Origin of the sequence: Saccharopolyspora elongata (genome assembly GCF_004348985.1) — a bacterium.
Classification (GTDB): Bacteria; Actinomycetota; Actinomycetes; order Mycobacteriales; family Pseudonocardiaceae; genus Saccharopolyspora; species Saccharopolyspora elongata.
This window is the reverse complement of record NZ_SMKW01000056.1, coordinates 1-57,190: the sequence shown is the minus strand read 5'-3', so window position 1 is coordinate 57,190 and position 57,190 is coordinate 1. Positions and strand designations below refer to the sequence as shown.

General features: G+C 69.6%; 51 protein-coding genes and 4 pseudogenes (1 of these 55 cut by a window edge). 38 read left to right on the top strand and 17 right to left on the bottom strand.

What is annotated here, in order from left to right; genetic code table 11:
* The 8 genes from E1288_RS32110 to E1288_RS32075 form a co-directional block, all read left to right on the top strand.
* Positions 1–605 carry the 3' portion of a zinc-dependent alcohol dehydrogenase family protein gene (locus E1288_RS32110; RefSeq protein WP_132491935.1) on the top strand. The gene continues 397 nt to the left of window position 1, outside the view, so the window shows 605 of its 1,002 coding nt (coding positions 398–1,002); the start codon falls outside the window, past its left edge; its stop codon occupies positions 603–605.
* A gap of 4 nt (positions 606–609) precedes the next feature.
* A complete protein-coding gene (locus tag E1288_RS32105) occupies positions 610–1,947 on the top strand; it encodes an ABC transporter substrate-binding protein (protein WP_132491933.1) in 1,338 nt (445 codons plus the stop codon).
* A 26-nt stretch (positions 1,948–1,973) separates the two neighbouring features.
* Positions 1,974–2,873, top strand: a complete 900-nt coding sequence (locus tag E1288_RS32100) for a carbohydrate ABC transporter permease (RefSeq protein WP_235883947.1) — start codon at positions 1,974–1,976, stop codon at positions 2,871–2,873.
* Positions 2,870–3,694, top strand: coding sequence for a carbohydrate ABC transporter permease (locus E1288_RS32095; RefSeq protein WP_132491930.1), 825 nt, complete (start codon positions 2,870–2,872; stop codon positions 3,692–3,694). The genes E1288_RS32100 and E1288_RS32095 overlap by 4 nt, the downstream gene beginning before the upstream one ends.
* A 515-nt stretch (positions 3,695–4,209) precedes the next feature.
* Positions 4,210–4,536 carry a YbaB/EbfC family nucleoid-associated protein gene (locus E1288_RS32090; protein WP_165968373.1) on the top strand — a complete coding sequence of 109 codons (327 nt, stop codon included), beginning with the start codon at positions 4,210–4,212 and terminating at the stop codon, positions 4,534–4,536.
* Complete coding sequence (locus E1288_RS32085) at positions 4,536–4,814, top strand: hypothetical protein (RefSeq protein WP_132491926.1); 279 nt, start codon at positions 4,536–4,538, stop codon at positions 4,812–4,814. Before E1288_RS32090 ends, E1288_RS32085 begins: the two co-directional genes overlap by 1 nt.
* On the top strand, positions 4,811–5,188 hold the full coding sequence (locus E1288_RS32080) for a hypothetical protein (protein ID WP_132491924.1): 378 nt from the start codon (positions 4,811–4,813) through the stop codon (positions 5,186–5,188). Before E1288_RS32085 ends, E1288_RS32080 begins: the two co-directional genes overlap by 4 nt.
* Positions 5,185–5,775, top strand: coding sequence for a hypothetical protein (locus E1288_RS32075; RefSeq protein WP_132491922.1), 591 nt, complete (start codon positions 5,185–5,187; stop codon positions 5,773–5,775). The genes E1288_RS32080 and E1288_RS32075 overlap by 4 nt, the downstream gene beginning before the upstream one ends.
* A gap of 105 nt (positions 5,776–5,880) precedes the next feature.
* Here the strand turns inward: E1288_RS32075 and E1288_RS32070 are convergent, their stop codons facing one another.
* Positions 5,881–7,074: a serine hydrolase domain-containing protein gene (locus tag E1288_RS32070; RefSeq protein WP_207954672.1), complete on the bottom strand. Its 1,194-nt coding sequence runs from the start codon at positions 7,072–7,074 to the stop codon at positions 5,881–5,883.
* 280 nt (positions 7,075–7,354) lie between these two features.
* Here E1288_RS32070 and E1288_RS32065 point away from each other — a divergent pair, with 280 nt between their 5' ends.
* The 5 genes from E1288_RS32065 (at position 7,355) to E1288_RS32045 (ending at position 13,428) form a co-directional block, all read left to right on the top strand.
* Positions 7,355–10,480: an ATP-binding protein gene (locus E1288_RS32065; RefSeq protein ID WP_235883943.1), complete on the top strand. Its 3,126-nt coding sequence runs from the start codon at positions 7,355–7,357 to the stop codon at positions 10,478–10,480.
* Between the two features lie 102 nt (positions 10,481–10,582).
* Positions 10,583–11,728, top strand: a complete 1,146-nt coding sequence (locus tag E1288_RS32060) for a serine hydrolase domain-containing protein (protein WP_132491920.1) — start codon at positions 10,583–10,585, stop codon at positions 11,726–11,728.
* A gap of 40 nt (positions 11,729–11,768) precedes the next feature.
* Complete coding sequence (locus E1288_RS32055; protein WP_328592514.1) at positions 11,769–12,005, top strand: hypothetical protein; 237 nt, start codon at positions 11,769–11,771, stop codon at positions 12,003–12,005.
* 313 nt (positions 12,006–12,318) lie between these two features.
* Positions 12,319–12,711, top strand: a complete 393-nt coding sequence (locus E1288_RS32050) for an FHA domain-containing protein (RefSeq protein ID WP_235883942.1) — start codon at positions 12,319–12,321, stop codon at positions 12,709–12,711.
* Between the two features lie 51 nt (positions 12,712–12,762).
* Positions 12,763–13,428 carry a response regulator transcription factor gene (locus E1288_RS32045; protein WP_132491916.1) on the top strand — a complete coding sequence of 222 codons (666 nt, stop codon included), beginning with the start codon at positions 12,763–12,765 and terminating at the stop codon, positions 13,426–13,428.
* 6 nt (positions 13,429–13,434) lie between these two features.
* Here the strand turns inward: E1288_RS32045 and E1288_RS32040 are convergent, their stop codons facing one another.
* Positions 13,435–14,433 carry an Acg family FMN-binding oxidoreductase gene (locus E1288_RS32040; protein ID WP_132491914.1) on the bottom strand — a complete coding sequence of 333 codons (999 nt, stop codon included), beginning with the start codon at positions 14,431–14,433 and terminating at the stop codon, positions 13,435–13,437.
* 116 nt (positions 14,434–14,549) lie between these two features.
* Here E1288_RS32040 and E1288_RS32035 point away from each other — a divergent pair, with 116 nt between their 5' ends.
* The 3 genes from E1288_RS32035 to E1288_RS32025 all read left to right on the top strand — a co-directional run bounded on the left by E1288_RS32035 (position 14,550) and on the right by E1288_RS32025 (position 18,457).
* Complete coding sequence (locus E1288_RS32035; RefSeq protein WP_132491912.1) at positions 14,550–16,286, top strand: GAF domain-containing sensor histidine kinase; 1,737 nt, start codon at positions 14,550–14,552, stop codon at positions 16,284–16,286.
* A gap of 435 nt (positions 16,287–16,721) precedes the next feature.
* The gene (locus E1288_RS32030; protein WP_132491910.1) at positions 16,722–17,672 is read left to right on the top strand and encodes an ATP-binding cassette domain-containing protein; all 951 of its coding nucleotides are present in this window, start codon (positions 16,722–16,724) and stop codon (positions 17,670–17,672) included.
* Complete coding sequence (locus E1288_RS32025) at positions 17,669–18,457, top strand: ABC transporter permease (RefSeq protein WP_132491908.1); 789 nt, start codon at positions 17,669–17,671, stop codon at positions 18,455–18,457. The genes E1288_RS32030 and E1288_RS32025 overlap by 4 nt, the downstream gene beginning before the upstream one ends.
* Here the strand turns inward: E1288_RS32025 and E1288_RS32020 are convergent, their stop codons facing one another.
* Together E1288_RS32020 and E1288_RS32015 are read right to left on the bottom strand one after the other, a co-directional pair.
* The gene (locus E1288_RS32020) at positions 18,458–19,447 is read right to left on the bottom strand and encodes an LLM class flavin-dependent oxidoreductase (protein ID WP_132491906.1); all 990 of its coding nucleotides are present in this window, start codon (positions 19,445–19,447) and stop codon (positions 18,458–18,460) included.
* Positions 19,448–19,693: 246 nt separating this feature from the next.
* Positions 19,694–20,041: pseudogene (locus tag E1288_RS32015) on the bottom strand (transglycosylase family protein); the annotation flags it as partial.
* Between the two features lie 450 nt (positions 20,042–20,491).
* On the opposite strand from E1288_RS32015, the gene E1288_RS32010 reads away from it, so the two are divergent.
* Together E1288_RS32010 and E1288_RS32005 are read left to right on the top strand one after the other, a co-directional pair.
* Positions 20,492–21,205 carry a heparin lyase I family protein gene (locus E1288_RS32010; RefSeq protein WP_132491902.1) on the top strand — a complete coding sequence of 238 codons (714 nt, stop codon included), beginning with the start codon at positions 20,492–20,494 and terminating at the stop codon, positions 21,203–21,205.
* Between the two features lie 51 nt (positions 21,206–21,256).
* Positions 21,257–21,922, top strand: coding sequence for a peptidylprolyl isomerase (locus E1288_RS32005; protein ID WP_165968372.1), 666 nt, complete (start codon positions 21,257–21,259; stop codon positions 21,920–21,922).
* On the opposite strand, the gene E1288_RS32000 is transcribed toward E1288_RS32005, so the two are convergent.
* From E1288_RS32000 to E1288_RS31990, 3 genes are all read right to left on the bottom strand, one after another.
* Positions 21,906–23,468, bottom strand: coding sequence for an FAD-dependent monooxygenase (locus tag E1288_RS32000; RefSeq protein WP_132491949.1), 1,563 nt, complete (start codon positions 23,466–23,468; stop codon positions 21,906–21,908). The genes E1288_RS32005 and E1288_RS32000 overlap by 17 nt on opposite strands.
* An 80-nt stretch (positions 23,469–23,548) precedes the next feature.
* Positions 23,549–24,175, bottom strand: coding sequence for an acyl-CoA-like ligand-binding transcription factor (locus tag E1288_RS31995; RefSeq protein ID WP_132491900.1), 627 nt, complete (start codon positions 24,173–24,175; stop codon positions 23,549–23,551).
* Between the two features lie 233 nt (positions 24,176–24,408).
* Positions 24,409–25,752: an MFS transporter gene (locus E1288_RS31990; protein WP_132491898.1), complete on the bottom strand. Its 1,344-nt coding sequence runs from the start codon at positions 25,750–25,752 to the stop codon at positions 24,409–24,411.
* A gap of 351 nt (positions 25,753–26,103) precedes the next feature.
* Here E1288_RS31990 and E1288_RS31985 point away from each other — a divergent pair, with 351 nt between their 5' ends.
* Both E1288_RS31985 and E1288_RS31980 read left to right on the top strand, forming a co-directional pair.
* A complete protein-coding gene (locus E1288_RS31985; protein WP_132491896.1) occupies positions 26,104–27,270 on the top strand; it encodes an acyl-CoA dehydrogenase family protein in 1,167 nt (388 codons plus the stop codon).
* A 146-nt stretch (positions 27,271–27,416) separates the two neighbouring features.
* Positions 27,417–28,613, top strand: coding sequence for a CaiB/BaiF CoA transferase family protein (locus tag E1288_RS31980; protein ID WP_132491894.1), 1,197 nt, complete (start codon positions 27,417–27,419; stop codon positions 28,611–28,613).
* 380 nt (positions 28,614–28,993) lie between these two features.
* Here the strand turns inward: E1288_RS31980 and E1288_RS31975 are convergent.
* Positions 28,994–29,164: pseudogene (locus tag E1288_RS31975) on the bottom strand (transposase); the annotation flags it as partial.
* A gap of 246 nt (positions 29,165–29,410) precedes the next feature.
* Here E1288_RS31975 and E1288_RS48245 point away from each other — a divergent pair.
* From E1288_RS48245 to E1288_RS31950, 5 genes and pseudogenes are all read left to right on the top strand, one after another.
* Positions 29,411–29,590 (top strand): hypothetical protein, encoded by a 180-nt coding sequence (locus tag E1288_RS48245; protein ID WP_207954671.1) that lies wholly within the window; start codon positions 29,411–29,413, stop codon positions 29,588–29,590.
* Positions 29,591–29,767: 177 nt separating this feature from the next.
* Positions 29,768–30,133, top strand: a pseudogene (locus E1288_RS48240) (zinc ribbon domain-containing protein); the annotation flags it as partial.
* Between the two features lie 185 nt (positions 30,134–30,318).
* Positions 30,319–30,489, top strand: coding sequence for a type 1 glutamine amidotransferase family protein (locus E1288_RS31960; protein ID WP_207954669.1), 171 nt, complete (start codon positions 30,319–30,321; stop codon positions 30,487–30,489).
* Between the two features lie 101 nt (positions 30,490–30,590).
* On the top strand, positions 30,591–31,877 hold the full coding sequence (locus E1288_RS31955) for a VanZ family protein (protein WP_165968371.1): 1,287 nt from the start codon (positions 30,591–30,593) through the stop codon (positions 31,875–31,877).
* A gap of 82 nt (positions 31,878–31,959) precedes the next feature.
* Positions 31,960–32,430: an Hsp20/alpha crystallin family protein gene (locus E1288_RS31950; protein WP_235883941.1), complete on the top strand. Its 471-nt coding sequence runs from the start codon at positions 31,960–31,962 to the stop codon at positions 32,428–32,430.
* A 441-nt stretch (positions 32,431–32,871) separates the two neighbouring features.
* On the opposite strand, the gene E1288_RS31940 is transcribed toward E1288_RS31950, so the two are convergent.
* On the bottom strand, positions 32,872–34,191 hold the full coding sequence (locus E1288_RS31940) for an MFS transporter (protein WP_132491888.1): 1,320 nt from the start codon (positions 34,189–34,191) through the stop codon (positions 32,872–32,874).
* A gap of 169 nt (positions 34,192–34,360) precedes the next feature.
* Positions 34,361–36,193, bottom strand: a complete 1,833-nt coding sequence (locus tag E1288_RS31935) for a phosphoenolpyruvate carboxykinase (GTP) (RefSeq protein ID WP_132491886.1) — start codon at positions 36,191–36,193, stop codon at positions 34,361–34,363.
* Between the two features lie 553 nt (positions 36,194–36,746).
* Between E1288_RS31935 and E1288_RS31930 the strand changes: the two genes are divergently transcribed.
* From E1288_RS31930 to pqqC, 3 genes are all read left to right on the top strand, one after another.
* Complete coding sequence (locus E1288_RS31930) at positions 36,747–37,211, top strand: MSMEG_3727 family PQQ-associated protein (protein WP_132491884.1); 465 nt, start codon at positions 36,747–36,749, stop codon at positions 37,209–37,211.
* A gap of 186 nt (positions 37,212–37,397) precedes the next feature.
* Positions 37,398–39,083, top strand: coding sequence for a PQQ-dependent dehydrogenase, methanol/ethanol family (locus E1288_RS31925; RefSeq protein WP_165968370.1), 1,686 nt, complete (start codon positions 37,398–37,400; stop codon positions 39,081–39,083).
* A 236-nt stretch (positions 39,084–39,319) separates the two neighbouring features.
* Positions 39,320–40,003 (top strand): pyrroloquinoline-quinone synthase PqqC, encoded by a 684-nt coding sequence (pqqC, locus tag E1288_RS31920; RefSeq protein ID WP_132491880.1) that lies wholly within the window; start codon positions 39,320–39,322, stop codon positions 40,001–40,003.
* Positions 40,004–40,006: 3 nt separating this feature from the next.
* Here the strand turns inward: pqqC and E1288_RS31915 are convergent, their stop codons facing one another.
* Positions 40,007–41,089 (bottom strand): sodium:calcium antiporter, encoded by a 1,083-nt coding sequence (locus tag E1288_RS31915; protein WP_235883940.1) that lies wholly within the window; start codon positions 41,087–41,089, stop codon positions 40,007–40,009.
* Positions 41,090–41,410: 321 nt separating this feature from the next.
* Here E1288_RS31915 and E1288_RS31910 point away from each other — a divergent pair, with 321 nt between their 5' ends.
* Positions 41,411–42,004 (top strand): protoglobin domain-containing protein, encoded by a 594-nt coding sequence (locus E1288_RS31910; RefSeq protein ID WP_132491878.1) that lies wholly within the window; start codon positions 41,411–41,413, stop codon positions 42,002–42,004.
* Between the two features lie 183 nt (positions 42,005–42,187).
* Here E1288_RS31910 and E1288_RS31905 read toward each other — a convergent pair whose 3' ends face one another.
* On the bottom strand, positions 42,188–43,459 hold the full coding sequence (locus E1288_RS31905) for a C39 family peptidase (RefSeq protein ID WP_132491876.1): 1,272 nt from the start codon (positions 43,457–43,459) through the stop codon (positions 42,188–42,190).
* Positions 43,460–43,972: 513 nt separating this feature from the next.
* On the opposite strand from E1288_RS31905, the gene E1288_RS31900 reads away from it, so the two are divergent.
* From E1288_RS31900 to E1288_RS31885, 4 genes are all read left to right on the top strand, one after another.
* Positions 43,973–44,917 (top strand): NAD(P)/FAD-dependent oxidoreductase, encoded by a 945-nt coding sequence (locus E1288_RS31900; protein WP_132491874.1) that lies wholly within the window; start codon positions 43,973–43,975, stop codon positions 44,915–44,917.
* 249 nt (positions 44,918–45,166) lie between these two features.
* A complete protein-coding gene (locus E1288_RS31895) occupies positions 45,167–46,396 on the top strand; it encodes a wax ester/triacylglycerol synthase domain-containing protein (RefSeq protein WP_165968369.1) in 1,230 nt (409 codons plus the stop codon).
* A 29-nt stretch (positions 46,397–46,425) separates the two neighbouring features.
* Entirely contained in the window at positions 46,426–46,647 is a 222-nt protein-coding gene (locus E1288_RS31890; RefSeq protein ID WP_132491870.1) for an acyl carrier protein, read from the top strand.
* A gap of 1 nt (position 46,648) precedes the next feature.
* The gene (locus E1288_RS31885; RefSeq protein WP_132491868.1) at positions 46,649–48,271 is read left to right on the top strand and encodes a (2,3-dihydroxybenzoyl)adenylate synthase; all 1,623 of its coding nucleotides are present in this window, start codon (positions 46,649–46,651) and stop codon (positions 48,269–48,271) included.
* Here E1288_RS31885 and E1288_RS31880 read toward each other — a convergent pair.
* From E1288_RS31880 to E1288_RS31870, 3 genes are all read right to left on the bottom strand, one after another.
* Positions 48,266–48,997, bottom strand: a complete 732-nt coding sequence (locus E1288_RS31880) for a methyltransferase (protein WP_235883939.1) — start codon at positions 48,995–48,997, stop codon at positions 48,266–48,268. The two genes, E1288_RS31885 and E1288_RS31880, sit on opposite strands and share 6 nt — an antisense overlap.
* Positions 48,998–49,172: 175 nt before the next feature.
* Entirely contained in the window at positions 49,173–50,069 is an 897-nt protein-coding gene (locus E1288_RS31875; protein WP_132491866.1) for an alpha/beta fold hydrolase, read from the bottom strand.
* Between the two features lie 103 nt (positions 50,070–50,172).
* Positions 50,173–52,896 (bottom strand): helix-turn-helix transcriptional regulator, encoded by a 2,724-nt coding sequence (locus E1288_RS31870; protein ID WP_132491864.1) that lies wholly within the window; start codon positions 52,894–52,896, stop codon positions 50,173–50,175.
* Between the two features lie 132 nt (positions 52,897–53,028).
* Between E1288_RS31870 and E1288_RS31865 the strand changes: the two genes are divergently transcribed.
* From E1288_RS31865 to E1288_RS31850, 4 genes and pseudogenes are all read left to right on the top strand, one after another.
* Positions 53,029–53,397 (top strand): VOC family protein, encoded by a 369-nt coding sequence (locus E1288_RS31865; protein ID WP_132491862.1) that lies wholly within the window; start codon positions 53,029–53,031, stop codon positions 53,395–53,397.
* 399 nt (positions 53,398–53,796) lie between these two features.
* Positions 53,797–54,312 (top strand): hemerythrin domain-containing protein, encoded by a 516-nt coding sequence (locus E1288_RS31860; protein ID WP_132491860.1) that lies wholly within the window; start codon positions 53,797–53,799, stop codon positions 54,310–54,312.
* A gap of 139 nt (positions 54,313–54,451) precedes the next feature.
* Positions 54,452–54,703: pseudogene (locus E1288_RS31855) on the top strand (hypothetical protein); the annotation flags it as partial.
* Positions 54,704–54,826: 123 nt separating this feature from the next.
* Positions 54,827–55,120: a hypothetical protein gene (locus E1288_RS31850; RefSeq protein ID WP_132491858.1), complete on the top strand. Its 294-nt coding sequence runs from the start codon at positions 54,827–54,829 to the stop codon at positions 55,118–55,120.
* Between the two features lie 48 nt (positions 55,121–55,168).
* Here E1288_RS31850 and E1288_RS31845 read toward each other — a convergent pair whose 3' ends face one another.
* On the bottom strand, positions 55,169–56,002 hold the full coding sequence (locus E1288_RS31845; RefSeq protein ID WP_132491856.1) for a hypothetical protein: 834 nt from the start codon (positions 56,000–56,002) through the stop codon (positions 55,169–55,171).
* A 248-nt stretch (positions 56,003–56,250) separates the two neighbouring features.
* On the opposite strand from E1288_RS31845, the gene E1288_RS47320 reads away from it, so the two are divergent.
* Positions 56,251–56,625, top strand: a complete 375-nt coding sequence (locus E1288_RS47320) for a hypothetical protein (protein ID WP_165968368.1) — start codon at positions 56,251–56,253, stop codon at positions 56,623–56,625.
* Between the two features lie 122 nt (positions 56,626–56,747).
* On the opposite strand, the gene E1288_RS31835 is transcribed toward E1288_RS47320, so the two are convergent.
* Positions 56,748–57,190 (bottom strand): alpha/beta hydrolase fold domain-containing protein (locus tag E1288_RS31835; protein WP_165968367.1); only part of this gene is annotated, 443 nt, incomplete at its 5' end.

Genomic DNA, 57,190 nt, shown 5'->3' with positions numbered 1-57,190 from the left:
CGGACGAGATGACCTGGCAGCAGGGCGCGCTGGTCGAACCGGTGTCGTGCACGGTGCACGGCGTCCGGCAGATCGGCGTCGAAGCGGGCGAGCGGTTCCTCGTGGTGGGCGCGGGCACGATGGGGCTGCTGATGCAGCAGCTGCTCCAGCGCGGCGGCGCGCACGTCACGGTGGTCGACCGCAACGAGGCGCGGCTGGGCCGGGCGAGCAAGCTCGGCGCGGTGGCGGTCGGCACCGACGTCGCCGAGCTCGACGAGCGGTTCGACGCCGCGGTCGACTGCACCGGTGCCGCGCCTGCGATCGAGGCGGCCTTCGACTCGCTGCGCCGCGGCGGCCGGCTGCTGGTGTTCGGCGTGGCCCCGGAAGAGGCCCGCGTGTCGCTCTCGCCGTTCCGGATCTACAACGACGAGATCAAGATCGTCGGCTCCATGGCGGTGCTCAACAGCTTCGGCGCCGCGCTGAACCTGGTGGCCTCCGGTGCGATCGACACCGCCGCGCTGCTCACCGACACCCTGCCGCTGGAGGAATTCCCCGCGGCGCTCGACCTGATGCGCAGCGGTGCCGGGCTGAAGGTCCAGGTGCTGCCGGGAGGCGTTGATGCATAGGCGAATGAGGAAGCTAGCGCTGCTCGCGTGCGCCGCGCTGCTCACGCTCACCGGCTGCGCCGGCGCCGGGGCGCTGGGCTCCGGCGGGCGGACGCTGGTGGTCGCGATCGTGTCGAACCCGCAGATGGAGGACGCGATCGCGCTGTCGGACCAGTTCGAGCGGGACAACCCCGGCATCAAGCTGAAGTTCGTGCAGCTGCCCGAGAACCAGGCGCGCGCCAAGATCACCGCCTCGACCGCCACCGAGGGCGGCGAGTTCGACGTGGTGATGATCAGCAACTACGAGACACCGCAGTGGGCGGCCAACGGCTGGCTGGAGAACCTGCAGCCCTACATCGACGGCAGCGAGGGCTACGACCCGGGCGACTTCATCCCGAGCATCCGGGACTCGCTGTCCCACCAGGGCTCGATGTACGCGGTGCCGTTCTACGGCGAGTCGTCGTTCCTGGCCTACCGCAAGGACCTGTTCGAGCAGGCCGGGCTGACCATGCCGGAACGCCCGACCTGGCAGCAGATCGCCGACTTCGCGGCGAGGCTCGACAACAAGGCCGCGGGCGTGTCCGGCATCTGCCTGCGCGGCAAGCCGGGATGGGGTGAGAGCCTCGCGCCCTTCACCACGGTCGCGAACACCTTCGGGGCGCGCTGGTTCGACGAGAACTGGAACGCGCAGCTGACCTCGCCGGAATTCCGCTCCGCCGCCGAGTTCTACGTGAACCTGGTGCGCGAGCACGGCGAGGTCGGCGCGTCGAGCGCGGGCTTCTCCGAATGCGGCACGCGCTACGGGCAGGGCCAGGCGGCGATGTGGTACGACGCCACGGTCATGGCCGGCACCAACGAGGACCCGGAGAGCAGCAACGTCGTCGGCAAGTCCGGCTACGTCGCGGCCCCGGTCGAGCGCACCGCCAGCAGCGGCTGGCTCTACACCTGGTCGCTGGCCATGCCGAAGGTCGCCGAGGACAAGGACGCCGCCTGGCGGTTCATGCGCTGGATGACCGACAAGGAGTTCGTGCGCAACGTCGGCACCACCTTCGGCTGGAACCGGGTTCCGCCCGGCTGCCGCCTGTCGACGTACCAGATCCCCGAATACCAGCAGGCCGCCCAGGCCTACGCACCGGCCACTTTGGACGGAATCGACCGCGCCCAGCAGCGCAACTCGATGCTGCGCCCGGTGCCGTACCCGGGAATCCAGTTCGTCGGCATCCCGGAGTTCCAGGACCTCGGCACGCGGGTCAGCCAGCAGCTGTCCGCCGCCATCGCGGGGCAGATCACGGTCGACGAGGCGCTCCAGCAGTCCCAGGAGTACGCCGAATCGGTCGGCGCGGCATACCGGGAGACCAGATGACCCAGACCGCCACGACACCTGTCACGATGCCCGCCCAGGTGCGCAAGCCGGTCGGCAAGTGGTCCGGCACCGCCTGGCTGCGCCGGGCCCCGCTGCTGCCCGCCCTGCTGTTCACGATCCTGGTCACGCAGATCCCGTTCGTGCTCACCGTGTTCTACTCGTTCCAGTCCTGGAACCTGGTGCGGCCGGGCTCCCGCCACTTCGTCGGACTGCGCAACTACGTCGACGTGTTCGCCGACAGCCAGTTCCGCGGCGCGATGCTGACCACGGTGCTGCTGACCGTGGTCTGCGTGCTCGTGGCGATGCTGCTCGGCCTCGGGCTGGCGTTGCTGCTGGACCGGCAGTTCGTCGGCCGCGGGGTGGTCCGCACGCTGCTCATCACGCCGTTCCTGATCCTCCCGGCGGCCGGCGCGCTGCTGTGGAAGACGACGATGTTCGACCCGACCTTCGGCCTGCTGAACTTCGTCTTCGGCGGTGACACCGACTGGCTGTCGGAGTTCCCGCTGGCGTCGGTGATGGCGCAGATCGTCTGGCAGTGGACGCCGTTCATGATGCTGCTGATCCTCGCGGGCCTGCAGTCGCAGTCCAAGGAGGTGCTCGAAGCCGCGGCGGTGGACGGCGCGGGCCGGTGGCGCATCTTCGCGTCGATCACCCTGCCGCAGCTGACCCGCTACCTGCAGCTGGCGATCCTGCTCGGCGCGATCTACATCGTGAACAGCTTCGACGCGATCTTCCTGATGACCCAGGGCGGCCCGGGCACCGCCAGCACGAACCTGCCCTACTACATCTACCAGCGCGCCTTCGAGGGCTTCGACATCGGGCAGTCCTCGGCGATGGGCGTCATCGTCGTCGTGCTGACCCTGATCGTGGCGACGTTCGCGCTGCGCTTGATGTTCCGGACCTTCGGCGTGAGCGAGGTGCGATGATGCGTGCCGGAAATCCGGCCGGCAGGTGGGCGCTGACGGCGTTCACCTGGCTGGTCGCCATCCTGTTCGTCTTCCCGCTGCTGTGGATGGTGCTCACGGCGTTCAAGCAGGAGGCCGACGCCTACACCGACCCGCCGCGGCTGGTGTTCACCCCGACGCTGGACCAGTTCGCCGGCGTCCTGGAACGCGGTTTCCTGCCGTACCTGGGCAATTCGGCGTTCGTCACGGTGGTGTCGACGCTGCTGGTGCTGCTGATGGCGGTCCCGGCGGCCTACGCGCTGTCGATCGCGGCGGTGCCGGGCACCCGGGACGCGCTCGGGTTCTTCCTGTCCACCAAGATGCTGCCGGTCGTCGCGGCGATCATCCCGCTGTACGTGATCTCGCAGAATCTGAAGCTGCTGGACAACGTCTGGGTGCTGGTCATCCTCTACACGGCGATGAACCTGCCGCTGGCGATCTGGATGATGCGCTCGTTCTTCCTGGAAGTGCCGAAGGAGATGGTGGAGGCGGGCCGCGTGGACGGCGCGAAGCTGCCGACGCTGCTGTTCAAGGTCATCCTGCCGGTGGTGGCACCAGGCATCGCGGCGACGGCGCTGATCTGCGTGATCTTCTCCTGGACGGAGTTCTTCTTCGCGGTGAACCTGACGGCGGCCCAGGCGGGCACGGTGCCGGTGTTCCTGGTCGGCTTCATCACCAGCGAGGGCCTGTACTGGGCCCAGCTGTCGGCGGCGGCCCTCCTGGCGTCGCTACCGGTGATGATCATCGGCTGGGTGGCCCAGAACCACCTGGTCCGAGGCCTCTCCATGGGAGCGGTGAAGTAACGCCTCAGCCGACGGAAGCCGATCGTGCAGTAAGCCGGGAGCGGCCCGGATCCATCCCGGACGGGGATCGGATTCGGGCCGCTGGGCTTTCAGTTGGTCATTCCATGGAATATTCCATCAATTTTCTTCGGCGGTTCCCGGATTTCCCGAATTGATTTCATGGGGCAATGGCCGGTTTGGCTTCGTCGGATGGGGGACAAAATTGCATCCGTTCGCAGGATTGAGGTTGCCGGGGTGGAGGTGTCCGGCCTGGGCTGATCTTCGGCTTAGAGAAGACACCAACGGGGCATTGAGGCTTGATCGTTGGTCGTGGCCTGGTCGTGACGGGTGACCTCGGTGCACCGGCCGCACCAAACTGTTATTCCATCGGGCGTAATTGACACTATTCGGACTAAACTGTTCGAGTGAAATGTAAAACTGATTCCTGTGGTGGTCCGATCTGTGACCAAAAATCGATAGCCTCCAGAATGCGGTAATGCGTTCGCTGCAATTCATCGGGAATTCTGGGGAGAGTCGTGGAGTCGCGACGAGTCGATCTCGAGGCGCTGCACCGGGCAGCAGACTCCTTGGAGCGTCAGGCCAACGCCATAAAGCGGGCACGGCGGGAGCACGCGCGACATCGCTTCTGCGGGCGTTCCGGTTCTGGGCGAGTGGTCGTGACGTGCCTGGGCGATGGAACCGTGACGAAGGTCGGGATCCAGGACGGTGCGCTCAGAGGCATCTACCCGGAGTTGCTGGCCGAGGAAATCGCGGACGCCATCGGGAGAGCTCGTTGCCTGGCGTCCGAAGCCGCCGTGCAGGCGTTCAAGAAGGTGGCTCCTGGCTTGGCGGGCGAGCAGTGATGGCATCGATGTACGAGATCGAGAACCTGCTCGTCGAGATCCAGCAGCGGACCGACGCGGCGAAGGCCGCGAGTCGGTTCCTGGCAACCGAGACCGTGACAGAGCCGATCGGCGGCGATCTCGGGACGGTGGTCGTGAGCGGGTACGGAGAACTCCTCGACATCACGCTGGTGCACGACAAACTCCGCTACACCACGGAGAACGCGCTTGGGGAGCAATTGCGAGCAGTTGGACGGGCCCCGCTTCCGAGGCGTACCTCGTCTACCTCGATCACGTGACGAAGGTCATGCAGGACACGGCAGTCCTGTTCGACCAGTTCAGCAACAAGTTGCTGGACATGAGGGATCACATCACCGAGGCGTACAAGATCGCCATCCTTCTGATCGGGAACACCGCGGCCGAGATCATCGCCGTGACCGGCGGGCTCCTCAACAAGATCGGCGAGCTCTTCGGCGTTGCCGACGAAGTGCTCCAAGCGCTGGCGAACTTCGTTCGCCAGCTGACGTCGACGGCCGAAAGGGTGCTCCAGTTGATGGCCGACTTCAGGCGGTCTGGAGTGACGATTGCGCAGGTTGCCGCGGATTTGAAGATCCCAGAACCGCTGCCCGAAGCCGCTGCGGACGCCAGAGATTGGAAGGTCAGGCCGAAATGAAGATCTCGTCCCTGCTGCGGTGGACGGCGGTAGCGGTGCTGCTCGGTGCGCTCGTGGCAGGATGCGCTGGAAACCCCGGCCTGGACCCGGAGAACGACCGGTTCAAGGCGCTCCCGCAGATCTGCGATCTGGTTTCCCCGCAGACGGCGATACAAGTGATCGGGGAGCGTTACCAGACCGGCGCGATAGCGGTCGAAACCGGCGGCTACTGCTTGTGGACGTATCGGGATCTGGGGTCCGAAGGTGCTCGCGCACTGGAACGAAAGCTGTCTCTGCACGTCAGCCTGCACCGAAGCACGGACTCCAGATCCGGCGCCGACGGTGCGCTGGAAGAACTCGACCGGCTCAGCAGGAGTTCGTCGAATCGGTTTGAGCGCGTGTTGGGCGTCGGTGAGTACGCGGTTCGAAGTACGACGAGTGATGGTGTCGAGTACATCATCGTCGTCGGAAACCTAAACCTGAAGATGCTTTTCACCGGAAGGGACGTGGATGCGGCGGGCAACACGGGCCCGATTCCCCAGGCCCAGGCCGTCGAACAGGCGGCCGTCCTCGCGCGAGAGGTTGGCGCCAACACGGCCAAGGCTTGAGGCCACAGCGGATACAACTGTGGTCGCGGTCGCCCGAGATCAGCTGCCCGTGATCGAGGCGTTCTTTTTGGCCGGAATTGATGGTCAATGCAGATTGATCAGGCGTCAGAGGGACTTGCGGAGGGCTTCGATGAGGTTGTTGGCCCTGGCGTCTCCGTGGCCGATCATTCTGTTGGCCACGTAGGCGAAGCCCACTCCGGATTCTTCGTCGCCGAATGCGAACTGGCCGCCCGCTCCGTCGTTGCCGAAGCTGGTTTCCCCCAGCATCGGGCGGAAGGACGGCGAGTCGAGCAGGAAGCCCGAGCCCCAGCGCGTTCCGGCGTCGAAGCCCAGCCAGCCCTGGCCGGAGGACACCTCTCGGACCGCGTCCGCCACGGTGGCCGGTGTGAGCAGCCGCCGGCCGCCGTCGATGCCGGTCACCGCCGCCGCGTACAGGCCGGCGAGGCCGCTCGCCGACGCCGTCGCGCCCGCGCCGGGCAGCTCCATGCCCAGCAATGCCGGGTCGTTCCAGCCGTGCGGTACGTCGACGCCGGGGAAGACCAGTGCGCCGTTCATCGTCACGATGCGGGTGAGCAGGTGCTCGGGTCCCGGCATCTCGGGGCGTCCTTCGGCCTCCACGAGCCGTGCACGGTCGTCGAACTCTTCGGCGGGCAGGCCGATCCAGGCCCGCAGGCCGAGCGGGTCGCCCACCGCCTGGCGGAAGTACGCGCCCGGGGTGAGGCCGGTGATGCGGCGGATGACCTCGCCGATGAGGAAGCCGAACACGTGGCCGTGGTACTCGTACGCCGTTCCCGGCTCCCACAGCGGCCGCAGTTCCTCGATGGCGCCGATCACCGGTTTCCAGGCCGCGATCTCGTCGAAGGCGAGCTCGTCGTCCAGCGCCGGGATGCCCGCCCGGTGCCCGAGGACCATGCGGCAGGTGATGGCCTCCTTGCCGTGCCGCGCGAACTCCGGCCAGTACCGCGCCACCGGGGCGTCGAGATCGAGGCGCCCTTCCTGCGCGAGGAGGTGCGCGCAGAGGCTCACGATCCCCTTCGCGCAGGAGAACACCGGCACGGCGGTGTCCTGCGCCCACGGCCGGCCGGTGCGCTCGTCGGCGACCCCGCCCCACAGCTCCGCCACCTTGCGCCCGCCGACGAACACCGTGACCGCCGCGCCGAGTTCGGGAAATTCGGTGAAGTTCCGCGAAAACGCGTCGGCGACGGCTCCGAAGCGCTCGTCGGCCCAGCCGTTGTGCTCCACCGCTGCCATCCTCTCGTCCTGGTGCCGCAGGCATGCGACCGGAGCACGGTATGGCATCGGGTGATCTTGGCGCGAACCATTTACCGAGCCGCCGACAGGCGCTGGGTTGGGAAAGCGAGGACGAGCGGTGGATATGTCCGCTTCGGACGGTCGACCGGTAGAACCCGTTGACCGACGACACCTCTCGGTCCCGGTTGCGGAGGATCCAGCGGGCGGCTTTCGACCGGACCGGCGGCATGTTCGACCTTCGCGAACGGCCGAAGCCACCAACGTTCTTCCCCTCCCGAACTCACCCGGTGCTCGCACAGCCGCCAGGCCGGGCGGTATCAATGGGCGGGTGAGCGAAGGTGGCGCGATCCGGGTGGCGGTGCTGGGGCCGATTCGGGCCTACGTCGGTGGATCGCCGATCGGCATCCCCGGTGCCCGGGTCCGCCTCCTGCTGGCCCGGCTGGCACTGGCCCGCGGTCGGCTGGTGCCCGCCGAGATGCTGATCGACGACCTGTGGGGTGCGGATTCGCTCGCGGACCCGGCCAATACCTTGCAGGCGCTGGTATCGCGGTTGCGCAAGGTCGTGGGCACTGCGGCGGTGGAGCTGACGAGCGGGGGTTACCTGCTCAGGGCCGACGTGGACGCATCGCGGTTCGAGGAGCTGGCCGCGCGGGGCCGCCGGGAACTGGCCGCCGACCACCCTGCCGCCGCCATCACCAGCCTCGGCACGGCGTTGGGCTTGTGGACCGGCCCGGCGCTGAGCGACCTGCCGGACGCACCGTTCGTCCGCGCGGCGACCGCGCGGCTGGCGGAGATGAGGCTGGCGGCCGCCGAGGATCGCTTCGAGGCGGCGTTGGGTCTGGGACGTCACGGCGAGGTGCTGGCCGAGTTGGAGGCGTCGGCCGGGGAACATCCATTGCGGGAGCGGCTGGCCGCGCTGCGGATTCGCGCGCTTCACGAGGCGGGGCAGCAGTCGGAGGCGCTCGCCGCGTACGAGAAGGTTCGCGGCGCACTCGCCGAGCATCTCGGTGTCGATCCCGGGCCCGAACTGCGGCAGATCCACCTGGCCATGCTGCGCGGCGAACTCGACCCGCTGGTGGCGCGCCCGAAACTCGTGCCCGGCCGGCTGCCCGCGCAGCTCACCAGCTTCACCGGGCGGGACGCGGAGCTGGGTTTGCTCGCCGGGCAACTCGCGGCCACCCGACTGGTGACGATCGTCGGACCGGGCGGCGTGGGGAAGACCCGGCTGGCCATCGAGATGGCGACCCGGCACCCGGCCCACGATCAGGGCCGGGTGTGGTTCGCGCCGCTGGCCGGTGCGGTGGACCAGGTCGCCGGGGCCGTGCTGGGAGTGCTCAGTGCCGCCGGCGCGCGTCTCGGCGGGGGACGGCAGGGGATGCTCGACCAACTGGTGGAGCTGATCGGCCCCGAGCCGGCGATGCTGGTGCTGGACAACTGCGAGCACCTGGTGGCCGCCGCCGCGGAGTTCGTCGACCGGCTTCTGGAACGGCTGCCGCGATTGACGATCCTGGCCACCAGCCGGGAACCGCTGGCGATCACCGGCGAGTCGCTGTGCCGGCTCGGCCCGCTGGAACTGCCGACGGGGACCGCCACGGCGGGTGACTCAGCCGCGGTGCGGCTATTCGTCGATCGGGCTCAGGCCGTACGGCCCGGCTTCGCGCTGGATGAGTCGACGGTGGGGTTGGTCGTCGATGTGTGCCGACGGCTGGACGGCCTGCCGCTGGCCCTGGAACTGGCCGCTGCCCGGCTGCGCTCGATGACCGCCGAGCAGATCGCGCACCGGCTAGATGACCGGTTCCGGCTGCTCACCTCGGGCAGCCGGACGGCGTTGCCGCGGCACCGGACGCTGCTCGCGGTGGTCGAGTGGAGCTGGGAGCTGCTGACCGAGCAGGAGCGGGTGCTTGCCGGACGGCTCTCGATCTTTCCCGGCGGGGCGACGGTGCCCGCCCTGGAGGCCATCTGCGCGGACGGGACGCTGCCCGCCGACGACGTCGTCTACGTGCTCGGTTCGCTGGTGGAGAAGTCCCTGGTGCAGTGGGACGGGCAGCGGTACCGGATGCTGGAGACCATCCGCGCGTACGCGAGCGAGCGGCTGGGCGAGCGGAAACCCTTCTCCGATCGGTTCATGCGGTATTTCCTGGCGTTGGCCGAGGAGCACGAGCCTCGCCTGCGGTCCCGGGAGCAGCTCGCCTCATTGCGGTGGTTCGACGCCGAGTACGACAACCTGCTGTCCGCGTTGCGTGCGGCCATCAACGACGGCGTCGCGGACACGGCGGCGCGGCTGGTCGGCTCGCTGGTGTGGTACTGGCAAACGTTGCGCTTCGACGCCCGGGCGGAGGGATTCGTGGCCGAGGTGCTCCGCTTCGGCGATGCCCTCCCCGGCCACAGCCGGGCCGCCCTCACCGCGCTGTACCAGCTGAACAGGAGCGATGGAACGACCATCAACCCCGAGCGGGTGCGCTCGGTCATCGAGGACTGCATCAGCACCGGCGCGCTGGAGCACCACCCGATGTTGTTGATGGTGACGGCCCCGATGGCCTACTTCATGGGACACGTCGAGCTGGCCGAGCGCCTGCTGCACGGGGCCGAAGATCATCCGGACCGAGGGGTGGCGGCCATCGCGGCCTGGGCGCGGTCGGTCTTCCGGAACGACCAGGGTGACTGGTCGGGCGCGGCTGCGGAGCGGGCACGGGCGCAGCGCGGGTTCGAGGAGGTGGGCGAGCGGCTCGGCCTGGCGTTCATCCTGGCCAGGGTGGCGCAGGACCACGCACTTCAGGGAGAGCACGATCAGGCGATCGCCGCCCTGGAGCGGTGCGTCACGCTCGCGGCCGAGGTCGGCTGGGCGGAGGAGGTCTCGTACCGGGCCCAGCTGGCGGCCCAGCGATTGCGCGCGGGCGACCTGGACGGGGCTCGGCGGGAGTTGGACACCGCCCTGCGGCAGGCGGTCGAGCGCGGCCAGCCGCACCTGCGGATCGAGCCACTGGTGGGCCTGGCCAACCTGCACCGCCGCGCGGGCGAACCGGACCGCGCCGAGCAGACGCTCCACCACGTGGAGTCGGTCGCTCACGGTCAGCCCAGTGCCGAGCAGGCCGCCGCGATGCTCATCACCCCAGTCCGGATGGCCGACCGGCTCGACACCGGGCAGCCTGCGACGGCGAGGGAGCTGCTGCCCTGGGTGGCGGCGGTGGCGGAATCGGCCGTGCGAGATCTGGCGGCACCGGGCGCGGAACTGCTCGCCCGGTTGCTGGCGCAGGAGGGGGACGCGGCCGGGGCGGCGACCGCGCTCGGCATGAGCCAGGTCATTCGCGGGACGTTCGACCGGGGCGATCCGGAGCTGCGCGAGCTGACCGACGATCTCACCGCACGGCTCGGCGCAACGGCCTACGCGCAGGCGTTCGACCGGGGAGCCGGGATGCCGCGAGCCGAGGCGCTTGGCCGGCTCCGCGCGCTCTGACACCTGCCGTCAGCCCGCTTTCAGACCCCTGTCAGCACGCCCGGACATCGTGGTCGGCACACGGAAGCAACCCGTGACCATCCCGATCGGAAAGGCATCGACATGGCAGGCAGCAGGCACGAGAAGGTGCAGGAGGCGCTGGAACGGGTGGTGGCCGAGGGCAGCGCCCCCGGCGCCGTCGCCGAAATCCAGGACGAGAACGGCACCTGGTTCGGTTCGGCCGGTGTGGCGGACCTGGAGACCGGCCGCCGCCGCGATCCCGGGGACCGGTTCCACACCGGCAGCATCAGCAAGGCGTTCACCGCCGCCGCGCTGTTGACGTTGGAGGCCGAGGGAAGCCTGAGTCTTGATGACACGGTGGACAAATGGTTGCCCGGCGTGGTCCGCGGTAACGGCAACGACGGCAGCAGCATGACCATCAGGCAGCTGCTCTCCAACACCAGCGGCCTGGGGATGACCGGCCTGAGCCCCGAGATCGTGCGCAGGTACCACACTCGGTCCGGGTTCGCCGAGAACCGGTTCTACGTCTGGACCGTCGACGAGTTGCTGCGGCTCCAGCTGTCCATTCCGCCGGTGTTCGCGCCGGGCGAGGGCTTCGCTTATTCGAATGGCGGTTTCCAGATCGCCGGCGCGATCATCGAGAAGGCGACCGGTCGCACCTATGTGGACGAAATCGACCGGACGGTCATCCAACCGCTCGGGCTGACCAACACCTACGCGCAGACCTTGGACGAGTGGCAGTTCCGGGGGCAGCACTGCAAGGCGTATTCGAAGGGACTGTTCGTCAGGGACGATGTCGATCCGGACACCCTCACGGCCGAGAACTACACGTCCCTCCTGGAGGGAACCGATGGCGATCCGCTCGACATCACCGACCGGACCTACTTCGAGGGGGCCGCCGGTTGCGTCGTCTCGACCACCGGCGACCTGCTCCGGGTCGCGGAAGCGCTGATAACCGGCTCCCTACTGCCGCCCGCGCAGCATCGTGCGATGTGGACAACGGGCCTCACCACGGACTGGATCCCCAATGCCCGGTATGGCCTCGGGGTGTCGCAATGGCCGCTGGCCGACGGCCGCCTGGCGCACGTCCTGTCCGGCATGACGGGAGGTACCGCCTGCGTCACCCTGGGCACTTCCGACGGTGAGCTCATCGTCTCCATGCACGTCAACGGCGACTGGAACTGGTACATGGCCTGCTACCAGATCGCCGAGGCGGCGTTCGGCTCTCCCTTCCTCGTGACTCAATAGCGCCGTTATCGCTGCGATTGCCCGCCGCCAGCTGCGGCACATGCTGCGTTGTCCGACGCTCACCCTGACGGCCGCCGGGGTTCCGGCGATCTTCCTGCTGCTGTTCGTCTACGCCGAGCACCAGCCGTTCACCCCGTTCATCGAGGCCCTGCGCGGGCTGCTGATGGGCACCCCGATCGGCAACAGCGCGATCCTCGCCATCGGCTGGTGCGCCGTGATCGCTCTGGGCGGCTACCTGTGGGCGAAGAAGCTCTACAACCGCGAACCCACCCGATGAGCTGCTTCGCCTTCGGGAAATCCGGTGAGGTTCCGCGAAAACGCCTCGGCGACGGCTCTGAAGCGCTCGTCGGCCCAAACCGGTGCCGCTCTCCCGCCGTTGCGCCGGCAAGCGACCGGAGCACGGTACGGCATCGGGTGATCTTGGCGCGAACCATTTGACCGAGACGCCGGCGGCCCGGGGGCCGGGCTTCGAAAGTGAGGACGAAGGTCCTGGCGAGCGGCGGCCGGGTCCGGGCATGCTGGCTTTGGTCGCCGCACCCGGACAACGTCGCCCGCCGCGGCGTTTTCGCTTGCTCGCGAGGAGGTTGATGATGAACGACATTCGGATCGACGAGCCGACGCGGTTTTGGTCGGTCCCCGCCACGGCGGGGCAGCAGGTGCCGGCGCCACGCGCGCCCGAGGCGCAGAGCGGGCGCGCGCGGCTCGTGATCAGCCGCGGGCCCGACGCGGGCACCGGGTTCACGATCGGCATGCCGCGCACCACGATCGGGCGCGGCCGTGACTGCGACATCGTGGTCGACGACGTCACCGTCTCGCACGTGCACGCCGAGCTGCGCGAGGAGGGCGGCCGGTGGGTGCTCATCGACGGCGGCTCGCTCAACGGCACCTACCTCAACCGGCTGCCGGTGGAGGCCGCCGTGCTGGCCGACGGCGACGAGATCTGGGTCGGCAAGGTCCGCTTCACCTTCCGCACCGACGCCTGAGCCGGCGAAGAGCACCGGGCAGCGACCCGGGTGCGCTCGTAGCCTGGACGGGTGGATGACACCCGGTCCGGCAAGACGACGGTGTTCCTGGTCGACGACCACGAGGTGGTGCGGGTCGGACTGGCCGACCTGCTCAGCGCCGAGCCAGACCTCGAAGTCGTGGGCCAGGCCGCCACGGCCGGCGAGGCGGAGGCCCGCATCCCCGCCCTGCGGCCGGACGTGGCCGTGCTCGACGTGCGGCTCCCGGACGGCAACGGCATCGAGCTCTGCCGGGAGCTGCGGTCCCGGCTGCCCGGGCTGAACTGCCTGATGCTGACCTCGTTCTCGGACGAGCAGGCCATGCTGGACGCGATGCTGGCCGGCGCCGCCGGCTACGTGGTCAAGAACATCAAGGGGATGGAGCTGGCGTCGGCGGTGCGCACGGTCGGATCGGGCCGGTCGCTGCTCGGCGAACAGGGCACCGCGGAGCTGGTGAACAAGCTGCGCGCCAAGCTGGACAGCGCCGCGGCGCTGCCCGACCTGACGCCCCAGGAGCGCATCCTGCTCGACCTCATCCGCCAGGGACTGACCAACCGGCAGATCGCCGACCGGATGTACCTGGCGGAGAAGACGGTCAAGAACTACGTGTCCCGGCTGCTGTCCAAGCTGGGCCTGCAGCGCCGGACCCAGGCGGCGGTCCTGGCCACCCAGCTGCACCACCGGCCGAAGCGGGCCTGAGGCCCGTCAGCTGCGGGCGGGCGCGTCGACCACGTCGTCCAGGGAGCGTCGCGGCGTCGCGGGCACCGGCGATCCGTAGCCGATGCGCAGCACGGCCTGCGGCCACAGGCCACCGCCGATGAGTTCGCGCAGCTCCTTGCGGGTGGTGGGCACCTCGACGATCTGGGAGAGGAACGAGCTCGACAACCCGGCGGCGGTGGCGGCCAGCAGCACGCGCTGCATCGCCATCCCGGCGTGCAGCTGCGCGGACACCCCGTCCTGGAACGAGCCGAGCACGCAGATCAGCGGCTCGGGCTCGAAGTCCTTGCCGGCCACCCGGGAGTTCGCCTGCCCGCTGCTGTAATCGCGCAGCACCCATTCGTCCTGCGGCTCCGGGATCGGGCCGCTGCTGCTCGCGGGCACCCCGTCGGGCGTCTCCGGGCCGCGGCCGGTCCAGTGCCGCAGCTCCGCCACGAACTCCGCATCCGCGAGCTGCGCGTCGTGCGCCTGCTGGGCCAGCGCCTGCAGCTTCGGCAGCTGTTCGCGCTCCGGGATCGCCAGCCACGCCCGCTCCGCCTCCGCAGCCTGCCGCAGCTGGCTGTGCAGCGACATCGGGACCAGGGTGGGCAGGAACGGCTTGCGGTTGGTGCGGCGCCGCGGGATCGCAGCCGCGAGCTCGACGTCGGTGGGAGTCGCCGGGCGTCGCCTGGCCGGGCGGACGATCGCGAGCAGATCCGATGCGCAGCGGTGCGGCAGCACGTTCACGTCCGGCTGCACGCCGGCCGCCCGGATCGCCAGCCGCAGGTTCAGCAGCGCCGCGCCGCAGGCGAGCAGGAGCTCGCGGTCCTCGGGGTCGGCCACCGGCACGGCGCGCGACCGGTCCGCGTGCAACGCGATGGCGTCGGCCGTGCAGTGGAATCGCCAGGGCTGGCTGTTGTGCAGCGATGGTGCGGAAGTGGCCTCGATCAGCACCTCGCGGACCTGGTCGACGGTCAGGCACCCCACTGCGCCGATCGGCGTGTTCATCGGGTCTCCCTCCGGTCGCCTGCTGCCAGCGTGCCGGTGGCGGGCGCGGCGAAACCAGAGTCGATCGTCACCACTGGCACCCGGTGCGAATCGGTCGGACGTGCCACAGTAGACGCGTGAGCAGGGCGGACGCGCCGAAACCCGGCGAGCCGCAGGACCCGTCGAGGTCGGTCGCGGACACGTTCTCCCGGTTGCGGCTGAGGGAGCTGTTGAACCAGGTCCAGGTGCGCATCGAGGAGATCATCGGGCTGCGCGACCGGATGGACGGCCTGCTGGCGGCGGTGCTCGCGATCTCTTCGGAACTAGAACTCGACGCGGCGCTGCGGCGCATCGTGCACGCCGCCATGGAGCTGGTCGACGCCCGCTACGGCGCCATCGGCGTGCTGGGACCCGGCGGGGAGCTGTCGCAGTTCGTGTACGAGGGCATCGACGAGCCGACGCGGGAGCGCATCGGCTCGCTGCCCACGGGGCACGGCGTGCTCGGCGTGGTCATCGAGGCGGACAAGCCGCTGCGGCTGACCGACATCTCCGCCCACCCGGCCTCAATCGGGTTCCCGGCGCACCACCCGCCGATGCGCGGCTTCCTCGGCGTGCCGATCCGCGCCCGGCAGGAGACGTTCGGGCGGCTGTACCTGACGGAGAAGCGCGGCGGTGGGGAGTTCACCGAGGACGACGAGGTCGTCATGCAGGCGCTGGCCGGCGCGGCGGGCATCGCGGTGGACAACGCCCGGCTGTTCGAGGAAGTCCGCCGCCGGGAGCGCTGGCTGGACGCCACCGGCGAGATCACCGCGGAACTGCTGGCGGGCACCGATCCCATCGACGCGCTGCAGATGATCGCCGAGCGGGCGGCGGAGCTCACCGCCGCCGACTACGCCCTCATCGCGGTGCCCGCCGCCGGCGAGGACGCGGCGGACGTGACCGACCTCGTCATCACCGTGTCCGTCGGGCTGGACATCGAGAACCTGGCGCACCGGACGATCCCGGTCAGCGGTTCCACCACCGGGCAGGTGTTCCGGGAGCGGCTGCCGCGCAACGTCTCGAACCTCGCCTTCGACATCACCGAGGGCAATGCCGTGCAGTTCGGTGCCGCGCTCGCGGTTCCGATGCGGGCCGACGAGACCACGTCCGGCGTGCTGCTCACCGCGCGCGAGACCGGGGCGCCGTGGTTCGACGAGAACCAGCTGCAGGTGGTGTCCTCGTTCGCCGACCAGGCGGCGCTGGCCCTGCAGCGCGCCGAAGCGCAGGCCGCCCGCCGGGAGCTCGACGTGCTGGCCGACCGCGACCGCATCGCGCGCGACCTGCACGACCACGTCATCCAGCGGTTGTTCGCCATCGGCATGGCGATGCAGGGCACGCAGCGCCGCGCGAAGATGCCGATCGTGGCCGCCCGGCTGACCGAGCACATCGACCAGCTGCACGAGGTGATCCAGGACCTCCGCGCCAGCATCTTCGACCTGCACGCCACCGGCGAGAGCGCGCTGCGGTTCCGGGCGCGGGTGCAGCGCGTCGTCACCGACGTGGTCGGCGACAGCCCGATCCGCATCACCGTGCGGATGGCGGGCCCGCTCGACGTGCTGCCGCCGAAGCTGGCCGAGAACGCCGAAGCGGTCGTGCTGGAGGCGGTGAGCAACACGATCCGGCATGCGCGGGCATCGGAGCTGTCGGTCGCGATCGCCCTGGACGACACCCTGTCGATCGAGGTGACCGACAACGGCATCGGCATCCCGGACGACGTCACGCCCAGCGGCCTGCGCAACCTCGCGGAGCGCGCGGACCAGCTGGGCGGGCAGTGCACGGTTCAGCCGCTGCCGAGGGGCGGAACCAGCGTGCGCTGGAGCGCCCCCCTGCGCTGATCGCAGTCCGCGGTTCGGGTGTGCCACAGTGGCTCAGTCTGTGCCATCGGTTGGTGCGTGATCTTCGTCTGGCGTTGGCGCCCGAGTTCAGGACTCATTCCAGAACACCTCCGCCTGGCTCATCCCGAAGGCTCCGGTGCCTGACTCCGGCGGCGATTTCGCGCGAAATCGCCAACCCGCCCCCACGCAGGGCGCCGCTTTCGCGCGAAATCGCCGCCCCGGGCGGTCACGTCTCACGCGTGCCCGCGCCATTCTGAAAAGACCCCTTGGGCAACTTCGGAACTTCCTTTTCGGGCAACCTGAGCTGCGGGTTCATCTGCTCTTATGCGCCTTCGTCGGGTACTCGTGGCAGCGAAGCGGGCCAACGTGGCTTGTGTTGGCATCATAATGGTGCCATAATGATGCCATCGAGTTGCTACGACGAAAGGAGGGGGCATGGCTGGGCGATCCGCCATCGCGGTCCGCGGGCTGCGGAAGTCGTTCGGGGACAAGGTCGTGCTCGACGGCATCGACCTGGACATCCCGCAGGGCAGCATCTACTCGCTGCTGGGCCCCAACGGCGCGGGCAAGACCACCACCGTGCAGATCCTGTCCACGCTCATTCGCGCCGACGCCGGGCACATCCGCGTCGCCGGGCACGACCTCGCCGACGATCCTGACGCGGTGCGCGCCGCGATCGGCGTCACCGGCCAGTTCTCGGCGGTCGACAACCTGCTCACCGCCGAGGAGAACCTGCTCCTGATGGCCGACCTGCACCACCTGCGCCGCCCCGTCGGCCGGCGGCGGGCCGCGGAGCTGCTGGAGCGGTTCGACCTGGTCGAGGCGGGCCGGAAGCCGGTCGTGACCTACTCCGGCGGCATGCGGCGGCGGCTCGACCTCGCGATGACGCTGGTCGGCGATCCGCGCGTCATCTTCCTCGACGAGCCGACCACCGGGCTGGACCCGCGCAGCCGCCGGACCATGTGGCAGATCATCCGCGACCTGGTGGCCGGCGGCGTCACGATCTTCCTGAACACGCAGTACCTGGAGGAGGCGGACCAGCTCGCCGACCGGATCGCCGTGCTCGACCACGGGCGGCTGGTCGCCGAAGGCACCGCGGCAGAACTCAAGCGCCGGGTCCCGGGCGGCCACGTCAGCCTGCGCTTCGCCGGTGCCGCCGAGCTCGCCACGGCGGCCCGGAACTTCCGCGACGTCGCCCGCGACGACGAAGCGCTCACCCTGCAGATCCCCAACGACGGCAGCATTCCGGCGCTGCGCGGCCTGCTGGACCGCCTCGACGCCGAGTCGATCAAGCCCGACGCGCTGTCCGTGCACACCCCCGACCTCGACGACGTCTTCCTCGCCCTCACCGGCCGCCCCGGCAACGAGAAGGAGCCGCTTCGATGAGCACCCTTTCCCACGCCGCGAGCGATTCGATGACGATGCTGCGCCGGAACCTGCTGCACGCGCTGCGCTATCCGGGCATGTCGTTGTCGGTGATCGGCATGCCGATCGTGATGATGCTGCTGTTCGTCTACGTCCTCGGCGGCGTGCTGGGCGCCGGGCTCGGGGCCGCGGCAGGGGGCGCCGGGTATATCGACTACGTCGCGCCCGGGATCATCCTGATGGCCGCGACGTCCGGGTCAGTGGCGGCGGCGGTGTCGGTCTGCGTGGACATGACCGAGGGCATCATCAACCGGTTCCGCACCATGGCGATCTCCCGGTCGTCGGTGCTGACCGGGCACGTGGTCGGCAGCGTGATCCAGACGATGATCAGCGTCGTGCTGGTCGTGCTCGTCGCGCTGCTGCTGGGTTTCCGGCCCACCGGCGGACCGCTGGCGTGGCTCGGCGCCCTCGGCCTGCTCGCGCTGCTGGCGCTCGCGCTCACCTGGGTGTCGGTCGCGATGGGCTTGGTCGCCCGGAGCGCCGAGACGGCGAGCAACGTCGGCCTGCCGTTGACGTTCCTGCCGTTCCTCGGCAGCGCGTTCGTGCCCACCGACTCGATGCCGGCCGGGTTGCGCTGGTTCGCCGAGCACCAGCCCTTCACCCCGGTCATCGAGACGGTGCGCGGACTGCTGATGGGCACCCCGGTCGGCGCGAACGCGGTGCTCGCCGTCGCCTGGTCGGTCGCGATCGCGCTCGCCGGCTACCTGTGGGCACGGGCGGCGTTCCGACGCGAACCCACCCGCTGATCAGGCCGGGACCAGGCCGCGGACGTCGGCGAGGAGTTCGAGCGAGCGGCGCCAGGCACCGCGGTCGGGCGCCGCGGACACGACGATCAGCTCGTCGGCCTGGGACCGCTCGGCGAACCCGTCCAGGTAGTCGTCGACCTCGGCGGGCGTGCCGACCGCCGTGTACTTGGCCATCTGCAGGACCTGCTGTCCGGCCGGGGAAGCGAGGATGGCGTCCGCCTCCTCCGGGGTGAATTCCCTGCCCTGGCCGAGCATTCGGGCCACCCGGTAGCGCTTCGCCGCCTGGAAGTGCTCCTCGGCCTCGTCGGTGGTGTCCGCCGCGATCACGTTGACCCCGGCGATCACGTACGGCTCGGCGAGCTGCGCGGACGGCTGGAACTCCTGCCGGTACAGCGAAACGGCGGCCTCCAGCGCGTCGGGCGCGAAGTGCGAAGCGAACGAATAGGGCAGGCCGAGCAGCGCCGCGAGCCTGGCGCCGAACAGGGAGGAGCCGAGGATGTACAGCGGCACGTTGGTCCCCGCGCCCGGCGTCGCGTTGATCCCGGGGATCCGGGTCTCGCCCGACAGGTATCCCTGCAGTTCCAGCACGTCCTGCGGGAACGCCTCGGCCGAGGACGGGTCGCGGCGCAGCGCACGCATCGTCTTCTGGTCGCTGCCCGGGGCCCGGCCGAGGCCGAGGTCGATCCGCCCCGGGAACAGCGTTTCGAGAGTGCCGAACTGCTCGGCGATGGTCAGCGGCGCGTGGTTGGGCAGCATCACGCCGCCGGCGCCGAGCCGGATGGTCTTGGTGTGCGCGGCCACGTGGCCGATCAGCACGCTGGTGGCCGACGACGCGATCGACGACATGTTGTGGTGCTCGGCGTACCAGATCCGCCGGTAGCCCAGCGATTCGGCGCGTTGCGCCAGGTCGACGCTGGCGGTGAAGCTGTCGGCGGCCGTCTCGCCAGGGCCGATGTGTGCCAGATCGAGAATGGAGAGGGCAACGGCCACGGCGGCATCAGCCTTTCAATCGCGTGCGACAGGCGCGAGGCAGTCGCCCCGCGCGGCAGGGATAACGGAACAGCCGCCCCGGTTATTCCGCGATCGCGCCGCAGGGCCGTGGGGCTCGTCACGCCTTGCGCGGTGCGCATCCTCACCGGCGGTGTGAGGTGAACGGCCCGTTCGCCTCGATGGGCGAGGTGAACAGGCCGTTCGCTCCTACCACCTGGAGATCCACGCCGGAGGTCAGCGGGTGAGGCCGGCCTTCTTGGAGCACACGGGCCAGGCCTTCGGGCCCTGCTTCTTGAGGACCTTCTCGGCGACCGCGATCTGCTGTTCGCGGGTCGCTTGGGAGGCCTTGGGGGCGTAGGTCTTGCCGCCGAACGCGGCCCAGGTGGACTGGGTGAACTGCAGGCCGCCGTAGTAGCCGTTGCCGGTGTTGGCCTTCCAGTTGCCGGAGCTCTCGCACTTCGCCACGGCGTCCCAAGTGGACGCCGAGGCGGCGCTGGCGGGGATGGCCGTGGCCAGGGGAGCGGCGGCGATCAGGCCGGCGAGCGCCACTCGGGCGGCGGTGCGGGCGGCGGTGCGTTTCGGGGTACGCGTCATGGGCGGTCTCCTGCTGCGCCTGCGAGCGGGCACGTTCGTGCCGCGGGCGGGCGTGCGGGGGCGCCGCCGGAACCCGGTTCGGGGTGCTCGCCCCTGCCCAGTCGTTCGTTCGGGGGTGGGAAGCCGCGCGGGGCAGGGTTCGGCGCTGCGAGCTTCCGCGTCGGTTCGGGGATCCGACTGGCGGACACGCTACGTAGTCGGTACTGGTGGGCCAACCCCTGGATCCCGCAGTCACCGCAGCGGGAAGCGCCACAAGATCCCGATGATCTGGCGTTCGTGCTGGTGAATGAAGAAATATCTGCTGACTACAGTTAGTGATGTTCAGTCTGACATTCACTCATGTGGGTTACATCGGGCCGGCGTGGGCGTCCGGCGGTTCGGGTGACGCCCCTGGACGCCGGCCGCCGGCATCCGGTAGATCTGGCCTTCCGCCGCCGGAAGGGAACGATCATGGTCGGGAGATTTCCCGCCGTGGCCCTGTTGGCGGCGGCGCTCGTCGTGGCTTCCGCGCCCCCGGCAGCAGCCGCGGCCATCTGGGACGGCGACGCCGCGCACGGCAAGGGAGTGTTCGCCCACATCGGCTCGGAATGCGCCGCGCCGGGCAGCGTCACGGCCGTCGACGATCCGGAGCACGGCGCGGTGTGGCGCTACGACAAGCCCGCCGAGAGCAGGCGGTGCGAGAGTCGCGGCATCGCCATCGACGGCAAGGAGCACGACTTCGAGAACGGCTCCACCTACTACCTCGGCTGGCGCAGCAAGCTCTCCAGCACCGTCGACAACAACGCCACCTTCCAGTGGAAGTCCTACGGCAGCCACATCCAGAACTACCCGGTCGTCCTCAAGGTGATCGACGGCAAGCTCTCGCTGCTGCAACGCCAACCGGACGAGACGCGCATCATCTGGGAGCACCCGATCGCGGCGGGGGAGTGGCACAGCATCGTCCTCGGCCTGCACCTGTCCGACGAGACCACCGGCGGCTGGGTCGAGTTCTGGTTCAACGGCGAGCAGCAGACCTTCAGCGACGGCTCGAAGCGCTGGGCGTGCCGCACCTTCGACAGCGAGAACCACCCGAAGTGGGGCGTCTACGGGGCCGAGGGCGACGACGTGGTCAACGAGATCGATGCGCTCAAGGTCGGCACCGACTACGCCGACGTCGCGCCCTGACTGCTGCTTTCGTCGGTATCTACCGGTCGCGCGGCTGGCTAGGTTCTTCGCATGAAAATGCGTTGGTTAGCCGGGGTGCTCGGCATCATGCTCACCACGGTCACGATGGGCGCTGCGGAGGCCCAGCCGCAGCAGTGGTCGAGTCCGCGCACGATGTGCGAGTACATCCCGACGCCGGAGAACCCGGCCGCGCGACCGGTCCGGCCGCCGCATCCCGCGGCCAAGAACGAGGGCACGGTCCGCGCCACGATCCGGACCAACCACGGCGACGTGGTCGTCGAGCTCGACCGCGTGAACGCGCCGTGCGCGGTGCACAACCTCGTGCACCTGGCCCGCAAGGACTTCTACGACGACTCCCGCTGCTGGCGGCTGACCAACTCGGCGCGGCTCGGCGTGCTGCAGTGCGGCGACATCTACTCGGTGGAGAAGGGCGGCCCGGGCTACCGCTTCGCCGACGAGGTCACCGGCGCCGAGACCTACCCGCGCGGCACCATCGCGATGGGCAACCAGGGGCCGGACACCAACGGCAGCCAGTTCTTCATCGTGCACTCGCACGCCAACATCAAGCCCGCGTACACGGTGCTGGGCCGGGTCGTGGAGGGCATGGACGTGCTCGACGAGATCGTCGCGGGCGGCATCATCCCGGGCGAAGGCGGCGACCAGGACGGCGAACCGGCCCTGCCGGTGGAGATCGAGAACATCAAGATCCGCCGCTGACACCGGCCGTGCCGGGGCCGAACCACGTGGTCAGGGCCTCGCGGAGGCTGCGTCGCTCCTGGGCGTCCGGTTGCGCCGAACTCGACGCCCAGGCGACGTAGCCGTCCGGCCGCAGCAGCATCGCGGTCTGCGAAGTCCCGGAGCGGCCGCTGACCACCTCCACCCGGTCGCTCCAGCCGGCGAGGTCTTCGGACAGCCCGGCGCCTTCGGTCATGTCCAGCAGGAGCGGCCGGGCGTTCGCGGTCAGCTCGGCGAGCCGGACGCTGCCGGTCCCGGTGTCGAGCACCAGGTCGGGCGCCCACCGGCCGATCAGCGGGTGCGTGGCGGAGGTTCCCATCTCGTAGCGGGTGTCCGCGCCCGCCATCATGTCCGCGATGTGCTTGATGTTGCGCGGCTCGTGGAGGAGCTCGCCGAAGAGCTCCCGCAGCGCGGTGGTCTCGCCACCGGGCGCGAGCAGCGCCGACTGGGCCTGGGTGTGCATGACCACTCGCCGGGCCACCGGCCGCCGCTCGGCCTCGTAGCTGTCCAGCAAGCCGGGTGGCGCCCAGCCCCGCAGCTCGGCGGCGAGCTTCCAGCCCAGGTTCGCGGTGTCCTGCAGGCCCAGGTTCAGGCCGGGGCCGCCGATCGCCGAATGCACGTGGGCGGCATCGCCGACCAGCAGCACCCGCCGGTCCCGGTACCGGTCCGCCAGCCGGGTGTTGCCGCCCGTCAACCGGCGCGTGAGGTGCGGGCCGTCGCCTTCCGGCGGCTCAAGCGGCAGGTCCACCCCGAGCACCCGGCGTGCGCTCGCGCGCAGTTCGTCCAGCGTCAGCGCGGTTTCGTCCGTCTCAGCCGAGCTCCACTCCATTGTGGACACGGCCGTTCGGCCGTCGAGGAAAGGTGCGTACGCCAGCACTCCTCGCTCGGTGCGGTGGTGCATGAACGGCGGGATGACGCCGTAGCCGGGGACGTCCAGGCCGCCCGTCGCCGGATCGACCAGCGAGCTCGGAATGCTGACGTGCGCCAGGCGCGAAACGACGTTCTCCTTGGTGACGCCGGAGAAACCGATGCCGGAGAGCTTGCGCGTCGGGCTGTGCCCGCCGTCTGCGCCGACCAGGTAGCGGGCGCGCAGCCGGTAGTGGCCGTCCGGCCCGGCGACGTCGATGGCGACCGCATCGTCGTCCTGGGTCAGTCCGACGAGTTCGTGCCCCCAGCGGATTTCCACGCCGAGCTCGACGGCGCGTTCTTCCAGGACCTGCTCGATGCGGCGTTGCGGCACCTGCATCAGGTACATCGGGTTGTCCTCGATGGCGCTCAGGTCCAGCGGCATCGCGCCGAACACGAACACCGGAGCTGGCTGCGGCGGCTCGGAGCTCCCGCTGAAGCGCTGGTGCAGGCCCCGGCGGTCGAGCATCCGCACCACCTGCCCGACCAGGCCGTTGGCCCGCTGCGCGGTCGCGCGCTCCGGGAGGCGTTCGAGCACCAGCGGCTTCGTTCCGGCCAGGCTCAGCTCGCAGGCCAGCATCAGCCCGTTCGGGCCGGCGCCCGCGATCACGACATCGGCGATCACGACTTTTCTCCTTGCTGTGGCGGAAAAAGGCATGGTTGATCGACCCGGCGGCGCCGGGTTGTCCGGTTGTGGGGTTGTCAGGGGACGGGCAGCCCGTTGGCGAGCTGCTGGAACGCGTCGCGCAACACCGGAGCCATCGGGGTGGGCTCTTCGGCGCTCAGCCAGTGCTCGATGGATGCCGTGATCGCGACTCCGACCGCGCCGGCCACCAACCGCGGGTAGATGTCACGCGCCGGGTCGGTGCCGGTGCGCTCGGCGATGGCGGCGGCGAGCTCGGCCTCGGCCGTGGCGTTGGCCCTGACGAACTCGCCCTGCAGCGCCGGTTCGGAAACCATCAGCCGAACGCCGTCGACCCACTGCCGGTCCGGCTGGTCCTCGCCGGTGCCCTGCCCGAGCGCGAAGCGGGCCATCGCGGCGTTGGTGATGGCCTCCCACAGCGGCTCGGATTCCGGCCGCGCGCGCAGTTCCACCGCGATCTGGCGGGCCCGTTCCAGGTGTCGCGCGGCGATGGCCTCGCCCTTGCCCGCGAAGTAGTTGTTGAAGGTGCGCGGGGATACGCCGACCTCGGCGGCGATGTCTTCGACGCGCACGTTGTCGAATCCCCGCTCCACGGCGAGGCGGATGGCCGCCCAGCTCAGGGCGAGGCGGGTCTCCTGCTTCTTGCGCTCCCGCAAGCCCGGCCGCTCGCGCTCCTCGGCATCCATGGCACCACGCTACTGGAATTTTGCGGGCCGCGCAAAAATTCGTGATCAGAAAAAATTGGCCCTGCGTTCACGAGACGGCGCGGCCGGGCACGCCTGGCAGGCGCCGTTTTCGCGCGAAACCGTCATCCGGCACGCCTGGCAGGCGCCGTTTTCGCGCGAAAACGCCGCCCGGCGAAGTGCCGGGCGGCGGATGGGGCCTGGGACTGCGGATCGGGTCCGCAGGCCCAGGGTGGTCAGGATCGGACGGCTTCCTCGGCGGGCGCGGGTTCGGCCGCCTCGGCCCTCTTCGTCTGGTCGAACAGCGCGCCCACGCCGATGAACAGCGCCCCGGCGACGAACAGCAGCGAGACGCCCCAGGTGGCGTGCGTGGGCGACGCCGTCACCAGCGCCAGCGCTGCGAGCGGGGCGAGGCCGCCGGAGAAGGCCCCGCCGACCTCCCGGCCGGTGCCGAGGCCGGACACCCGCACCTTGGTGGGGAACTGCTGGGAGAGGAACGCGCCCTGCGCGGCCAGCATCGCGGGCACCACCACACCGGTGGCGAGGATCAGCGCGATCCAGATGTAGAGGCTCTGCCCCGAGTCGAGCAGCCAGAAGAACGGGAACGCCAGCGCCGCCGTGGCGATCGCGCCGGTGATGATCACCTTCTTGGCGCCCACCGAGTCGCAGATGCGGCCCGCGATGGGGACGGTGAGGATCGCGCACGCGCTGGCCAGCGAGATGCCGAACGCGCCGACGTTGGCCGCGACGTCGCGGAATTCGCTGAGGTAGGACAGCGAGAACGTCTTGAAGATGTAGCTGACGCCGTTGTAGCCGATGGTGATCGCCATGACCACGGCCAGGCCGCGCCAGTCCGACTTGATCAGCGAGCGCAGCGGCTTGGCCTTCTTGCGGGCCGAGGTGTCGCGCGCGATCTTCTCGAACTCCGGCGTCTCGGGCATCTGGCGGCGCACCCAGAAGCCGAGCGCGACGAGCAGGAAGCTGGCGATGAACGGGATGCGCCAGCCCCAGTCGTAGAGGAACTCGTTGCCGAAGCTCGTCAGCACCGTCACGGTGAGCGACGAGACGAACAGCCCGATGTTGACGCCCAGCGCCGGCCACGAGCCCAGCCTGCCGCGCGACTTCTTGTCGGCGTGCTCGTAGGCCACTGCGATCGCGCTGCCCAGCTCGGCGCCCGCGCCGAGGCCCTGCAGCAGGCGCAGGACGACCAGCAGGATCGGCGCGACGATGCCCGCCGAGGAGTAGGTCGGCAGCAGGCCGATCAGCCCGGAGGAGATGCCCATCAGCAGGAACGTCGCCGACAGCACGATCTTGCGCCCGTACTTGTCGCCGAGGATCCCGAAGACGATGCCGCCGAACGGGCGGGCGAGGAAGCCGACCGCGAAGGTCGCCATCGCCGCCAGGGTGGCCGTGGTGGGGTTGCTCGCCGGGAAGAACAGGCGCCCGAACACCAGGGCGGCCATCGAGGCGTAGAGGTAGAAGTCGAACCACTCGAGGGCGGATCCGATCACTACGGCGGGTCCGACGGCCTTGCGGGGGGACGGCTCGGGGCGTGCCGTCGCGCCATTGTGCAGCGTCATTGCTTGGGTCCCTCTTGACGGGTGGTCGTCGATGCGTGGTCGATCGCGATGTGCGATTGTTCGGATATAGGAACTGCGGCGAATCTAGGAAGTGAACCGGGTCACTGTCAAGCGGTTCGCCGCGGACAGTCGGCCGATTCCTGGTTTGCGCTGGTTTTCGTCGATCTTCGCGCGCTTCGGGGCCGCGATCCGGCGGTTGACAGACCGGGTGTCTGTCGATCATCGTGTCCCGATAGCTGGATTGTTTGTTCGTATTTAGGAACAGATCGATCGCGTGGCCGGTCCGCGGCCCGGGTCGGTCGACGTGTCGCCGCTGGTACGGGCACCAGGCACGCCGGAAAGGAAAGCGCCATGCACTTCGAACTGACCCCGGACCAGCAGTCCCTGCGGGCGGGCGCGCGCGAACTGGCGCGCAGCTTCCCCGACGAGTACTGGGCCGAGCGCGACGCGAACAATGAGTTCCCGTGGGACTTCTACAACGCCTTCGCCGAGGGCGGCTGGCTGGGCATCGCCATCCCCGAGGAGTACGGCGGCGGCGGGCTCGGCATCCTCGAAGCGGCGCTGCTGCTGGAAGAGGTGGCCGCCTCGGGCGCCGGGATGAACGGCTGCAGCACCATGCACCTGACGATCTTCGGCCTCAACACCATCGTCAAGCACGGCAGCGAGGAACTGCGCAAGGAGGTCCTCCCCGCGGCGGCCGAGGGTTCGCTGCACGTCTGCTTCGGCGTCACCGAGCCCGACGCGGGCACCGACACGACCCGGATCTCCACGTTCGCCAAGCCGGTGCCCGGCGGCTACGTCATCAACGGCCGCAAGGTGTGGATCACCAAGGCGGGCGACTCGCAGAAGATGGTGCTGATCGCCCGCACCACCCGGCGCGAGGAGGTCGACCGCGCGACCGACGGGATGTCGCTGTTCCTCATCGACATCGCCCCCGAGCACGTGCACCTGAGCCCGATCCCCAAGCTGGGCCGCAACGCGGTCTCCTCCTACGAGGTCGTCATCGACGACCTGTTCGTGCCCGAGAGCGCCCGCGTCGGCGCCGAAGGCCAGGGCTTCAAGTACCTGCTCGACGGACTCAACCCGGAGCGGATCCTGCTGGCCCACGAGGCGCTGGGCATCGGCCGGGCCGCGCTCGACCGCGCGGTGCGCTACGCGAAGGAACGCGTCGTCTTCGACCGGCCCATCGGCCAGAACCAGGGCATCGCGTTCCCGCTCGCCGAGGCGGCGACCCGGCTCGACGCGGCAGAGCTGATGGCCCGCAACGCGGCGTGGCGCTACGACCAGGGCCTGTCCTGCGGGCGCGAGGCGAACATGGCCAAGTGGCTGTGCGCCGACGCCGGCTTCCAGGCGGCCGACCAGGCGATCCAGACCCACGGCGGCATGGGCTACGCCCGCGAGTACCACGTGGAGCGGTACTTCCGGGAGTCGCGCATCCTCCGCCTCGCCCCGGTCAGCCAGGAAATGGTCCTGAACTACGTGTCCAACCACGTCCTCGGCCTGCCCAAGTCCTACTGAGGTTTTTCCAATCTCAATTTGCGTGGCGGTGCGGGTAGCGGAACCTCAGACGCTCCCTGGTCTGTGGGTGCCCCTCCTTATGTATGTCCGGGCCGCCTTGCGCGCAGGAAGTTCCGCAACCACTGATCGAAACGGGGATCTTCGCCATGACCGCACCGAACGGCAGCCTCCGCGGCGTTCGCGTCCTCGACCTGTCGCGCATCCTCGCCGGTCCGCTGTGCACCCAGATGCTGGCCGACCATGGCGCCGAGGTGATCAAGGTCGAGCCGCCCGCGGGCGACGACACGCGCACCTGGGGGCCGCCGTTCGTCAGCGAGACCATGAGCGCCTACCACACCGGTATCAACCGCAACAAGAACAACATCTGCCTGGACTTCGCCTCGCCGGGCGGGCAGCGGGTGCTCGACGAGCTGCTGCGGGACGCGGACGTCGTGGTGGAGAACTTCAAGGCGGGCACGCTGGCCAAGTGGGGCTTCTCCGACGAGGCGATCGCGGAGCGCTACCCCCGCCTGATCCATTGCCGCATCACCGGTTTCGGCGTCGACGGGCCGATGGGCGGCATGCCCGGCTACGACGCGATCCTGCAGGCTTACGGCGGGCTGATGAGCATCAACGGCGAACCGTCGGGGCCGCCGCTGCGCGTCGGAGTGCCCATTGTGGACATGGTGACCGGGATCTATGCGTTCTCCGGCGTGCTGCTCGCGCTCCACGACCGGCACGCCACCGGGCGCGGCCAGCTGGTGGACTGCACGCTGCTCGACACGGCGATTTCGTTGCTGCACCCGCATTCTCCGGGCTGGCTGGTCTCCGGGAAGCTTCCGCAGCGCACCGGATCGGCGCACCCCTCCATCGCCCCGTACGACACCTTCGAGGCCGAGGACGGGCAGATCTTCATCGGGGTCGGCAACGACCGCCAGTTCCGCCACTTCGCGGAGCTGCTCGGCATCCCGGACATCGCCGACGAAGCGCGGTTCGCGACGAACGCCGACCGGGTCCGCAACGTCGCGGAGCTGCGCCCGCTGATCATCGAGCGGATCGCCGCCCACCGCCGCCACGACCTGGCCCGCAAGCTGCTGGACCGCGGCGTGCCGGCGACGCCGGTGCACGACGTGGGCGAAGCGCTGACCGATCCGCAGGTGCTGCACCGGAACATGGTGGTGGAGCGGGACGGCTACCGGGGCACCGGAATCCCGATCAAACTCGGCCGAACGCCCGGCGAGGTCCGCACCGCGCCGCGCGAGAAAGGTGCGGACACCCGCCGGATCCTCGCCTCCCTGGGCTACACGCCCGACCAGATCGCGGAGCTGATCGAGGCCGACATCGCCCGGAGCACCGACGCCTAGCCACAACGTCAGCCGTGCATGTTTTGTGTTGCTATAGCAGCACAAACTTCACACGGGTCACCAGGAGCGCCGGTGGGCAGCGGGCGTGAAGTACTGCGCGACGCGAATAGTACGAGCGCCAGTTTCCCGTGAATCAATCACGGGAACGGGCGTGGGATCGCGGTTTCGCGACGGGACTTCGTCAGGGCTAGCCTGGCGCGTACCCGAGCCCGGCTTCTGGTGAGCGGTGTCCGTCGGGGCGCTTCGGGATGCGGGGGATGAATCGGAAATGGCCAGGAAGAACAGGATTCTGATCGTCGCCAACGGAGGAACGTAGCGCGGGTACCCCGTCCTTTATTATAGGATAGGGGAAGCGTGTCAACTCCCGCGCGAGTGGCCCGCTAGACGATGGGTCGGGCTTGCTGGTCGATGTACTGGCGTACCGCGGAGATCGGCGCACCTCCAACCGATCCCGCAAGGTACGACCCCGATCAGAGGTGAACATCCTGTCAGTATGCGAACTGTAGGTCTTCGAACTCCTTGCGCAGCGGCCGAGACGAGACGCCTTTGAGGGGGCCGGTACTTGGTGGCGAAAACCAAGTGAGCGTGCATGAGGAAAACGACGTGTCTGCGCCTGTGAGGAACCCGTTGTTGGTCTCCATAAGCCAACCTCTATGGTGATGTTCATGGGAGTGGGTGGCGAGGTGGCGCCGGGTTCAGGGCATGCCCGGTACACCTATCGTCTCCGTCTGTCCCGCACTGCATTGCGATCCCTGCTTGGTGAGTGGGACCGGTGCCGGTGGGTGTGGAACCAGTGCGTGGCCACCTCCCGGCAGGCGTACCGCGACGGCGAGAAGTGCGGGCCCGCGCACCTGGACAAGCTCCTGACGGGGTGGCGTGGCGAACACGAGTGGCTTCGTGCGGGTGCGTCGGTGCCGCAGCAGCAGATCATCCGGGACTTCGCGAAATCCAGCCGCTCCCCGGAACCGGCAAGGTGATCGGGATTGATTGGGGTGTGGCAGAGACCGCTACCACCACCAGCGATGACCATGACCTACCCCACGCCGAGCACGGCAAGAAGGCAGCTGCGAAGCTGGCGCGTTATCAGCGGATGATGGCCCGACGCAGGCCGCCCAAGGGAAAGCCGTCGTCCAAGGGCTACCGCCAGGGCTCGCAAGCAGGCCGCGAAGGCCCACGCCAAGATAGCCCGGCAACGCCAGGACACGGCCCGCGCCTGGGCCAAGCGGGTCGTGACCGACCACGATGCGATCGCGGTCGAGGACTTCCGGCCGAAGTTCCTGTCCAAGACCACGATGGCTCGCAAGGCCGCCGATGCCGCGATCTCAGCGACGAAGAACGAACTTGTGATGATGGGGCGTAAGCACGGCCGAACGGTTGTGCTGGTGGACCCGAAGAACACGACGAAGGACTGCGCGGTGTGCGGAGCGAGAGCCAAGCACGCACTCCCGCTGTCAGAACGTACCTACACCTGCACCGCGTGCGGAACGGTCTCCTCGAGAGGCAAAACTCCGCGCACGTGATGCTGGTCCGGGCTGGGCTGTACCCGGCTGGTGCTGAGAGTAGAAGACCTGACCAGGCGAAGCCTGGTCAGGCAGCTTGAGCCAGGAATCCCCTACACCCGAAGGCAACGGGACCAAGAATCCCCTTTCCTTCAGGGAAGGGAGCAGTCAAGAATGTTCCGGAGTACCCGAATCGCGCCGACGCCGTGCCGTACAACCTCCAGGAAGAACTCGCGAAGCTCGGCGCCGATTACCGCACCGCGGACGAACCGTTCGAGGCCTACGTCGTCGAGGACGGCCGGCTGATCACCGGCCAGAATCCCGGCAGCGCCAAAGCCGTCGGCGAGGCGGTGGTCCGGCAACTGGCCGCGGTGTGACGCCGAAAACGATTCGACCGGTCGGTGACCTCGGTCACCGGGACTCGGGGCCGAATATCACGATTTGACCCGTCATTCCGCTTCCGGAAATGATGTGCGTCGTGCCCAGCGCTTATCTGCTGCCGATCAAAACTGCGTTGATCGTCTTCCCACTGCTCGCCCTGGTGTTGTTCGTGCCCGCGGCGGTGGTGACCTACCGCCGGCACGGCGTCATGACCAGTTGGCGGTCGTTGTCCTTCTACAGCTTCCTGTTCTACTCGCTCACCGCGTTCTTCATGACCGTCGTGCCGCTGCCCGGCCCGTCGGTCGACGTGTGCGCGAAGTACCCCAGGGTCGCGCATCCGCAGCTGGTGCCCGGCAACACCTTCGCCGACATCTGGAAGGAGGCGGAGGGGCAGGTCACCCTGAGCGCGCTGGTGATCCACAACCCGGCGGTGCTGGAGACCCTGCTGAACCTGCTCCTGCTGCTCCCGCTGGGCGTCTACCTGCGCTTCCACTTCCGGCTGAACTTCGCCGCCGCCTCGGCGATCGGCCTCGGCGCCTCGCTGTTCTTCGAGTTCACCCAGCTTTCCGGCCTGTGGGGCGTCTACGAGTGCCCGTACCGGCTGTTCGATGTGGACGATCTCATCGCCAACACCGGCGGGGCCATGATCGGCTGGGCCATCGCGGGGCCGCTGACCCGCTGGCTGCCGACCCTGGACAACCTGGACGACGCGGCGCTGGCACGACGTCCGGTGCCGCTGGGCAGGCGATTCCTGGCGCTGCTGATCGACCTGTGCGCGCTGCCGTTCGTCATGCTGTTCACGACCCTGTTCTGCGTGGTGGTCTTCAACTCGTCCAGCTGGCTGCTCGGCATGGTGCTGGCCGTGGCGCTCTGGTTCGTGCTGCTGCCGTGGTGGCTGGGCGGCACGCCGGGCAAGAGGCTGCTGCTGCTCAAGATGGTCGGCCCGGACGGGAAGCGGCCCGAGCTGTGGCGGCTGCTGCTGCGGGCCGTGGTGCTGGCCATCCCGCTGCTGCCGATCCCGGTGGTCACGGGCATGACGGTGCTGGTCGCCGTTGCGGCGCTGTTCCGGGTGATGGGGGCCGGCCTGGACCGCCTGTCCGAGGTGCCGTCGTTGGCGCTGGACCTGATCAGCGGGGATCACGTGGTGGAACTGCTGGTGGCCGCCGCGATGTTCGGGCTGGTCTGCCTGCTGCCCGTCGTGTTCTTCGTCGCCCTGTGGCGCCACCCCAAGCACCACGGCCTGCACGAGCGGTTCTCCGGGGTCAGCAACGTCGCCCTGCCGCACAAGCGCGCACGCACTCCGCAGCCCGACACCAGCACAGACACCGACGCCGACACCGACGCCGACACCGATGCCGAGGAGACCACGGCGATCGAGCGCTGACAGCCGTCCGCGGGCGGTTTGGTGTCGCCGCGCCGGAGGGTAGGCCGAGGTCGGAACGCACGTGTTGTGGGGAGGGATCGGCATGGCTGAGCGGATGCCCGCCCGGCGCGGCGAACGCCGGGAGTGGGGTGGGGCACCGGATGCGTGGCAGGAGCCGTTCCGCGAGTTGGAGGAGCTCTGGGACCGCATGGGGCAGCTCTTCGACCCCGGGTGGGCCATGACGCGAACCGGCGTCGCGTGGCAGCCGATGGTCGACTTGGAGGAGACCGAGAGCGCCTACCTGTTCGAGGTGGACCTGCCCGGCGTGGCGCGGGACGACATCAGGGTCGAGGTGCGCGGCCAGGAGTTGTGGATCACGGGCGAGCTGAAGGAGAAGGAGCGCACCGGGGTGCTGCGGCGCAAGATGCGGCGCACCGGGAGCTTCTCGTTCCGCGGCAGCCTGCCCGGCGAGGTCGACGCGGACGAGATCGAGGCCAATCTCATGGACGGCGTGCTCTCGGTGAAGGTGCCCAAGAGCAAGGACAGCACTTCGCGCCGCATCGAGATCAAGTGATCCGACGTCTACATTGGACTGTTTTCTTCTTCTCGCTCACCTGATCGCCCGGAGCGCGCGGTCCACCGGCACGCAGCGGAAGCTCGCGGACCGGATCCGCGGCGCCGCATGAGGCCGCGAGCGCAGTGGAGTGCGGCGATTTCGCGCGAAATCGCCGCACTCCACGCCTGAGGGATGACGATTTCGCGCGAAATCGTCGTGGCCCCAGGCGACTTCGCGGCGGATCGGGACCCGCCGGTTACTGGAATCCGGCCCCGGGAAGCCAGGACGTCGAGGTAGTGCTGGTTGTGCATGATGCCCAGGACGTCGCCGAACGGGTCGACGACCTGCCTGTATGGAAACGCGTTGACGGCGGCTCGCGGTGCCGGCGGAACGGGCCCGTGTGTGTTTTGTGTTGCTATAGCAGCACAAAGCACACACGGGCCCGGGGCTGTTGCCGGGTCATGCCTCCATGCGCTCCGGGTCGGCCTGCGCGGACATGGCGGGAGGCGCCGACCGGCGGGGCATCAGCAGCAGCGCGATCAGCGAGATGACCGAGCAGAACACGATGTACCAGCTGATCCCGGCGCTGGAGCCGGTGGACTGCAGGAGTGCCGCCGCGATCAGCGGTGCGGGGCCGCCCGCGATGACCGAGGCGAGCTGGTAGCCGAGACCGGCGCCGCTGTAGCGGATGTTGGTGCCGAAGCTCTCCGCGATCAGCGCCGCCTGCGGGCCGTACATGACGTCGTGCACGATCAGCGACACGACGATGGCCAGCAGCACCAGGCCCGAGGAGCGGGTGTCCAGCAGCGCGAAGTACGGGAAGGCGTACAGGCCGGTGCACACGATGCCGATGCCGTAGATGAGCCGGCGACCGAAGCGGTCCGAAAGGTGGCCGAACAGCGGAACGCTGATCAGGCCGACCGCGGCGGCGACCAGCGTGGCGTTGAGCAGCTCGCCGCGCGGCATCTCCAGGTGCTTCGTGCCGTAGGTCAGCACGAACGTGATGAACAGGTAGAACGGCGCCTGCTCGGCCAGCCGCACGAACGCGGAGGTGAGGATCTCCCTCGGGTGCTTGCGGATCGCGGCCCACACCGGCTGCCGCTCGACCGCCTGCTGCCGCTTCACCGCGGCGAAGTCGGGGCTCTCCAGCACCCGCATCCGCACCCACAGGCCGATCGCGATCAGGACGACGCTGAGCAGGAACGGCACCCGCCAGCCCCAGGTCTCGAACGCGTCGCCGCTCGCCGCGCTGGCCACCCCCACCGCGGCGGTGGACAGCAGCAGGCCGAGCGGCACGCCGAGGTGCGGCAGGCTCGCCATCAGGCCGCGGCGGGACTCGGAGCCCCACTCCATGGCCATCAGCACCGAACCGCCCCACTCGCCGCCAACGCCGATGCCCTGCCCGATGCGCAGTACCACCAGGAGCACGGGCGCGGCGAAGCCGAGCGTGGCGTACCCGGGAAGCATGCCGATGAGCACCGTGGCGATGCCCATGAGCAGCAGCGTGGTGACCAGGGTGGCCTTGCGGCCGATCCGGTCGCCGTAGTGCCCGAAGATCGCGGCGCCGACCGGGCGCGCGGCGAAGCCCACGAACAAGGTGCTGAACGATTCGAGCACACCGGCGCTGGGGGAGCTGCCCGGGAAGAAGATCTTGGGGAACACCAGGGCGGCGACGGTCCCGTAGAGGAAGAAGTCGTACCACTCGATCGTCGTGCCGACCGTGCTGGCGATGACGGCGCGGCGGCGGTGCGTCCGATGGGAATCGGTGCCGTTCGACATGACGAGCCTCCATTGGCCGAGCCACTCAACCAACTTTGGATCGAAAGCCTGCAATCCCGCACCCGGGCTGTCAAGTACGCCGAAGACCCGTATCCGACTCGTTGCGATCGGGGACCCCCGCGCCGGCGGCGCGGAGGTGCACGAGTGTCCTCAGTGGACCAGTGGCGCGTCAGCTCCCGGCCAGGCGTTCGCGGAGCCCGGCCAGCTGCTCCCGGAGGGTGCCGGGGAGCTTTTCGCCGATGGTGGCGAACCACTCTTCGATCAGCGGGAGTTCGGCCCGCCACTCCGCCGCGTCGACCGCGAGCGCCGCCTCGACGTCTGCCGGGTCGGTAGAGAGCCCGGTCAGGTCGAGGTCGGTCGCCGCCGGGACCAGGCCGACCGGGGTCTCCGCGGCGTTCGCGGTGCCCTCGACCCGGCCGATGATCCACGCCAGGACCCGCGAGTTCTCCCGGAACCCCGGCCACAGGAAGCGGCGGTCCTCGCCGCGGCGGAACCAGTTGACGTGGAAGATCTTGGGCAGCTTCGCCGGTTCGGCCCGTGCGCCGGTGGTCAGCCAGTGCCCGAGGTAGTCGCCGGCGTGGTAGCCCATGAACGGCAGCATCGCCATCGGGTCGCGGCGGACGACGCCGACCTCGCCGGTGGCGGCGGCCGTGGTCTCCGAGGACAGGGTGGCGCCCATGAACACCCCGTGCGCCCAGTCGCGCGACTCGGTGACCAGCGGAATCGTGGTGGCCCGGCGGCCGCCGAAGAGGATCGCCGAGATCGGCACGCCCTCGGGGTCGTTCCACTCCGGGGCGACGACCGGGCACTGCTCGATGGGGGTGCAGAACCGGGAGTTGGGGTGGGCGGCCGGCTCGCCGCCGCCCGGCGTCCAGTCGCGGCGCCGCCAGTCGGTCAGGTGCGCCGGCGGCTGCTCGGTCATGCCCTCCCACCAGACGTCGCCGTCGTCGGTGAGCGCGACGTTGGTGAAGATGGTGTTGCCCTGCTCGATGGTCCGCATGGCCACCGGATTGGTGTGGTAGCCGGTACCCGGGGCGACGCCGAAGAACCCGAACTCGGGGTTGACCGCGCGGAGCCGGCCGTCGTCGCCGAAGCGCATCCAGGCGATGTCGTCGCCGAGCGTTTCGGCCGTCCAGCCGGACACGGTGGGCTGCAGCATCGCCAGGTTCGTCTTGCCGCACGCGCTGGGGAACGCCGCGGCGATGTAGTGGACCGTGCCGTGCGGCGAGGTCAGCTTGAGGATGAGCATGTGCTCGGCCAGCCAGCCCTCGTCGCGGGCCATGGCCGAGGCGATGCGCAGCGAGTAGCACTTCTTGCCCAGCAGCGAGTTCCCGCCGTAGCCGGAGCCGAAGCTCCAGATCGCCCGCTCCTCGGGGAAGTGGCTGATGTACTTCGTCGGGTTGCAGGGCCACGGCACGTCGGCCCGGCCCGGCTCCAGCGGCGCCCCGACGGAGTGCAGGGCCTTGACGAACTCGCGTTCGCCGCCGTCGCGGCCGATGAACTTCTCCAGCGCCCCGGTGCCCATCCGGGTCATCACGCGCATCGAGAGCACCACGTAGGCGGAGTCGGTGATCTCCACGCCCAGCTTGGGGCTCTCGGCGTCCAGCGGGCCCATGCAGAACGGGATCACGTACATGGTGCGACCGCGCATGCAGCCCCGGTAGAGCTCCGTCATGGTCGACTTCATCGCCGCCGGGTCCATCCAGTTGTTGGTGGGCCCGGCGTCCTCCTCGCGCCGCGAGCAGATGAAGGTGCGGTCCTCCACGCGCGCGACGTCGCCGGGGTCGGAGGCGGCCCAGAACGAGTTCGGCTTCGCCGCCAGCCGCACCAGGGTGCCCGCCGCGGCGAGCTCGGTGGTCAGCCGGCGCCACTCCTCGTCGCTGCCGTCGCACCACACCACCTGCTGCGGGGTCGTCAGTTCGGCCACTTCCCGCACCCACGCCACGAGGGCCCGGGGGGCGGTCGGTGCCTGGTCCAGGCCGGGGATCGCGGTGGTGGTCATCGTGGGTCTCCTTGCGGCGGCGCGATAGTGCACTGTGGACGATGGTGCCCGCCGCCAGTGCCCAGGTCGTCCAGCGGTCGACGCCACCGGTTCCGGGCCTTCGCGGTCATCGTCCCCACAGCTCGTCGAAGCTCCGCGGAATGGCGCTTTCATCATCTGCGCGCTCGACGAACATCGCAAATGCTCCGTCGCACCCGCGTTCGCCTCGTCCGCCGCACCCGTCACGGTCGTGCGGCTGATCGTTTCCCCTTGCGCGGCAATGCGTTTCCGCTCCTCGGATCGGCTTACGAAAGTCGCTGCGGCAGAGCTATCCTGCACCTGCAATGGGATCCACGCGACGGGGAGGTGTCGGGTGGCCCAGGCGAGGTCGGCGCATGCCGGTTGCGCGAAGCAACCGGTGTCGAAGCCCCTGCGGCATTTCCCGGCCGCCCCCTTCGTCCGGCGCGCCTTCGCGCCTTCCGGGAGCTTCTCGACGGCGGTCGATCCTGCGCTGGAGGTCGGCCACCGCGAACCGGGTGCACGGGCGTTGCCTCGGGGCTAGGAGGTGAATGCGATGGCGACCGCCTCAGGGGAGCTGTCGGCACTGGTGAGCGAACTCGGACTGGACAAGCAGAACGGGGCGTCGCTGGGGCGGCTGGTCGCCCACGGCGGCCTCGGGCACGCGGAGGAGGACGCCGACGGCCGCATGCACGCGCGGGTCCGGATCCCGGTCGACGAACTGGTCTGGGATCCGTCGATCCTCGTCATGCCGCACGGCGGCGACCTCGAACTGGAGCTCGTCAACGACGACCAGAACACGCACTGCGCGCTGCTGCCGAGCAACGGCGACCGGCAGTTCATCTGGTTGCCGGTCCAGTCGCGCGGCACGGCGAGCCTCAACCTCGACGGCCCGGGCTACTACTGGTACACGTCCCCCATCGGCAACGACGAGGGCCGCGGCCTGGTCGGCGTGATCGCCGTCCTCGGCGACGTTCCGGATCACGCCCGCCTCGACCGCCCGGCCCAGCCACGGCCCTAGGGCTCTGTTCGAAAGCGGCGGTAGCCGCTTGCGGTGTGGGACTCGACTTGCGCCGCCGCGGGTTCTCAGGCCGTGCCCACCCCGTCGGGGTTCTCGGCGAGAAGCCGGCCGCAATCCCCGCAGGGGGCCGCCACCCGCACCGCCACGCGAACCACTCTTGAAACACGATCCAGGAAGGAGCGGGTGATGGCGGAATACGTGCAGGCAGGGCATGCCGTGAGCCAGGCGTCGCTGAGCGGCCTGGCCGGTATTGCGCCGCCGGTGGTCCAGAACGTCACGTACGAACGCATTCTTGAGGCCCGCTCGGAGCCGCAGAACTGGCTCACCTACTACGGCGCCTACGACGGCCAGCGGTACAGCCCGCTGGACCAGATCAACGCGGAGAACGTCCGGCGCCTCGTCCCCGCCTGGGTCTTCCAGTCCGGCTCGGCCGGGATGCACGCGGGTGCGTCGACCTATTCCTTCGAGGCCGCTCCGGTCGTCGTGGACGGCGTCATGTTCGTCTCCGGCTGGGACGGCTGGGCCTGGGCCCTGGACGCCCGGACCGGGCAGGAGCTGTGGCGGTACAAGCACGAGGTCCCGTACGACACGTCGCTGTGCTGCGGCAACGTGAACCGCGGGGTCGCGGTCGCGAAGGGGAAGGTCTTCTTCGTGACCCCGAACGCCCACCTGCTCGCGCTCGACGCCACCAACGGCAGGTGCGTCTGGGACGCGATCTACGGCGACGTGCGGGCGGGGGAGAGCGCGACGCTCGCTCCGCTGGTGGTGAAGGACCTGGTCATCGTCGGCAGCTCCGGCGGCGAGTTCGGCGTGCGCGGCCACATCGACGCCTTCGACCTGGAGACCGGGCGGCACGTCTGGCGGACCTACACGGTGCCGAAGCCGGGCGAGCCGGGCTCCGAGACCTGGCCGGACGGCCCGGCGTGGACGCGTGGCGGCGGGAACTGCTGGGTCACCGGCACCTACGACCCGGAGCTGAACCTCATGTACTGGGGGACCGGCAACCCGGCGCCGGACTTCGACGGCGCCGTCCGCGAGGGCGACAACCTCTACACCGACAGCGTCGTCGCGGTGAACCCGGACAACGGCGAGATCCGCTGGCACTACCAGTACAACCCGCACGACCTGTGGGACTACGACAGCACGATGGAGCACATCCTGTTCGAGCTGGAAGGCCGGAAGCTGCTGGCCCACTTCGACAAGAACGGGTACTTCTTCGTCCTCGACCGCACGAACGGCGAACTGGTCCGGGTGGCGCCGTTCGTGGACCGGATCACCTGGGGCGAGATCGACCCGGACGGCAAGGTGACCCCGAAGATCTACCCGGACGAGGAGGGGGTGGAGGTCCGCTTCTGGCCGGGACCGGCCGGCGGCAAGGAATGGACGCACGCGGCCTACAGCCCGCGGACGGAGCTGTTCTACGTGCCGGTGCAGGACGTCGGAGCCATGGTCACGCGGCGGCGCAGGGAGTTCAAGGAGAGCATCCCCTACTGGGGCGCGAGCGTCACGGTGGATTCCGGTGACATGGCGGGCTCGGTGTCGGCCTTCGACCCGGCCACCGGCCGGGAGTCGTGGCGCTGGCGCAACGACGTGCCGATGTGCGCGTCCGTGCTGGCCACCGGCGGCGACGTGGTGTTCGCCGGGGAACCGACCGGGGAATTCAACGCGTTCGATGCGCGCAGTGGCGAGCTGCTGTGGCAGTTCCAGACGGGCAGCGGCCACCACAGCAACCCGACGACCTACAGCGTCGACGGCAGGCAGTTCGTCGCGGTGCCGGTCGGCTGGGGCGCGTGGGTCGAGGGATTCCTGCCGGGGATGCTGGGAGCCCCGCACGGCGACGCCCTCTTCGCCTTCGCACTGCCGCAGGACTAGAGAGAGTGTTTCGAAATTGGTTTGTGTGGCGGTGCGGGTGGCGGAACCTCAGATGCCCCCTCGCTGTGGGATCCCCGACATCATGAATGCCAATTCACCACGTCGGGGCTGTCCTCGCTGGGAGAACTCCAGAGGAGTGGGCACCGTGAACCCGCGGCGGTGCGAGTTGAGTCCCACACCGCAAGCGGCTATCGCCGCTTATAAGACACGACCAAGCCGCCCGGAGTGGTAGTGCCGTGACCGCGGACGCTGACGGCTTCACCGCCGCGCTGCGCGCCCAGGCGCAGCGCTACCACGACCAGCACCCGTTCCACATCAGGATGAACGCGGGTCTGCTGGGGCGGCAGCAGATCCGGGGATGGGTGGCGAACCGCTACTACTACCAACAGAACATCCCCCGCAAGGACGCCGCCATCCTCGCCAACTGCCCTGACCGCGAGGTCCGGCGCCGCTGGGTCCGGCGCATCCTCGACCACGACGGCACGGCGGGCGGGGAAGGCGGCATCGAGGCGTGGCTGCGCCTGGCCGAGGCGGTGGGGCTGAGCCGCGAGGAGGTGCGATCGGAGCGCCACCTCGTCCCCGGGGTGCGGTTCGCCGTCGATGCGTACGTCACCTTCGCCCGCACGCGGCCGTGGACCGAGGCGGTGGCGTCCTCGCTGACCGAGCTCTTCGCCCCCGATCTGATGTCCGAGCGCCTCGCCGCGTTCGAGCGCTGCTACCCCTGGATCGACCGCGACGGCCTCGGCTACTTCCGCGACCGCCTGACCCAGGCCCCGCGCGACGCCGAACACGCCCTGCAAGTGGTGGTCGAACGCTGCCGGTCCGCCGACGAACAGGCGCGCGCCGTGGCGGCGCTTTCGTTCAAGTGCGACGTGCTCTGGAGCATCCTCGACGCCATCGACCACGCCTACCCGGACTGATCGTCACGACTCGACCGGAACGCCACCGAACACGGCGAAGCTGACGGCCCAGTAGGCGACGTAGCAACCGAGCAGCGTGAAACCGTGCCACCGCTTCAGCCGACCGGTGTGCAGGAAGTACGCGGCGAGGACGGTCATGGTGACGAGCACCGGCAGGTGCCACCGGAGCACGTCCGAGCCGACCGCGATGCTGCCGCCCGAGAGCACGATGACGCCGAGCTTCGCAGTGACCGAGAAGACGAGGCTCCCGATGACGTTCCCGATCCCGATCGCCGGCACGCCCTTGCGGATCGGCTCCACGGTGAGGAAGACGTCCTCGATGGTCAGCACGACGGTGACGATGGTCGCGCCGAACACGGTGCCCGCGATCCCGTGGTCCTGGAGGATGCCCTTGGTGCCGGTGCTCATCGCCGCGGCGCCGACGACGAGCCCGGCGAGCGCGAGCACCGCCAGCCCGAGATTGGCCCAGCCGGGCCGCTTGCGGGCCGCGGCGAACGGGATCTCGTCGGAGAAGGATTCCCCGCCCGGCCGGGCGTTTCCCTCCGCCGTTTCGCCGCGCACCTCGGTGTTGCGGAACGTCGGTGTTTCCCGCCGGAATTCCTGCACGAGGATGTAGCCGAGGAACAGCGCGAAGAGCGCGAGCAGCAGCACTCCCTGGACGGCGGTGAGCGGCGCGGTCAGCGCGAACGCGGCCAGCACCAGTGGCGCAGCCGCGAAGATGGCGAGGTAGTCGCGCGGGACGCGCACCGCGGCGGGAGTGATGATCGCGGCGAGTGCGAGCACGATTCCGGTGAACGAGATCGCGGTCCCGAGCACGAGCCCGAGCGAAACGTCCTCGAGGTCTTCGAGGTTCAGCGCGACGCCGAGCACGATGTCGTCGAACTCGATGCCGGTGAAGACGACGGCGAGGAAGAACACCGAGATGCTGAGCCGGGAGGCGGCGCCGGCGAGGTACCCGATGAGCTTCTCGGCGCTGCAGATCAGCAACACCGCCCCGGCGACGAAGAGGAATGTCGAGGCCATGACGGAAAGCGCCTCCTCACCCCACCGGAGCTGCCGCGTCACCCGCCGAATCCAGTCCAGCACGTCCGCCTGCACCTCGAAAGTCGAGCGGACTCGAACTGCCGGTCGAGGAGTGCAACGTTTCCGCAGGCAGAAGGCCATGAGCGCGTTGGATCGCTATAGAGGCTGTTTCCAAACTCGCTCTGCGTGGCGGACCAGGCCATGCCCGGGCTTCGGCGGCTCGACCTTCGCCCATGCGTGCGGCTCCCGCCGGCGACATCGTCCACTGTGGAGGAGGAAGTGCGCCGATCCGCTGCCGCGCAGGTCTCCGGCTGAGCTGAGGGCATGGGGCGCTGGGATCCGGGTACTCCGCAGGGCGATGGGTTGTCGAGGAGGGAGCATCCGATGGGCACCGCACACCGCATTCCCGGCTACACGTACGGCGAGCCGCAGGTCGAGCACTCGCCGGTCACGATCGCCGAACTGGACGCGCTGAAGGAGACGCTGCTGTGGACCGACTCCGACGACCAGGCGCTGCGCATGGCCGGTGACGTCCTCACCGACCAGGTCGGCGACGTCGTGGCCATCTGGTACGACTACGTCGCCGCGCATCCGCACCTGGTCGCCTACTTCGGGCCTCCCGGCGGCGCGCCGGACTCGGAGTACCTGGAACGGGTCCGCGCGCGGTTCGAGCAATGGATCCTCGACACCTGCAGGCGCCCGTACAACGACGTCTGGCTCGACTACCAGCAAGAGATCGCGCTGCGCCATACCCGGGCGAAGAAGGACCAGACCGACCACGTCGATGCGGTCGACCGGGTGCCGCTTCGCCACATCATCGCCTTCATCTACCCGATCACGGCAACGATCCGGCCGTTCTTGAGCGCGAAGGGACACGGCGAAGAAGACGTCGAACGCATGTACCAGGCCTGGTTCAAGGCAGTGACGCTGCAGGTGGCGTTGTGGAGCCGCCCGTACGCGCGCGAAGGCGACTGGTGAACGTCCTGATCTTCCTGAGCCTGCATGTGCTGGATCGGCCGCCGCCGAGTAGGTCCGTCCACCACGGCTCGCGCAACGCGGTATGACGTGCAGGCCTACATCTTCGCGGTGCTGACGGCCAAATTCATCGGCGCGGCCCTCGCCGAAGGTCACTGACCGCCGACCGAGCGCGGTGCCGGGGCGTCATTGCGCGGGGGCGTGGCCGGGCGGGGCGATGATGTAGGCGATGCCGCCGGGGGCGTCGGCGACCTTGCCCGCGGCGTCGCGGCGTTTCGTGCGTTGCCAGACGTTCTCGAACTCGGCTCGGGGGTAGATCGTGCGGACCGCCGAATTGTCGGAGGAGGCGGGATCGTTGGCGATGACGTCCCCGTCGGTGGTGAACCCGACGATGACCATGATGTGGCCGTCGGTGTCGTAGCCGGCGCCGTCGAGCTCGTCGGCGCGGAAGGATTGCGACGTGATCACGGGAATGCCGTTGCGGATGTACCGTTCCGCGTCGGCCAGCGAGGGCAGCCGGGTGATGTGCGCTTCCAGCCCGTAGGTGGCCGCGTACGCGGTGTTGAACGGCCAGTTCCCGGTGCCGGCGTAGGCGTAGTCGTACGTCTGGCGCGCGGCGTGCTCGACGGCGGGATCGGGGTGCTGCGGATCGACCCAGGCCAGCTCCTGCGCGGACGGCCGCTTTCCCCAGTACTCGATGACCATCTCCGTCGACGTGGGGCTGCACCACGCCTCGCCGCCACCGCCGTACTGCGGATAGTGTCCACTGTGGATGTTCTGGGAATAGCGCGGCACCGGGAGTTCGACGCCCCAGGCTCCACCGGGGCCGGAGGTGGGCACCTCGAACCGGTCCGGGATCTTCGAGGCCATGGCGCCGACCATCGACAACTCCGGCGACGCCGGAGTTCCGGTGGCGCGGTAGAGCGTGGCGCGGAGCTGGTACTCGGACAGCGTCGTCCCAGGGCCGGCGGTGAAGGTGTCGACGTTGACGGTGCCGTTGGCGTCGGACTGGCCGTCGACGCTCGTGCGGTGGATGTCGGCATCGCCGGACGCCCACCGGCCCAGCACGTACCAGCCGGTTTGCGCGCCCGTGCCGGTCCGGCCCCGCATCTCCACCTGCAGCCAGGTCCCGGGCGGGGTGGCCGCGTTCCAGGACGCGACCAGTTGGGTGGCCGCGAAGCCGATGCGGTGCGGTGGGGACGTCCACCGCGAGTACTCGTACTCGCGCGTCGTGCCGCCTTCGGCGGCGGGATGCCCGATGCTGCCGATCGGGCGATCGATGCGGATTCCCGCCCCGTCGCCGCGGACGCCTTCGGCGTTGCCGGACTGGAAGTCCGCCGTGGAACGCCAATGGTGGAAGTCGATGGCGGACCGTTCGTCGGCCGGCGCGGGTTGCGTGCAGGAGACCGCGGTCGACGCCAGCACGCCGGCGAGCCAGATCTTTCCCGGATTTCGCATCGGACACCTCAAATCGGCACCGCCCGCGCGGTTCGCTTCGATCCTTCGGAGTGTAGGTTTCCGGCTCGGTGCCGACCATGAGACGTTCGGTGGTGGGTCGAACGCGGAACGTGATCGCGGTTTGTTAGGGTGCGAACCGCCGGTGAGGGCGGGATAGGCCGGAAAGTGCACCTGGGGATTCTCGAGCCCGCTAGTCCGGGCCCCGGCCGAATCCGACTGCTGTGGTCAACGGTGCTCAACCGTGTCGGTGTGGGGTTGCGGCGACATGGCCTGGAAAGTGCTGGGGAGAGCGACGCGCGCCGTTCGCGGAACTGACCAGCGGAATCATCGTCACCGCCGGTCGTGCGGAACGTCCTTGTCCTGCCCGGAAGACAGGGGCGGAAGGTGCTCGCGCGCGATGCGGCGGTGACGAGACCTCCAAGCCCTGCCACGACGCGGAATTCCGGAATCGAAGAGATGGAGCGACCGGCCTGGCCGGGCGACGGCGCAGGCGCGGCTGCGGAGGTGGGTTCGATGGACGCGATGGATTACGACGTTGTGGTGATCGGGGGCGGCGCGGCCGGTCTGACCGGCGGGATGGTGCTCGCACGGTCCCGTCGGCAGGTGGCCGTCGTCGATGGCGGTGAGCCCCGCAATGCACCGGCCGATCACCTGCACGGGTTCCTGTCGCGGGACGGGATGCCCCCGGCGGAGCTGTACTCGGCCGGCCGGGAAGAGGTGGCGCGCTACGGGGGAGAAGTCATCGGCGACCGGGTGCAGGGCGTCGAACGCGGTGCGGAGCGCGGATTCGTGGTGCGCACCTCCGACGGGCGGGAACTGACGACCCGGTCGGTCCTGATGGCCACCGGCCTGCGGGACGAACTGCCCGACATCCCGGGGCTTCGCGAGCGGTGGGGCCACGACGTGCTGCATTGTCCGTACTGCCACGGCTACGAGGTGCGGGATCTGCCGCTGGGAGTCGTCGGAGGTGAGAACCGGCCGTTCACCGTGCACCAGGCGCAATTGGTGCGGCAGTGGTCGTCCGACGTGGTGTTCTTCCCGAACCGGATCGTCCTGGCGGACGAGGAGCGCGAGCGGTTCGCCGCCCGTGGTGTGCGGGTCGTGGAGGGCGACGTGGCGGGTGTTCTCGCCGACGACAACGGCGTGTGGGGCGTGGAGCTGGCCGATGGCGAGGTCGTGCCGCGGGCGGTGGTGTTCGTCGGCCCCCGGTTCGTGCCGCAGGACGGATTGCTGAAGGGCTTGGGCTGCGAGCTGGGGGAGAACGGCTGGATCTCCGTTGATCCGTCCGGGCGCACGAGCGTGCCGGGAGTGTGGGCGGCGGGCAACGTCGTCGACAGTCCGGCCCAACTGCTCAACGCCGCCGGCGCGGGCACGGCCGCCGCCATCGGGCTGAACCACTACCTGCTGGCGGAGGATGTCGAACGGGCCGTCGTGGAGCACCGTTCGAACCGTCCGTGACGATCCTTCCCGGCTGTCGGCGGGCGTGATCGAGGATTGCCGGGCCGCGTGCCGGAAATCGGTGCGTCGGCCCGCAATTCCGCCGCGAGGCGGAGATCGCATCGTCGAGGATCGGCAAATATGAGTCGGTTTTGCGATTGTTGTGACCTGCCGGGTGTTACTCGATGGAGGCTTGTTCGGCGAATCAGGTTGCTGCTCGATTACCGCCTGGATACACATGGATCCGGCGAAATTCGAGAAAAGGGCAGCATGGACGACTTTCTGTCAGCTACCGAAGAACTCCTGGCCGGCGGCGTCGAACCCGCCGGAGTGGCCGCGCTCTTCTCCGGCGAGCCCCCGGACATCACCGAGCTGCGAGAGCGAGTGGCCGAGCGCTGGGGCCCGTTCTCCCGGCTGCGCTGGATGCTTCCGGCCGAGGAGAGCAGCCTGCGGCGCCGGCGCTGGACCGAGCTCGACCGGTTCGACCCGCGGCAGCAGGTCGTCGAAGGTGACGACCTGGAACTCGAAGCCCTCCTCGGCTCCCTCGTGATCCAGCCGCTGCCGCGGGACATCCCGCCCTGGCGGCTGCACCTGGTGCGCCGGCCGTCGCGCGACGGATTCGCCCTGGTCTTGATCGCGCACCATGCGGTGCTCGACATGGAATCCTGCAAGATCCTGTTCTGCCATCTGCTGGACGGTCCCGCGCCCCGCGCTCGGACCAGAACCGGCGGCGCGCCCGAATCGGAATCCTTCCGGCGAACCGCGATGAGCACCTTGCGCAACGTGCTGGTCGGCGGGCGAAGCCTGCCCGCCGCAGAACCCGAACCGGAGCTGGCCTGCGCGTCGGTCGACGCGGGGCAACTGCGCGCCGTTCGCAGTGCACTGCCGGGCGAAGGCGTGACCCCGACGGAAGTCCTGCTCGCCAGCACGACCGGTGCCGTCCGCAGAGTGTTCGGCCGGCCGTACAACTGGCCGGGGAAGTCGGGCGAGCTGTACGCCGTGGTGCCCAAGAACCGCCGAACCGGGCAGAACGCGCAGGAACTCGGCAACATCCTCACGGGCGTGCGCGTTCCGCTGCCCGTTGCGGAGGATCGCCCGGAAGAGCGCTTGGCAGCGTGCCGGGGAGTGCTCGGTCGCGCGGACTCCGTGGACGGGGCCGCGCGCCTGCTCGACGCCGCGCTGACCCTCGGACCCTGGGCGCTCCGCGCCGCCACCGCGCTGCTCACCTCGGCCAACTTCGCGTCGGTGCAATGCACCACGCTCCGGTGGACACCGGGCGCTTGGGCCCTCGGCGGCGCGCCCCTGCGACGCGTGGTCGCGATGCCGGACATTCCCGCGCCGGGGGCGATCAGCGTTTCCCTCGTGGGCTTCGCCGACGCCCTGAGCCTCAGCGTACTCAGCAACACCCGCCCCGGCGACGCCCGGTCGCTGGCGGACGCCGTCGAGCGGGAGATCACGCTGCTGGCCGACCTCGCGGCGCAGGTCGGGCCGGACAGGTGACCGGAAACCCTTCGGAACAGGAGTTGGACATGCGCAACGAGGCTGCCCTCCACGAGATCCTGCAGGGACTCGGCGTGGCGGACGAGGAGATCCAGGCGGACACGCGGCTGCAAGCCGACCTGGGCCTCGACTCCACCGAGATCACCGCGCTAGAACTGGAGCTGGAGCGCCGGTTCGGCGTGCGGATCGACCTGTGGAGCGCGACGGACTTCTCCGTGGCCGACCTCGACGTCCTCATCGAAGGGCGTTGAAGTGCCAGGCATCCCCGAAGAACGCGCACGGAGCTATCGCGAGGCCGGGTGGTGGCGACCCGAGACGTTGCACGAACTCGTTCTGCGCCAAGGGAAAGGCCTTCCGCACAAGTGCGCGCTGGTGTCCGGCGACCGGCGGATGACCTACGGGGAACTGGCAGCCGCCGTCGATCGCGCGGCCGGAGCGCTTTCGACGCGAGGCTTGCGGCGCGGCGACACGGTCGCGGTGCAACTGCCCAACGGCATTGAGTTCGTCGTACTCCTGCTAGTCCTGCTGCGGATCGGCGCGCTGCCGATGCTCCTCCTGCCGACGCTGCGGTCGTACGAGGTCGAGCGCATCCTGAAGTTGACCGGCAGCCGCGCAATGGCCCTGCCGCACCGGACGCGGCGGTTCGACCACCTCGCGATGGTCCGAGAACTCCGCCCGAGGCACCCGAACCTCGAGATGCTGCTGCTCACGGGCGAAGAACCGCCGTCCGGAAGCGACATTGTCGACCTGTCCGAACTGTGCAGGCCAAGCACTTCCGGCTGCGACGCGGCACCCATCGACCGGCCACGGCCGCAGCACGCGGCTGTGCTGCTGCTCTCCAGCGGGACTTCAGGGCCTCCCAAGGTGATCGCCCGCACGCACGAGTCCCTCGGCCACATCGTCCGGACCACCTCGACGGTGGCCCGGATCGACCCGAGCACCGTGTACCTCGCGGTCATGCCCGTCGCGCACGGTTTCGCCTTGTCCTGCCCGGGAATTCTGGGCGTCCTCGCCGCAGGCGGGACTGTCGTGCTCGACAGCGCGGAGGACCCGCGCCGTGCGCTGAGCCTGATCGAGCAGGAGCAGGTGACCCATTTCGCCGCGGTGCCGGGGTTGCTCGGCCAGTGGTTGGCGGTGCTCGACGGGGAGCGCTTCGACACCTCCAGCCTCGTCGCGGTCCAGATCGGGGGCGCCAAGCTGGAACCCGCCGCGGCGGAGCGGGCGCGTTCGGTGCTGGGGCCCGTCGTGCAGCAGGTCTACGGCATGACGGAAGGCTTGATCAACGCGACCAGGCTCGACGATCCAGCAGAGGTGGTGTCGTCCTCGCAGGGCAGGCCGGTCTCGGCCGCCGAGGAGGTGCTGGTCGTCGACGACGGGGGCGCACCCGTTCCGCCCGGGCAGCCCGGGCAGCTGCTGACGCGAGGCCCAGCGACGATCGGCGGCTACTACCGGGACGCGGCGGCCACCGAAAAAGCCTTCACCGCAGACGGTTTCTACCGGACCGGCGACCTCGTCCGGCAGCTGCCGAGCGGTGATCTCCAAGTCGTCGGGCGGATCAAGAACGTGATCAACCGCGGCGGCGAGAAGATCTGCGCCGAGGAGCTGGAACAGCTCGTCCGGGAGCTGGACAACGTCGCCGAGGTCGCGGCCGTCGCCGGCCCGCACCCGATGCACGGCGAGATCGTGTGCCTCTACGTGGTGCCGGTCGGCGACGTGGTCCCGGAACTGCGGGAGGTGCGCCTGCACCTGGAATCCCGCGGGGTGGCCCGGTACAAGATGCCCGAGCGGTTGGAGCTCGTCGACGCGATGCCGCTGATCGGGATGGGCAAGCTCGACCGCGCCGCGCTGCGCGAAGCCGCGGCGGCGCGGTCATAGCCGGTTCGCGGCGGTGATCTCCAGGAGCTGGAAGGTGACCGGGGCGTTCCCGGCCCGGTGCGTCGCCCGCTGCATCTCGGTGGCGCGCAGGCCCATCCGCGCCGCGAGGGCCCGCAGCCGGGCGATGTCACCGAGGCTGTTGAAGCCCAGGAACAGCCGCCCTTTCTCGGTCAGCCGCGCCAGTCCTTCCCGGAGGTAGCGGTCGTGCGCGGCGTAGCCGGCGTCGAAGATCGCTCGCTGCGCGGGGATGGTGTAGTCGAAGTCCGCCGGTGCCGGGACCACGTTGGAGTTCCAGAACACCACGTCGAAGCGCTCGTCGGGGGCCAAGGCGTCGAAGACGTCGCTGCCGAGCACCCGGACCCGGTCCGCCACCCCGTGGCGGGCGGCGTTCAGCTCGGTGTTGCGCACCGCCGCCGGGACGATGTCCACTGCGGACACCGAGGCGCAGCCGCGCAAGGCCGCGTTCACCGCGATCACCCCTGCGCCGCAACCGATTTCGAGGAAGCTGCCGTCGTCCGGGTAAGGCAGCCACCGGGCGAAAAGCTCGGTGGACGCGGTGTGGATCGGTGCGAAGACCCCCGGCAGCAGATCCCACCGGAGCCCGAGCAGGTCGAACTCCGCCGGCCGGCCTTCGAGTTCGCCGTGCCGCTGCACCAGCCGCATGCCCACGTCGAACGACGATTGCTGAACGACCCCGGGCACCCGGGGCAATTCTCCCGTGGACATCTGGGAATTCTCCTAACGCACTACGGTGATCGCGATTGTTCTTTGCGTTTCTTGCCCGCATCGGGCAGGAGGGGTTGAGTTGTACTCATCCTTGAGGACCACCCGGCACGCTTCAATCATCCGAGAGCATGAAAATCGTTCCCAGTAGGCGGATTCGAGCAGCCACGCGTCGCGATCAGGAAGTGTGCGCGAGGATCGCCTGGGCGAGGTATTCGTGCACTTGCGACGGCAACGTGTGGCCCAGGCCCTCGACCAGCAGCAGTTCGGCGCCCGGGATCTCCTCGGCGATCAGCGCGCCGTGGCCCGGCTTCACCGGTTCGTGCGTGCCCTCGATGACCAGCGTCGGGGCCTCGATCCGGGCGAGCGCCCCGACCGGCTCGAAGGCGGAGTCGGTCATCGCGGCGAGCCGGTGGTTGGCGACCGTCGCGGGATTGCGGTCCCGGTCGAAGATGCGCTCCTCCAGCCGCCGCTGCTCGTCCTCGTCGAACGGGATCGCCGGGCCGTGCAGTACCCACGCGGTCTCGATCGCGAAGTCGATCTGGGACCGCCGGTCGGGCGCGGGCGGGTTCACCGCGACCTTGCCGAAGTGCTCGATGAACTCCCGGGTGGGGCGGGGGAGCTCGCCCGGCTGCGGCTCCATGCCCATCAGGGCGCGCACCAGCGTGGCGCCTTCTCCGCGGCCGAGCGGCGAGGACGCGATCACGGTGAGGGACAGCACCCGCTCCGGCCGCTCGGCCGCGATCCACTGGCCGAGCAGCCCGCCGGCGGAATGGCCGACGATGTGCGCCCGGTCGATCCCGTACGCGTCGAGCACCGCCAGGACGTCGTCCTTGATGTCGGTCCAGGTGTAGGGATCGGCCTCGAAGTCGATGGCGCTGGACTTCCCGGTGTCGCGGTGGTCGTACCGGATGACCCGGCGCCCCGCCGCGGCGAGCCGGCCGACGAGCCCGTCCGGCCAGAGCACGCCCTGCGACATCGAGCCCATCACCAGCAGCACCGGCGGGTGGCCCGGGTCGCCGAACTCCTCGGTCCACAGCTCGACGTTCCCGTTGGTGATCATGCGTTCGGTCATGCGCAGCTCCTTCGCGTTCTCGGTGAGGAGAAGCTTGGTCCAGCGCGCCACCGGTGCCATCCGTAGGACCACTGGGCACGTGCCGGCCAGTACCGGGATCGGCTCACTGGGCGGCGTTGACCAGGCGCGATAGCTCCGTGCGGGAGGCGACGCCGAGCTTCGGGTAGACCTTGTAGAGGTGGTACTCGACGGTGCGGGGGCTAAGGAAGAGGCGGGCCGCCACCTCCTTGTTGGACACGCCGTCCGCGACCAACCGCGCGATGCGCAGCTCCTGCGGGGTGAGCGTGCTCAGAGCGTCGGACTCGTGCCGGGCAGCGGACTCGCCGGCGGCGCGCAGCTCACCGTGCGCGCGAACTGCCCACGGTTCGGCGCCGAGCCGCTGGAAGGTCTCCAGAGCGGTGCGCAGCGGCAAGCGCGCGTCGCCTCCTCGATGTGCGCGGCGTAGGCGTTCCCCGTAGAGGAGCGAGGTTCGGGCCTCCTCGAACGGCGAACCGCCGTCCCCCGCGTGCAGGCGCAGCGCCTCCTCGTACAGCGGAAGTCCCTCCTCGGCGTCCTCGGTGACGAGCGCACGGCAGCGGGCGAGCAGCGCCTGCGACTCCGAAGTGCGCGCGTTCGCCATCCAGCGCTCGTACGCCTCCAGGGCGGTGCGTGCGGCAGCCGGCTCGCCGCAACCGATCGCGGCCTCGACGCGGTCAGGAGTGGAGCGCAGGGTCGTGACCGGATGCCCCGCCCCAGGCCCGGCGCCCGCCATCGATCCGAAACGGCCGTGCGCCGCCGCGAAACGCCCCAGGCCGAGGTCGAGGATTCCCAGGGCGTAGGCCGCGACGCTCGCCTGCAGCCCGACCCGGTGCGGGATGGCGATGGCCAGCGCCTCCCGGGCGTACCGCTCGCAGTCGGCTTCCCTACCCCGGACGGCCGCGACCACCGCCAGGTTGGCCAGGTGAGCGGCGGTGGAGTTGGTGTACCCGGCGTCGCGCGCGAGCGCGAGCCCTTCCTCGGAGATCGCGGCGCCGAGGGCGAAGCGGCCGCTGATGCGCTCGGCCCGGGCCACGAACTCCAGGACCACCGGCAGCTGCCCGGTCATGCCGGAGACGCGGGCCACCTGCCCGGCGCGGATGATGTACTCGGCCGCGCTGTCGATCTCGCCCAGCTCACCGGCCGCGACGGAGGCCCACAAGAGCCGGTCCGCACGGCCGAGCCCATCGGTGCCCGCGAGCGCGCCGCGCAGCAGCGGCACGCCCCGTTCGGCGTCGCCGGTGTGCATCGCCGCCATGCCGACGAGGATGGCCCGCAGGAACGGATCGGTGTCCTGATAGGACTCCGCGAACCGGCCGATCTGCACGGTCGCGGCTACGTCACCGACGTTGGCGGCGGCCTCGGCGGCGTCGCCCAGCATCTGGAGAGCGCGGGCGGGATCGGCATGCTTGGCGCGCTGCGCACCTTCGGTGAACACGCGCTGCGCCGCGGCGGCGTCGCCCGAGCTGAGCTCGAAACGGCCGTGCAGCTGCGCGAGTTCGGCGAGCAGGCACGGGTCGTCGGTCAGCTCACGCGCTTCGGCCAGGCAGCTCTCCGCGCGCCCCGGCAGTCCGCCCAGCCAGGCCGCCGTCGCCGCATCGGTGAGCCGCCGGGCCCGCACCGGAGGTTCGGGCGTGAGCTCCGCCGACCGTGCCAGCGCGGCCGCCGCGTCGGCGAAACCGCCACGCGCCCTCGCCCTTTCGCCTGCCTCGGCGAGCCGGTCGGCGACCTGCGCGTCCCGCCCGGCCGTCGCGGTGGCCCGATGCCACGCCTGCCGATCGAGCTCCCCGGCCTCCGCCAACGCTTCCGCCAGCGCCGCGTGCACGGCCTGCCGCTGCGCGAAGGTCGCCGCCGCGTACACGGCGGACCGGACGAGCGGATGCCGGAACCGGACCGACGAGCCCTCGACGATGATCAGCCCGGCGGTCTCGGCCGCCTCCAGCGACGCCGTCGAGTCGTTGCCGAGCCGGGCCGCCGCACCGAGCACCCAGCCGAGCTCTCCGGAACCTTCGGCGGCCGCGACCAGGAGCACGAGCCGCGTCGACTCGGGCAGTTCCGCCACCTGGCGGCCGAACAACTCGACCCCGGCGCCGACCGGCAGCGGATCGGGGAGCGGCACCCGCCCGGCGAGCTGGTCGGGCGTCAGGGCCCCGACCGCCTCCCGCAGCGCCAGCGGATTTCCGCCGGTCAACGCGACCAGGCGCTCTTTCACGGCCGCCGCGGGAACAGCGGCGGAACACCCGGCGAGCAGCTCGCTCGAGCTCTTCTCATCGAGGCCGCCGACGCGCAGTTCGGGGATGTCGCGCACGACCGGTCCAGCGCTGTCGCGGACGGCGATCAGCACCGCCACGCCGTGGGTGTGCAGCCGCCGGACCGCGAAGAGGATCGCGTCGGCCGACGCCCGGTCGAACCACTGGAAGTCGTCGATGAGGCAGAGCAGACCGCCGTCGGCGGCGGCCTCGGCCAGCAGCGAGAGAACGCCGGCGGAGACGAGGAACCGTGCGTCCTCGGCGGGCGGCGCCGCCAGTCCCAGCGCGCCCCGGACGGCATCGCGCTGCGGCTCGGGCAAGGCATCCAGCAGATCGGTCGCCGGAAGTAGCAACTGGTGCAGGGCGGCGAAGGCCAGATCGGCCTCCGGCTCGGCCCCGGTGGCCCGGAGCACGCGCATCGGTGCAGCGGCCGCGTAGTCCAGCAAGGCCGACTTCCCGGCGCCGGCCTCGCCGCGCAGGACCAGAGCCCGGCCGGCGCCGCCCCGAGCCGCGCTGGTCAGCTCGTCGATAGCGGCCTGCTCCACCGCGCGCCCGTACAACATGAGGCGATTTTCCAGCATGTGATCGACCTGACCAGCCACCGGGCTCCGCTCAGGACCGCATGTGTTCCTGCGGCGCGGTTTCGCCTTCCAACGCTCGCTGGGCGGCCGTGATCCTCGGTAGGGTTCCGGCTCGTGCCGAAAGTTCGATTGGGGGCGGTCGCGCTCGACACCGACGCCCCGGCTGTTCTGGCGACGTTCTGGAGCGAGCTGCTCGGCGGCCGGATCACATTCTCCAGCGACGACTTCATCTCGATCGACGCCGGTTCGATCCGGCTGAACGTGCACCGGGTGTCCGGCCACCGAGCCCCGTCCTGGCCGGATGGATCGACTCCGAAGCAGATGCATCTCGACATCGAGGTGCACGACCTGGAGGCGGCGGAGGGGCACGCCCTCCGGCTCGGGGCGCGACGAGCGGACGCGCAACCCGCACCGGACCGCTGGCGAGTGCTGCTGGATCCCGCCGGCCATCCGTTCTGCTTGACCACCCGATTCCCCGGGTGAATTCGTCCCGCGCGACGGAACGAAGCCGCCAGGCGCCAAAGCCGGGGCGGGCCATCGCCCGATTAGAACGGACGACATGATGCGGAGAACGGGTAGCCCCGTGTGTACTTTCTGCTGCTGTAGGAACAGAAAGTACGCACGGGTCTTCGCTACGGCGAAGTGACCGGGCTGCAGCTGGTGAAGGTCCAATTCGACGTTCGGCCACGCCGCCCGTTGACCTGCGCCTGAGCTCAGGTCGACGGGCGCTTTCGGCCGTCGGCACAACAGGATTCGAACCCGAACCGCCGCTGCACCCCACCGGCTGATTGCGCTCGGCTCCAGCCCGGCACGAGCAAGATCGCTATCGTTTGTTCTGCCGCCCGCTGGGGCAACGGGGCGACGTCCGATCCGAGGAGGAGCATGGCTGGGAGTTCCGAGGCGCGCAGTCGCCTCACCGCCTTCGGCAACCAGTTGATCGAGGTGCACATCTGGCTGCGCGAGCAACTGGAAGACCTCCGGGACGACGTCGACGACTACTTCGACGGCAAAGGCCTGCCGTCCCGTGATCTGCGGGCCCACTGCCTGTCCTTCTGCTCGGCCCTCACGCGCCACCACACGGGCGAGGACCGCGGCGCGTTCCCGGTGATCGCCGACGAGCATCCCGAACTCCGCAAGGTGATCTCGGAGCTGAAGACGGACCACAACCGGATCGACTGGATCCTGGGCAACCTGGAGAAGTTGCTCGGAAACCTCCCGGAGACCCCGGACCCGGCGACCGCGGCGAACGTGCGCGCGGAGCTGGAGGGCCTGTCGGCGATCATGGAAACGCACTTCATCTACGAGGAGAAGAAGCTGATCTCCGTCCTGAACTCGATGAACGTCCCAGGATGGCGTGCAGACAAGCCAGACTTCCTCCTCACCGAAGACGACGAGTAGCACTAGTCGTAGGGCTGGGTGGTTTCGACAGCTGCTGCGCCATCGGACATTCAGCGCCACTCGGTAACGGCGACGCATGGAGCTCGCCCGCCGCTCGACCAATCGCAGCAGATCACGCGCATTGCACAGGTCAGCCCTGGCGTCCGGGGCGTTCGCCAGTGCCTCGCCGCCGACCCTGACGCCGATCGAGAGCTCCGCCGCGTTCCTGGCGGCTTACCAGGACCTCCGGGGGCGCCGGTTCACCGCGGAGGAGCAGGAGATCGCGTGGGCGGCAAGCCTGTGGCCGGCAGCGCACAACGCCCGCTGGGAGGCCCTGCACGGCGACCTCCCGGTGTCCTGTGACGCCGTCCGTGTCCAGGCAGCGGAACGCCTCCGCCGAGCGAACGCCTGATCACGCCGAGCTCGTGGTGCTCATCGCCGATGGACTGCGTGCAGCCCGTTCGCTGAAAGCATCGTGCCGCTCAGCCGTGGTGTGCTGTGATGTGGCTGCCAGTGGCCGATGAGGGGAGCGGGAATGCGCTGGGGCGAGTCCGACGCCAACGGCAGGCGGGCGTGCGACGAGTGCGGGCACGCGCGCAGCGAGCACAGCACGCAGGGCTGCATGGCGGACGTGCCGTACACCAGGGTCGACGGTGTGGGCCGGGTGGACTGCCCGTGCGGGCTGTACTGGACGAACGACTACACCAGCGTGGTGGAGTGGCCCTGCAGCTGCGGGCACCGCAAGCACAGCGGCGAATGCCGCTACCCGGGCTGCCGATGCGGCCACGAACAGCCGGTGTGGCAGATCGACCCCGGCCAGGGGATCTGACCTGACTGCGGCATGGCGAGGAACGCTCGCATGGGGGCGTTCGGATGATCACTTGAGACGCCTGCGGCCGTCGCGTGTTTCGACCAGTACTGCCGTGGCGTCGTCGCGAGCTTTGTTCCGCGGCACCCGAGCACCGAGCGGATCACCGTCCTCAGCGGCTCGGACTTGCTCGACCAACCCACCGGGCCCGGCCTCGCGCAGCGCGCGCAGAACGCCAGCGGTCGTATCGATCGGGGTGAGGTCGAGCGCGCGCATGGCGCCATCGCTGCACACCGCGACACGCTCGACCTGGTCGACCGGGGCCGAGCCGGTGAGGGAGTGCGCGGCGGCATTGGGTTCGCTCGATGCGATCCAATAGCCGCCCTCCCGGTTCCGGGACGCCAGCTCGACCTCCTTCATCGCCAGGATCGCCGTCATCTTCTCGTCGGTGCCGATCAGGAACCTATCGCACTCCCGGCGTTCCTCCCAGCCGGTGCGGCTGACGCGGTCGTCGCAGGTCGCAACGACACCGTCGTCGGTGGTCCCGACGATGACCGTGATGTCCCCGAGGACGATCCACTCCACGGCCTCGGACGTCCAGCGCACCAAACCGACCGCCGCGGACGGGGTTCCACGATGCTCCAGGTCGCAGGAACCGGAGTGCGCCGCGGTGACCTGCCGGATCGAATCGGCCAGCACGCCGCGCAAGTCCCTGGCGTGGTCGGCGGCGTTCGCGACCAAGGACGCGCCGAGAGTGCGGACGTACCACGGAAGTCCGTGGACGCAGCCGGTATCGGTGCGAATGGTCGCCCCGTCGAGAACGACGACAAGACCGTCCGCGGCGGCGAACCAATCCTCGTTCGGCTTGTCCCCACTGGGCTGGGTGTGCGCGGTGATGTGCACCGAGGGCCTCCCTGAAACGATCAGCTCGCAACCCAGTCCACGGCGAACACGCGCCAACCACCAGCGCCCAGACGGATCGAACCCAACCCAGCACGTCGTGAGGGGCCGCCGAGGAAGGCCCATCGCGATCCGCCGCGAATCGCTACACCAGCCCATCGGTCATGCCGTCAACTCACGTTCGCCGCGCCGTGTCGGAAGGCTGCCGCTTATCCCGCCTGGAAGTACGGCAGGGTCGCGATGGTCGCCACGTGCAGGTGCTTGATGACGTTGCGGGGCTTCGGCTTGGCGTAATCGTCGGCACCGGATTCGTACAAAAGTACGGCGAGCCCGCCGAAGGTGGTCATGCCTTCGGACATGCTCGGGGCGCGGAAGCACTTGGCGGACGGCTCGATCTTCTTCGCGAAGGCGTCGACGACGTATACGCGGCAGCCACCGTGATCACGCTGGCGTTGTTCCTCTTCCTGATCGCACAGCACGGCGACTTCTTCGCGGGAGCCGACCGCTCGGCGGGCTCGTCGAGCGCGATCATGCTCGTACCATCCGCCCTCGCGGTGATGGTCGCGGCGGTCGTGTGGTTCGCCACCCGACGCAACGGCCCAGCCGTCACCCCGAAGACCGTCTAGAACAGCGCACGCACCCGCAAAACGGCGACCAAGGCAAAACGCATCGGGCTGCGCCGAGCGCACCAATCGTCCATTGAGGACTTTTAGTCCGTACCGCGTGGACGCCTATCGAGCGGGTCCGGTCATCGCTGCGATGGCCGCGTGCCTTCGGCGTTCGCGGTGAGGGAGGCGTGGAGGAACTGAAGGATCTCCGCCCGAGCGGCCGTCGCCTGCTGCTCCGCGCCCGGCATGCTGAGGAACGCGTGCTTCGCTCCGGGGTATTCGGTCAGCCGTGCGGGTGTCCCGGCCGCGTGCAGTCGTTCGGCGTAGCGACGGCCGTGATCGGCCACTGCGTCTTGGGTCGGCACCACCACCAGTGCTGGGGCCAGCCCGTTGAGGTTGTCGGCGTACAGCGGCGAGAGCGTGCGAGGGTCGGCTCCCGCTGGAACGGCGAGCCGCTGGAAGAACTGCAGCAGCGGAAGGGCGCGGGTCGGACTGTAGGCGTACTGAGTGATCGAGGCGTGGTCGTACATCGTCTCGGTCACATCGACAGCGGGGTTGACCAGAACCTGCGCCCGGAGGGGGG

Bases quoted from the DNA above. Each gene is read 5' to 3' on its own strand.
- E1288_RS32100 (WP_235883947.1), top strand. From the start codon at position 1,974: ATGCCCGCCCAGGTGCGCAAGCCGGTCGGCAAGTGGTCCGGCACCGCC.
- E1288_RS32005 (WP_165968372.1), top strand. From the start codon at position 21,257: ATGAAAATGCGTTGGTTAGCCGGGGTGCTCGGCATCATGCTCACCACG.
- E1288_RS32025 (WP_132491908.1), top strand. From the start codon at position 17,669: ATGAGCACCCTTTCCCACGCCGCGAGCGATTCGATGACGATGCTGCGC.
- E1288_RS31995 (WP_132491900.1), bottom strand. From the start codon at position 24,175: ATGGATGCCGAGGAGCGCGAGCGGCCGGGCTTGCGGGAGCGCAAGAAG.
- E1288_RS32075 (WP_132491922.1), top strand. From the start codon at position 5,185: ATGAAGATCTCGTCCCTGCTGCGGTGGACGGCGGTAGCGGTGCTGCTC.
- E1288_RS31880 (WP_235883939.1), bottom strand. From the start codon at position 48,997: ATGTCCACGGGAGAATTGCCCCGGGTGCCCGGGGTCGTTCAGCAATCG.
- E1288_RS31985 (WP_132491896.1), top strand. From the start codon at position 26,104: ATGCACTTCGAACTGACCCCGGACCAGCAGTCCCTGCGGGCGGGCGCG.
- E1288_RS32105 (WP_132491933.1), top strand. From the start codon at position 610: ATGAGGAAGCTAGCGCTGCTCGCGTGCGCCGCGCTGCTCACGCTCACC.
- E1288_RS32095 (WP_132491930.1), top strand. From the start codon at position 2,870: ATGATGCGTGCCGGAAATCCGGCCGGCAGGTGGGCGCTGACGGCGTTC.
- E1288_RS31910 (WP_132491878.1), top strand. From the start codon at position 41,411: ATGGGCACCGCACACCGCATTCCCGGCTACACGTACGGCGAGCCGCAG.
- E1288_RS31950 (WP_235883941.1), top strand. From the start codon at position 31,960: ATGGCTGAGCGGATGCCCGCCCGGCGCGGCGAACGCCGGGAGTGGGGT.
- E1288_RS32050 (WP_235883942.1), top strand. From the start codon at position 12,319: ATGAACGACATTCGGATCGACGAGCCGACGCGGTTTTGGTCGGTCCCC.
- E1288_RS31930 (WP_132491884.1), top strand. From the start codon at position 36,747: ATGGCGACCGCCTCAGGGGAGCTGTCGGCACTGGTGAGCGAACTCGGA.
- E1288_RS32060 (WP_132491920.1), top strand. From the start codon at position 10,583: ATGGCAGGCAGCAGGCACGAGAAGGTGCAGGAGGCGCTGGAACGGGTG.
- E1288_RS31875 (WP_132491866.1), bottom strand. From the start codon at position 50,069: ATGACCGAACGCATGATCACCAACGGGAACGTCGAGCTGTGGACCGAG.
- E1288_RS31925 (WP_165968370.1), top strand. From the start codon at position 37,398: ATGGCGGAATACGTGCAGGCAGGGCATGCCGTGAGCCAGGCGTCGCTG.
- E1288_RS31900 (WP_132491874.1), top strand. From the start codon at position 43,973: ATGGACGCGATGGATTACGACGTTGTGGTGATCGGGGGCGGCGCGGCC.
- E1288_RS32010 (WP_132491902.1), top strand. From the start codon at position 20,492: ATGGTCGGGAGATTTCCCGCCGTGGCCCTGTTGGCGGCGGCGCTCGTC.
- E1288_RS31935 (WP_132491886.1), bottom strand. From the start codon at position 36,193: ATGACCACCACCGCGATCCCCGGCCTGGACCAGGCACCGACCGCCCCC.
- E1288_RS31890 (WP_132491870.1), top strand. From the start codon at position 46,426: ATGCGCAACGAGGCTGCCCTCCACGAGATCCTGCAGGGACTCGGCGTG.
- E1288_RS31980 (WP_132491894.1), top strand. From the start codon at position 27,417: ATGACCGCACCGAACGGCAGCCTCCGCGGCGTTCGCGTCCTCGACCTG.
- E1288_RS32040 (WP_132491914.1), bottom strand. From the start codon at position 14,433: ATGAACACGCCGATCGGCGCAGTGGGGTGCCTGACCGTCGACCAGGTC.
- E1288_RS31895 (WP_165968369.1), top strand. From the start codon at position 45,167: ATGGACGACTTTCTGTCAGCTACCGAAGAACTCCTGGCCGGCGGCGTC.
- E1288_RS32030 (WP_132491910.1), top strand. From the start codon at position 16,722: ATGGCTGGGCGATCCGCCATCGCGGTCCGCGGGCTGCGGAAGTCGTTC.
- E1288_RS32055 (WP_328592514.1), top strand. From the start codon at position 11,769: ATGCTGCGTTGTCCGACGCTCACCCTGACGGCCGCCGGGGTTCCGGCG.
- E1288_RS31905 (WP_132491876.1), bottom strand. From the start codon at position 43,459: ATGCGAAATCCGGGAAAGATCTGGCTCGCCGGCGTGCTGGCGTCGACC.
- E1288_RS32085 (WP_132491926.1), top strand. From the start codon at position 4,536: ATGGCATCGATGTACGAGATCGAGAACCTGCTCGTCGAGATCCAGCAG.
- E1288_RS32070 (WP_207954672.1), bottom strand. From the start codon at position 7,074: ATGCCATACCGTGCTCCGGTCGCATGCCTGCGGCACCAGGACGAGAGG.
- E1288_RS31940 (WP_132491888.1), bottom strand. From the start codon at position 34,191: ATGTCGAACGGCACCGATTCCCATCGGACGCACCGCCGCCGCGCCGTC.
- E1288_RS31870 (WP_132491864.1), bottom strand. From the start codon at position 52,896: ATGTTGTACGGGCGCGCGGTGGAGCAGGCCGCTATCGACGAGCTGACC.
- E1288_RS31850 (WP_132491858.1), top strand. From the start codon at position 54,827: ATGCGCTGGGGCGAGTCCGACGCCAACGGCAGGCGGGCGTGCGACGAG.
- E1288_RS31860 (WP_132491860.1), top strand. From the start codon at position 53,797: ATGGCTGGGAGTTCCGAGGCGCGCAGTCGCCTCACCGCCTTCGGCAAC.
- E1288_RS31990 (WP_132491898.1), bottom strand. From the start codon at position 25,752: ATGACGCTGCACAATGGCGCGACGGCACGCCCCGAGCCGTCCCCCCGC.